The following is a 55,926-nucleotide window of genomic DNA, read 5'->3' on the forward strand; positions in this document are numbered from 1 at the left end:
CGGCGGCGTCGCACAGGTCGTCGCGCACAAATGCGCCCAGAACAACGACGTGCTCGGCGATATCCATATCGCGTCGCGCACCAAGGCGAAGTGCGAAAAGATCATCGCGTCGGTCCATGAGAAGAAGGCGATGAAACAGCCGGGCGTGCTCGAAGGCCATGCGCTCGACGCGCTCGACATCGAGGCGACCAAGGCGCTCATTACCTCCACGAAGTCGCAGATCGTCATCAATGTCGGCACCGCCTTCCTCAACATGTCGGTGCTGCGCGCCTGCATGGATACGGGCGTCGCCTATATCGACACCGCGATTCACGAAGAGCCGGGTAAGATCTGCGAGACGCCACCGTGGTACGGGAACTACGAGTGGAAGCGCGCGGCCGAATGCGAGGAGAAGGGTATCACCGCCATCCTCGGCGCCGGCTTCGATCCGGGCGTCGTCAACGCCTATGCCAAACTCGCCAAGGACGAATATCTCGACACAGTGACCGACGTCGACATCGTCGACATCAATGCCGGCAGCCATGGCAAGTACTTCGCCACGAACTTCGACCCGGAAATCAACTTCCGCGAATTCACCGGCGTCGTCTATTCCTGGCAGAACGGTGAGTGGCAGACGAACAAGATGTTCGAAATCGGCAAGGACTACGACCTGCCGGTCGTCGGCACGCGCCGCGCCTATCTCTGCGGCCACGACGAGGTGCATTCGCTCGCCAAGAACATGGACGGCGCCAACGTGCGTTTCTGGATGGGTTTCGGCGATCACTATATCAACGTCTTCACCGTGCTGAAGAACCTCGGCCTGCTTTCCGAACAGCCGGTGAAGACTGCCGAAGGCCTCGAAGTCGTGCCGCTCAAGGTCGTCAAGGCGGTGCTGCCGGATCCGTCGTCGCTTGCACCGAACTACGAAGGCAAGACCTGCATCGGCGACTATGTGAAGGGCATGAAGGACGGCAAGGAAAAGACCGTCTTCATCTACAACGTGGCCGACCACAAGGAAGCCTATGAGGAAGTCGGCTCGCAGGGCATTTCCTACACTGCCGGCGTGCCGCCGGTCGCAGCCGCAATGCTGGTCGCCACCGGCGAGTGGGACGTGAAGAAGATGGCGAACATCGAAGAACTGGCGCCAAAACCCTTCATCAACCTGCTCAACGGCATGGGCCTGCCCACCCGTATCCAGGACGAAGACGGCGACCGCGCCGTCAGCTTCTAAGCCTGAAGACACCGGCTGCGCCTCGTGCGCGGCCGGTGTTTCTTTGCCGGCGGCCCTTGGTCCGCGGCCAGGCCGTTCCGGCCCCTCCCCCGAAAAACACATCGAAATCAACCACGTCCGGCTCATGGCTTCGCTTTGAACCGTTGCGCCGTCCTGCGTCCGCGCATCTATCATGCCAGTGAAATATCACAGCCTTGACACATCCCAAAATTAGCTTTATAACTTAGCTATATTACAAACAATCACTAGGGAGGACAGGCGATGGACGAGCGGCAGTTTCGCAATGCGCTTGCCGAATACGCAACGGGCGTGACCATCGTTACGGCGCTGTCGAAATCGGGCGAGAAGATCGGCATGACGATGACCTCGTTCAACACGGTCTCGCTCGATCCGCCGCTGGTGCTGTTTTCCGTCGGCGTCAAGGCACTGAGCCTTGATGCGCTGCGCGAGGCGGATGCATATGTGGTGAACATCCTCGCCCGCACGCAGGAGAACCTCTCCAACCAGTTCGCCCGCGCTTCGAGCGACAAGTGGGCCGGCGTGCACCACACCGAGGGCCACAAGGGTGCGCCGCGGCTGACCAATGCCATCGCCCAGTTCGAATGCGAGCCCTATGCCTGCCACGAAGGCGGCGACCATCTGATCTTCCTCGGCCGCGTCGTCAATTTCCGCACATCCGATACGGCGGCCGAGCCGCTGCTGTTCTTCCGCGGCCGCTACCACAGCGTCGCCGGCCCGCGCATCGACGTCGATGCCTGGCCCCTGCCCCTGCATTACTGAAACCCTCTGGAGGATGCATACTATGAGCAAGTCCGAACCAAAATCCGGCAAGGAGCACCTTGCCAGCCTGCGCGATGGCCGCGAGATTTTCATCAATGGCGCCCGTGTCAACGACGTGACGACGCATGACGCCTTTTCCAATGTCGCGCGCTCGGTCGAAAAGATGTTCGACTTCGCAAAGGCCCCTGACAATGCCGAGCTGATGACCTATGCGACACCAGAAGGCGGGCGCGCCAACCGCATCTGGGAACTGCCCGGCAGCTACCACGAGCTGGTCAAGCGCCGCGCCGGCCTTGAAGCCTGGACCGGCCTGCACGGCGGCTTCCTCGGCCGCGCGCCGGACCACGTCGCCTCCTGCATCGCCGGCATGTATATGGGCCGCAACGTCTTCGAGGACTACAATCCGAAATTCGCGCGCAACCTCGCCGACTATTACAAATATGCGCGCGACAACGACCTCTACCTGACCTACGTCATCATCAACCCGCAGGCCGACCGCTCGAAGAATGCCGCCGAACAGGCCGATCCGTTCCTAACGGCCGGCGTGGTCGATCGCGACGCGGAAGGCATCACCGTGCGCGGTGCAAAGATGCTGGCGACCGGCGGTGTCGTCGCCAATGAAGTCTTCGTCACCTGCATCCAGCCGCTGAAGGCGGGTGAGGAGAACTACGCGCTGTCCTTCGCCATTCCGATGAATGCCAAGGGCCTGAAGATCCTGTCGCGCAAATCCTATGAGGCAGCCTCGCCCTCGGTCTTCGACAATCCGCTGGCGAGCCGCTTCGACGAGAACGACGCCGTGCTCTATTTCGACGACGTGAAGGTTCCGTGGGATCGCGTCTTCATCGACGGCGACGTCGCCATGTGCGCCAAGCAGTTCCATGCGACACCGGCGCATGTCTACCAGAACTACCAGGCAATGATCCGCCTGTCGGTCAAGCTGCGCTTCCTCGTCGGCATTGCCAAGCGCACCACCGACGTCAACGGCATCTCGCAGTTCCCGCAGGTGCGCGAAATGCTCGGCCAGCTCGCCGCCGAGGCCGGCATGGTGGACGCATTGGTCGCCGCGATGGAAGCCAAGGGCAAGCAGGTCGGCGCCTATTTCGTGCCGGATGCGGCAACGCTCTACAGCGCGCAGGTGCTGACCCAGCAACTCTACCCGAAGATCCTGAATACGCTGCGCGAACTTGCCGGCGGCGGCATGATCATGCTGCCCTCCTCGGTGGACGACTTCGGCAATCCGGAACTGGCGCGCCTCATCGACAAGACGCAACAGTCGCCGGCCGCCTCTTCGCGCGACCGCGTGAAATTCTACAAGCTCGCCTGGGATGCGGTCGGCTCGGAATTCGGCTCGCGCCATCACCAGTATGAAATGTTCTATGCCGGCGCGACCTTCGTGACGAAGAACCACGCCTTCCGCACCTACGACTGGTCCGCCGCCGACGGGTTGCTGCAGAACATGCTCGATTCCTATTCGCTCGAGGACAGCCTGAAGGCCGCCGAGGCTGCGTGAACCGCCCGAACAAGTGCGCTTTCGCGGATGCAATGGATCCTCGGGTCAAGCCCGAGGATGACGAAGGAGAGGCAGAGCAGGGATAGTCGAAGCCGGTGATCCCGGTCTCGCCAACCTCTCCTCCGTCATGGTCGGGCTTGACCCGACCATCCACAGCCGCGAGCGCCGCCACCCCAAATGGCCTGCACGCCCTCGGCGTGCCCGCCGTTCAAATGCACCACAGGAGGACCCGATGCCGGTCAACAAGAAACACGACGAATTCTACACGCTCGACATGACGACCGGCTGGGAAGTGCCCGCCGGCTATCCGCAGGGCATCAAGCAGAAGATCATTTCGGGTGCGCTCGACGAGGAAAACCGCGGCGGGACGCGCACGCGTCTTCTGAAGTTCGATCCGGGCGTCTTCACCACCAAGCCGTTCGAGCATGAATATTGGGAAGAGGTCTATCTCGTCTCCGGCGACCTGACGGTCGGCAACGACGAAAACGGCGATGGCGGCGAGACATTCCCGCCGAACACCTATGCCTGCCGCCCGCCGCATGCACCACATGGCCCCTTCAAGTCGGAGAAGGGCTGCATGCTGCTCGAAATCCACTATTTTGATCCGGTCTGATTCGGGCATAGGCAGGAGATAAACAATGCGCGCAACACTGAACGAACTTGCGGCCGATCTGGCGATGGGTAAGGTCACGTCGTCGCAACTGGTCGAAGCATCGCTCGCGCGCATTGCCGACGAGACAGGCGAAGGCGCCCGGGCCTTCGTCAAGGTCCATGCGGACAAGGCCCGGACCGCAGCGAAGGCCGCTGACGACCTGCGCAAGGCAGGCCTCGCCCCCTCGCGCTTCGCCGGCATTCCGATTGCCGTGAAGGACCTGTTCGACCTCTCCGGCGATCCCACCCCCGCCGGCTCGAAAGTGCTGGCGAATGCAGCGCCCGCCGAGACCGATGCGCCCGCCATCGCCCGCCTCAAGGCCGCAGGCTTCATCGTCGTCGGTCGCAACAACATGACCGAATTCGCTTTTTCCGGCGTGGGCATCAACCCGCATTACGGCACGCCGGCCAATCCCTATGACCGCGCCACCGGCCGCATCCCCGGCGGCTCGTCCTCGGGTGCGGCCGTGTCCGTCGCAGATGGCATGGCGGCGGCTGCGATCGGCTCGGACACCGGCGGCTCCTGCCGCATCCCGGCAGCGCTCTGCGGTATCGTCGGGTACAAGCCGACCGCCAGCACCGTTCCGCTCAAAGGCGCCTTGCCGCTCTCGTTCACGCTCGACTCCATCGGCCCGCTGGCCAACAGCGTCGATTGCTGCGCCAGCCTGCATGAAATCCTGAGCGGCACCTCGCTGGATGGCGAAGCCGCGCGCTCCGTCGCCGGCCTGCGCATCGCCGTGCCGCAATCCGTCGTCTTCGATGGCATCGAGCCGCATGTCGCCAAGACCTTCGAAGCGGCAATGAAGCGCCTCGCCGATGCCGGCGCCATCGTGACGGAAATTCCGCTCAGGGAATTCGAGATGGTCGGCCGCATCAACGGCAAGGGCGGCTTCCCGGCGCCGGAAGCGTTGTCCTGGCATCGCGACCTCATCGAAGAACACGGCGAAGACTACGACCAGCGCGTTCGCGCCCGCATCCTGCGCGCCAAGGAGCAGACCGCAGCGGACTATATCGACATGCTGCACCTGCGCCGCGCCTATATCGAGGAGACGAACCGGGCGATCTCGCCCTACGACGTCCTCGCCATGCCGACCGTGCCGATGGTCGCCCCAGCCATCGCTTCGCTTGAGGCCGACAACGACCTCTTCGTGAAGACCAACCTGACGCTGCTACGCAACCCCGCACTGATCAACATGCTGGACGGCTGCTCGATCTCATTGCCCGCGCACGCCGAGGGCGAGGCTCCAGTCGGCCTGATGCTGGCGGCGGCCGGTGGTCGCGACGCGGCGCTGTTTGCCAATGCGCGTGCGGTGGAGGCGGCGCTGCGGCGGTAAGTGGTAGAAAGCCCCCTCATCCGGCTGCCGCCACCTTCTCCCCGCGAGCGGGGCGAAGGGATGTGCCGCACCGTTTTCCTGCATTCTACTGCCCTCTGGGGCACGTCCCCTCTCCCCGCCTGCGGGGAGAGGGCTAGGGTGAGGGGCAAGCTGCTTGTCTAAGGGGCGCCTTCAAAACTGCCGGACGATATTTTCCCTGAAAGCCTCGATATGCTCGCGGATCGCCTTTTCCGCCTGGTCGGGGTCACGCTTGCGGATGCCCTCCACCACTGCCGCATGCTGTTCGCACACGCGCACATGGTGCTCGTTGGAGCGCAGCGAGATGAACCAGAGCCGCGTCGAGCGGTCATGCAGGTTGCCCATGATGTCGGGCAGCATGGAATTGCGCGAACTTGCGGCAAGAAGGGCGTGGAACGCGCGGTCGAGGTTCATCATGGCCTCGATTTCGCGGTCCTTGGCGGCCTGCCAGGTGGCGTCGAGGTTTTCCGAGAGGCGGGCGATATCGGCGGGCTCGGCCAGTTCCGCCACCCTTCGCACACAATAGGCCTCATTGACGAGGCGCACGTCGATGATGTCGAAGATTTCGTTCAGGCTGATGGGCTTCACCATGATGCCCTTGCGCGGCAGCACGTCGATCAGCCCGTCCGCCGCCAGCCGGTCGATGGCCTGGTGGACGGGCGTGCGGCCGATGTTGAGCTCGGTGCTCAGCACGCCCTCACTCAGCACCTCGCCCGGCTTGAGATCGCAGGTGATGATGCGGCGCTTGATAGCCTCGTAAGCCATATCGCGCAGGGAGACGACGGGGTCGCCGCGCCTGCGCCGGGTGGGAGATGCATCGTCGGTCTCGGCAGTCTCATCGGCCGTCATCGTCATGTCCGGTTTTCCTTCACTCGCAGCCCGTGAGGGCCGGCAGGCCGATTCATATCGACTTGCCGGACCGAGACAAGCGGAACGCCCCTGTCGGGGAATCACCCCGCGATGGGCAACGTTTTCACGTCATAGCCGAAAGCGATCTTGCGTTGCAAAACCGGATCCTCCAGTTCGCCCTCGAAGCGCGTGCCCGGACGCACGCCGCCGATGGCAGGCATGGTGCCGCCGAACATGGCGGTGCCATCGGGGAGCGTTCCATCCGCCGCCCAGCCGCCGATCAGGTTCGCCGGCGCCAGAAGGCCGGAGAGCGGGCCTTCCTGGTAGAGCACGCGCACGCCGTCGATGACCGCGTGGCTGCGCAGGATCAGGTCGTCCCAATGGTCCGCCACCTCCTCGAAGGGCCAGACGGTGGTGGCGACCGGCTTGTCGCAGACCTGCTTTGACACCGTAACGCCATAGGTTTCCACCTTGCGGTCGGTATGGTCGGAGCCGACGCCGACATGCAGCTTGCCATCCTTGGCGATCAGCAGGGCCTCCACCTCGCCGCTGCCGGCTCCGCCGGCGTCCTCGATGGCCTCGGCCGTGGAAAGCCGCGCGGCGGCGACGCGGTAATAGGTCGGGGTTGCGGCGGGACGGGCGACGCCGAGCGCCTCGAGCTCGCGGATATGATGCTCCATCGCTTCCTTGTTGCGGCCGGCCCAGCCGGCGATCACCAGATTTTCGACGTCGACCGTGACCGGCGTGCGGCCGTCGCGGCTTTCCAGCGTGAGATTGAGTGTCGTCATGTGCAGTTACTCCCTAGACAGCCGTCCCGGCTACTTGCTAACATCGCTTTGCTACAAAATTAAATGTCAGTGATATTTCACTGCAGTTTTATCTTGCATATGAAATGCGATTACGCAATCATCAAAAACAGGGCGCAGGACGAGGAAAACCAACGCCGAATTCAGCTCCGGAGCCTCGCTCCGGGCGGCGATGCCGCATGGCCGAAAAAACCGGAACCCGGCGCAGAGCCCGGGCCAAAAAGAGGGAATGAGATGATCAGCTACCGAAACATTCTTTGCTCGGCCGTTGCGGCCGCAGCCTTGCTCGCTGGCCCGGCGCTGGCCGAAGACAAGCCCGCCGCCCTTGGCGTCGGCGTGTTCAGCTTCACCTCCGGCGGCACCGCCGCCTATGGCAAGCCGGGGCGCGACGCCGCCGAACTGATGATCGAGCGCATCAACGCCAAGGGTGGCATCGGCGGCGTGCCGCTGTCCGCTACCTATGTCGACGAGGGCCAGGGCACCGAGGGTGTGATCGCCGAATACCGCAAGCTCGCGGGCGATGCCGCGACAGAGGTGATGATCGCCGCCCTGTCCTCCGGAAACTGCATGGCGCTTGCCCCGGTCAGCGATCAAATGAAGGTGCCGACCGTCGGCTGGAACTGCGACACGCACCAGCTCTACCTCAAGGATGCGCATCCCTATTTCTTCCGGCCGAACGGCAATACCGTGCCGGAGTTCGTCGCCTATGCCGCCTATCTCATCGCCGTGAAGCCGGATGTGAAGCGCATCGCCATCATCAACCCGGACTATGCCTTCGGCCACGACGCAGCAAAAATATTCACGACCGCCATCAAGGCGTTCAAGCCGGATGTGGAAGTCGTCGCCGAACTGTTTCCAAAACTCGGCGCCGGCACCTACCAGACGGAAATCTCGCGGCTTACCGCCGCCCGTCCCGACGTGATCTTCTCCAACCTCTGGGGTGGCGACCTCGAAAACTTCGTGCGCCAGGCGAGCCCGCGCGGTCTCTTCCGCTCCTCCCAAGCGGTTCTGGCGCTTGGCGAATCCTCCATGCAGAACGTGCAAATCCCCGAGGGCGTGATCGTCGGCGTGCTGGGCGATGGCTGGTGGATGTCGCCGGATGCGGCCGCCAACCCGGAGACCAGGGAATTTGCCGAGGCCTACAAGGCCAAATACGGCAAATGGCCGGTCTTCCCGGCGATGAAGATGGCCAACAGCTTCCTCTATGTGCAGGCCGCCTACGACAAGGCGATGGCCGGCAATGGCGGCAAATGGCCGAGCCGCGACGAGGTGGCCGCCGCCATGAAGGGCAGCGAGGTCAAGACGCTGACCGGCACGATGCAGACCCGCGCCGACAATGACGGCGTGGTTGACCAGATCATCGGCGTCACCGCCAAGGCGGACGGCCACGACGGCCCGGTCATCGGCGACATGGTGCGCTACAAGGGTGCCGACCTGATGCCGCCGGCCGGCGAAGACCCGATCGCCTGGATCGGCACGCTCTCCGCCGACCTGCCGACGAAACTGCCGCAGCCCGGCTCCTACAAGTAATTTTCGCGGGGTAGCTGCAGTAGGAAATGCCCTCGCCGCCACAGCGTCCCTTCTCCCCGTGGGGGAGAAGGGAATTCGGCAACGGCATCCTTCATCTGCGAATGCCCTGTGAACGGAGAAATCCATGTTCGAAACCATCGTCCCTCTGCTCATCGACGGGCTGGCGAATGCGGCGCTCATCTTCCTGGTCGCCGTCGGCCTCACCCTCGTTTTCAGCGTGCTGCGCGTGCTCAATGTCGCGCATGGCAGCTTCTATTCGATCGGCGCCTATGCAGCGGCCTCGCTCGGCCTCTGGGTCGTTGGCGCGGGCCTGCCCGGCTGGCTGACCTTCGCCAGCCTGCCGCTGAGCGCCGCACTGGTCGCCGTCATCGTCGGCCCGTTGATCGAGCGCACGCTGATCCGCTGGGCCTACGGCAAGTCGGAGGCCGTGCAGATCCTCGTCACCTTCGGCCTGTTCCTCATCCTCGAAGACCTGCAGCGCATCGTCTTCGGCGTCGATTCCTTCTACGAGGACACGCCGGTGCAACTGCTCGGCTCCATCGAGATCGGCGGCGTGGTCTACCTGACCTACCAGCTCGTGCTGATCCTGCTTGCGGCAGCACTGCTCGTCGGGCTCAAACTCTTCATCGGCCATACGCGCATCGGCAAGCTGATCGCCGCCGTCGTCGCCGACCGTGAAATCTCGCAGGCGATGGGCATCAACACCAACCGCGTCTTCATGATCGCCTTCAGCCTCGGCGTCTTCCTCGCGGCGCTCGGCGGCGCGCTCACCGTGCCGCAGGCCGGCGTCTCGCCGGGGCTCGGTGCCGATACGATGGTGCTCGCCTTCGCGGTCGCCGCCATCGGCGGGCTCGGCAAGATCGAGGGCGCGGCGGTCGCCGCCGTCATCGTCGCGCTCGCCCGGGTGCTCGCCATCTATTTCGCCCCCGAACTCGATGCGGTCGCACCCTATCTAGTGATGCTGCTCGTGCTTCTGGTCCGTCCTTACGGCCTGTTCGGCTCCGCAACGACGAGAAAGATCTGACCATGCCTCTTCTTCCCCTCGCCACCGGCGCCATCATCGCTCTCGTCGCGGCCACCTTCGCCTTTCCCTGGCTCGAATTCGTGCTGACGCTCGCCATCGCCAAGGGCCTTGCAGCCCTCGGCGTCGCGATCCTTTTGCGCGGCGGGCTGATCTCCATCGGCCATGCCATGTTCTTCGCCATCGGCGCCTATGCCACAGCCTTCGCCATGCGCGATTTCGGCATCACCGATGTCTTCGCCCTGATCCTGATTTCCGCGATCATCTCGCTCGTCGCCGGCCTGCTGATCGGCGCCTTCGTGGTGCGCTACCGCGCCATCTTCTTCGCCATGCTGAACCTCGCCATCTCCATGGTGCTGTTCTCGCTGCTTTCGAAATTCTACGGCGTCACCGGCGGCACCGACGGGCTGCGGGTCGGCACCCCGACGGTGCTCGGCATGGTGCTCGAAGCCAAGGGCTTCGCGACCTTCCTCTTTTATGCCGCGATCGCCGCGATGGTTCTCGCCGGCCTTGCCGTCAACGCTTATTTCAAGAGCCCGCTCGGCGAGGCGCTGTCGGCCGTGCACACCAACGAAATCCGCCTCGAATATCTCGGCATTCCGGTGCGCGGCGTCTTGCTCGTCGCCTATGGCCTTTCGGCCCTGCTCGCCGGCATCGGCGGCACCTTCGCCGCCATGACCATCGGCCACGTGCTGCCCGACATGGCCTACTGGACCGATTCCGGCCATCTCGTGCTCGTTGCCGTGCTCGGCGGCATCAGCGGCATTGGTGGGCCTTTCGTCGGTGCCGCCTTCCTCGAACTGGTACACACGCTTGCCGCCGGCGTCACCGATGCCTGGAACATGATCGTCGGCGCGGCCCTGCTCGGTGTCATCTTCTTCCTGCCCAAGGGCCTGATCGGCTTCATTCGTCCGACCAAGAAGGGAGACCTCGCATGACCGTGCTCCTCGAAGCGAAGAACCTGCACATCACGTTCGGCGCGGTCAAAGCCGCCAACGGCGTGGACCTCCATATCGACGAGGGCGAATTCCTCGCCATCATCGGCCCGAACGGTTCCGGCAAGACGACCTTCCTCAACCTGTGCACCGGCTATATCCGGCCGTCTGAGGGCGAGGTCTATCTCGACGGCAAGCCGATCACCCGCCTGCCGCCCCGCACCATCGCCCGCAAGGGCATCGCGCGGGCCTTCCAGATCCCGCAGCTCTTCCTCGACCAGACCGTGCTCACCAACCTGATGCTGGCGATCGCCTCACGCGAGGGTCTGTGGCAGGTGGGCAAGGCGCTCGGCCGCCCCGCCTACCGCGACGAGGCCATGGCACTGCTGGCGATGTTCAATCTCGCCGATTGCGCGCCCACGCTCGCCTCGACGCTGCCGGAAGGCCGGCGCAAGCTGGTGGATATCGCGATCGCCTTGGCGCTAAAACCCCGGCTGGTGCTGCTCGACGAGCCGACCAGCGGCGTCAGCGCGCTGGAACGCTTCGCGCTGATGGAAACGCTGATGGGCGCGCTCCGGCAAGCCAAGGTTTCCGCCCTCTTCGTCGAGCACGACATGGATGTCGTCGAGCGTTATGCGGACCGTGTCGTGGTCTGGGAAGCGGGTCGGGTGATGGCGGAAGGCAAGCCGGAAGCCGTGTTCAAGGATGCCCGCGTCATCGAAAACGTGATTGGAGTGGCCTGATGCTCACCGTCTCTTCCCTCAACGTCTCGCTGGCGGGCGCAAAGATCCTGCGCGACGTCACCTTCACGCTGAAACCCGGCGCGACGACCGTGCTGATCGGCCGCAACGGCGCCGGCAAGACGACGCTGCTGCGCGCCATCATGGGCCTCACGCCGGCCGAATCCGGCTCGGCCGCCCTGGATGGAAGACAACTTTTGCCGCTGCCCGCCTTTGCCCGCGCCCCTGCCGGCATCGGCTATGCGCCGGAGGACCGGCGGCTGATCCCGGAATTTTCCGTCGAGGACAATATCATCCTGCCCGGTCAAGCGCTGAAGCTGCCGCAGGCTGAAATCAAAAGCCGCCTCGAAAAGGTCTATGCCCTGCTGCCCGAACTGCACACGATGCGGGCGCGTCCCGGCAACGGCGTGTCCGGCGGCCAGGGCAAGATGGTGGCGCTCGGCCGGGCGCTGATGGTGGCGGAGAAGCTGCTGATGCTCGACGAGCCCTTCCAGGGCCTCGCGCCGGCGCTAGCGCTCGACTATGCCCGCACGCTCTCGCGGCTGCGCGAGACCATGCGCGATCTCACCCTGCTGATCACCGAATCCAGCCCGAACCTGCTGAAATCGGTGGCAGACGAGACGATGCTCATCGAGCGCGGCGCCGTGACGCTTCAATCGCCTGACGCGGAGGCCGCGTAGTTGTACCGGCCGGGCGGGTCCCTCGCCCGCTCGGCCTCCTTTGTTTGATCGCAGTTACCCTATATACCAGCTTCAGCTAGGTATTTTGCAAAGCTGAAGGACGCATTCATGCCAGTGACGATCAGCAGGCCCGAACTGCTTCAGGACGGCGACGACGCGCCTTTCCGCCAGATGATCCATGATGCGCTGGGCTTCGGCACGCGGCTGCTCGAGATCCGCAACCGGCTCGGCGAGGTGATCGGCCTTTCGGGACCGGCCTTCTCCATCCTTATCGCCATCGAGCACCTGTCCAAGGATGCCGATGTCGGTATCAGCCAGGTCAGCGACCATCTGCACCAGTCCGGCGCCTTCGTGACGCTGGAGGTGGCAAAGCTCGTGAAGGCCGGCCTCGTCGACAAATTCGCCAATCCGGAAGATGGCCGGCGTGTCATCGTCGAGGTGACGGACAAGGCCCGCGCCCTGCTCGCCGAACTCGCCGAGACCCAGCGCCCCGTCAACGACGCGATCTTCGCCGGGCTCGACCCCGACGAATTCCGCACCTTCGCGACGATCGCCGCAAAACTCGTCTCCGGCACGGAAGAGAGCCTGGCGCTGCTGCGCTATCTGGCCGAACAGCGCCGCAGCCGCGCCTGATCCCGGCCCTACGGTGGAGGCGGGAAAATGAATCGCTATCCCATGTTCAGCCCGCAGCTTCTCGTCAGCTTCGTGGCCGTCTGCGAGACCATGAGCTTTACGCGCGCTGCCGACCGGGTGTCGCTGTCGCAATCGACCGTCAGCCAGCAGGTGCGCCGGCTGGAGGAGCTTCTGGGCAAGGCGCTGTTCGAGCGCACGTCCCACGAAGTGCGGCTGACCGAGGAGGGCATCAAGCTCCTGAGCTATGCCCGCCGCATCATCGCGCTCAACGAAGAAGCGCATGACGCGCTGACGGGACCATGGCGCGACGGCGTGCTGCGGCTTGGCATGCCGGAGGATTTTACCGTGCCGACGGTCGACCTGCTCGCCGCCTTCAAGCGCGAGCACCCGCACCTGCGGCTCGACGTGACCAGCGGGCTCAGCCCCGACCTGCACCGGGCCTATCGTCAGGAGGAGCTGGATCTCGTGCTCGTCAAGCAGCGCCGCGTGCACCTGCCGCGCGCCGCGCGGCCGGAACCGCTGCTCTGGCTCGACAGCCAGGAACACCCCGCCATCGAACAATCGCCGGTGCCGCTTGCCGTCTTCCCGGTCAATGGTCTCTACCGTGAGGAACTGTGCGGGACGCTCGATAGTCTCGGGATCCGCTGGCGCGTCGGCTATAGTGGCGGCGGTCTTGCCGCCCTTGCCGCAGCCTCTGCGGCGGGGCTCGGGGTCAGCCTGCTGCCGGCAAGCTGTCGCCTGCCGGCGCATCGTGTCCTGGGCACGGCCGAGCGCCTGCCGCCGATCGACGATTTTGAACTCGCCTTGTTTTACCGCGATAGCGCCTCGGCCATCGCGCTCGGTCTTGCCGGGCGGCTCATCGATTTTTGCGGACTCAACCCCTAGCATCAGTGGAAAATCGAATAGCCAGCATTTTCAAATGTCGCTGCCAAGCGGTGCCGGCGTTGCCTAGAGTGGCGTCATCAGATCCATGCACCATGACGAGGAGACGACGTTGCAGCACGCCGTATCGCAGAGCCGCCGAACCTTTCTCAGCCGCACCGGCCAATTGACCACCGCAGCCGCCGTCGCCGGCCTTACCGGCATGAGCCACGAGGCGGCCGCGCAGACCACGGCTGATAAAGAGGATGCCACGGTGACGGACGTGAAAGACACACACTACCTGCTTGCCGATGTTCGGCTGGAGGACGGCTTCGAGAAGGACGGCGATGTCGTCGTCGCCACCCGCACGGCCCTCTACACGCTTGAAATCAGGGACGGCAAGATCGCAGCACTCCATGCCGCCGGCGCGACCCTGCCCGTAGACCTTCCGACCTACCAGGCGAACGGCCAGCTTGCGCTGCCCACCATGCGCGACATGCACATCCATCTCGACAAGACGTTTTATGGCGGGCCATGGCAGGCGCCATTGCCGCGCCAGGGCAAGACGATCATGGACATGATCGCGTTGGAAGAAAAGCTGCTGCCCAAGCTGCTGCCGACCTCGGTCGAGCGCGCCGAGGGCCTGATCGCGCTTCTGCAATCCAAGGGTAGCACGGTTGCCCGCAGCCATTGCAACATCGATCCGGTGAGCGGGCTGAAGAGCCTCGAACACCTGAAGATCGCGCTGGAAAAGCATGAGGACGACTTCGTCTGCGAGATCGTCGCCTTCCCGCAGCACGGCTTGCTGCATTCAAAGGTCGACGGGTTGATGCGCGAAGCCATGCAGATGGGCGTCGATTATGTCGGCGGGCTCGACCCGACCAATGTCGACAGCGCCATGGAAAAGTCGCTCGACGCCATGTTCCAGATCGCACTCGACTTGAACAAGGGCGTCGATATCCACCTGCATGAGACGAGCCCGGCGGGTGTCGCGGCGGTCAACTACATGATCGATACGGTGGAGAAGAACCCTGCCCTCAAAGGCAAGGTGACGATCAGCCACGCCTTCGCGCTGACGACGCTCTCGCCCGAACAGCTGGAAGAGACAGCCGGGCGGCTGGCCGCGAACGGCATGACGATCGCCTCGACCGTGCCGATCGGCGGCCTGATGATGCCATTGCCAAAACTCACCGAAAAGGGCGTCTTCGTCATGACCGGCACCGACAGCGTGATCGACCACTGGTCACCCTTCGGCAGCGGCGACATGCTGGAAAAGGCCTATCTCTACGCCCAGCTCTATCGCGGCTCGGACGAGTACCACCTGTCCCGCGCGCTCGCCATCTCGACCGGCGGCATCCTGCCGCTCGACAAGGACGGCAACCGCGCCTGGCCGAAGGCCGGCGACGAGGCCGGCTTCACGCTCGCCGGTGCAAGCTGCTCGGCCGAAGCCGTCGCCCGCGTCTCCCCGCGCAGCGCCACCTTCCACAGGGGGCGCCTCGTCTCCGGCGGCGTCGGCAAGGCTTGATCCGTTCTCAATCGAATTCCACGACGGCGGCCGTATCCTCACGGCCGCCGTTTTGCTTTTGTGCGGCGGCTAAAAATCAAGGGCCACAGCTCGTGCGCCCAAACGGCACAGCACAACCTGGACTGCTCTGTTCAACCCGGTGCGCTACATTTTTTGCGGAACAAAACACAACCATAGAGGGTTCTTTGTTGTGAAAAAGCTTCAATCCTGAACACTGACCTTTGTTGGATTCCATTTCAGCGAGGGCAAATTCTTCCTATGGTAGTCTATCTGCATCAATCTCTCATAAGTAGCATTTCCGCTTGAGGTTGCATTGCGGCACCAAACGTCAAAACCGAAAACCAGCGCGACAACCGATAGCGCCGCACTCACCAATATACTGTTTTTATTTCGAATAACTTTCAAAACTCCTTTTGCAAGGCAGCCTCATCCAACCGCATTTTACTTCTTAAAATTCAATTAAACTTTTAGATATTAACTAAATATTGATGATCTTTTAACGCCATAGGTAGCATAAAATACATTACCTCAACTGGAGGTGACGTATAATGACAGACACCGACAAGCGTTTTCACAGCAGACTCAGCTCAAGCAACACACCCTACGGTAGAGTTGACGCTACGCCTCCGGCGGCATGTGCCAAAACGACCGTGGAGGCACTTCCGCCGGTTCTCGGGCATGAATCTCCCGATGGGTGTGCGGGATCGGAGGGGGGATCGTCCTTGCTGGACGCGCTTCCGGCCGTGCCCCAGGCCCAGCTCGGAGGGCTGACGATCGCCGCACTGGACCTGACACGCGCCGCCGCCTTGATGATCGCCGCGGCCCGTCGGCACCGTCGCCACGGTCGCCCGCTCTACTTCACCTCGGCAAACGGAGAGGTCATTGCCCGCGTACATTCGGATCGTGCCATTGCCGGCCTGTTCCACGAGGCCGACCAGATCCTTGCCGATGGCCAGCCGCTGGTCTTCGCCTCCCGGTGGCTGTGCCGGCAAAAACTCCCCGAACGCGTCGCCACCACTGATCTCTTCCACGACGTCGCCCGGCTTGCCGAACGGGAGGGCGTGACGTTTTACCTGCTCGGCGCGACGGAGGCGCAGAACATGCGGGCCGCCGCGATCGTCCGGCAGCTTTATCCGGCGCTGCCCCTTGCCGGCCATTGTCACGGTTATCTCAGCGGCCCGGCGCTGCAGGCCAAGATCGATGAAGTCAACGCTCTGGCACCGGATATCCTGTGGCTCGGGCTGGGCGTGCCGCGCGAACAGATTTTCATGCGCGACTTTGGCGACCGGCTCGGCAATGTCGGCGTCGTCAAGACCGCCGGCGGGCTCTTCGACCATCTCAGCGCAAAGGTGCCGCGCGCACCGCTCTGGATGCAGCAGGCCGGCTTCGAGTGGTTCTGGCGCCTGCTGATGGAGCCGCGCCGGCTGTTCTGGCGCTACCTGACGACCAACCCGCGTGCCCTCTACGCCATCCTGAGGCATTCCAGATGAGCCCCGAACACACAGCCCAAGCCGACGACAGCAAACCGGGCATGGAGATCGCCGTCGTGGGCGGCGGGCTCTCCGGTACGCTCACCGCCTATCTGCTGGGACGTGCGGGCCATTCCGTCACGCTGATCGACCGTCACCGCAGCTTTCCCCGTACGTTTCGCAGTGAAAAACTCGGCCCCGGCGAGATCGAGACGCTCAGACGCTTCGGTCTTTCGGCTGCCGTTGCGGCAAGGGCCGCATGTTTCGACGAAACCCTCAACATGCGCAGGGGCAGCGTGGTGGACCGCACCCATGCCCGGCATTTCGGCATCCTCTATCACGACTTGGTGGAGGCGATCCGCGCCGAGATGCCGGCGGCCGTCCGCTTCGTCCAGGGCCAGGTCCGCGAAATCAAGGCGGGTGCGCGACGGCAGCGCATAACCATCGTCGGCCACGAGGAGGTGACGGCGCGGCTTCTGGTTCTCGCGACGGGAACCGGCGATACACTGCGGCGCGATCTCGGTATAACGCGGCGGATCATCCGGCCACGGCAGTCGGTCGCCTTCGGTTTCAACCTCCGCCCGACGGGCACCGATGGTTTCCGGCATGCGGCACTGACCTGGTATGGCGAACGGGTGTCCGACGGGATCGACTATCTCAGCCTGTTTCCGGTTGCCGGCGCGATGCGGGCCAACCTGTTCGCCTACCGCGACCGCGGCGATTCCTGGATCCGGGCGCTACGCGAACGACCGAAGGACACGCTGGCCGCCGCCTTTCCGGGACTGATCGGGACGATGGGTGACTTCGAGATCGAAGGGCCGGTCGACAGCTGGATCACCGATATCGCCGTCGCGGATAATTATCGGCAGGACGGCGTCGTGCTCGTCGGCGATGCGTTCCAGACGACCTGCCCGGCGACCGGGACGGGTGTCACCCGTCTTCTGACCGATGTCGAGCGGCTGTGCACCAGCTATATTCCCCGATGGACAAGCCACAATGTCATGACGGCCGCCGATCTGGCCGCCTTCTACGACGACGCCGAGAAGCGGCGGATGGACGCCTATGCGCTCGAAACAGCGGACTTCCGTCGCCGCCTGACCATCGGGACGGAAATGGAATGGCGGCTGCGCCGGTACTGTCATTTCGCGCTCCGCCGCGTGCTGAACGGCATCGACAGGCTGAGCCCGGCCCTCGTCGGCAAACTGCGCCAGATCAAGGATGCACAGTCCGGGCAGAATGTGCCATCGGCCGTCTGATCCCGCTCAGGAACCGAAAAAGACGAACTCCGTGAAGGCCAGATCGCCGGGTGATGGCGGGTTCGGGCCCTTGAAATATTTCGGCCCGATTTCGGCAAAGTAGCGCCCGACGAGCCCCGCCACCGGCCCGTTGGAATCGACGAGGCAGATCAACTGCCCCTTGCCCAGCAGATGACGGCCAAGCGCGCCGGCGTTCCGGCTGAGCTCGGCGTGGGAGCGGCAGTAGATGACCTGACTGCATGGCACCAGGCCTTTCAACACCCGGCGTGTCTTGAAAATGAAGGGAGAAGCCGCGCCGTCGCGGATGCAGATGAGCGCGCGGCAGCCAAGCACCGCATGGTCCAGCAGCATTTGCCGTTCATCCTCCGGCAACAGCGCGAGTTCCGTCGCGTCCGGCCGCACCTCGACGACCCGCACAGGCGCGCCGACGGGGCTCAGCATCGGCAGGAAGGCGAGCTGCCCATCGGCAAAACGCTTGAAACGCAAAGCCTCCGTTACCTTCAGCGTGACGGGGGCGGGCGTGATGCTGAGATAGGTCACCTCCTTGCGCCGCATCGCCGTCATGACCAGCTTGAGCGCATAGGCGCGAAAATCCTCGTCGACCGCCCAACTCGAGAGATTGCACCGCACCGCACTATCCTGGCCGACTGCCGGAAAATAGAGCGTCAGCATGACGCCGACGATGCGGCCGAGGCTGTCGAGGGCATAGCCGTATTGCGGAAAGTCGCCGACCGGCCGGCGTCGCGCCATGCGGGCCAGCGCCTCTTCCCAGTGTTGTCGCGAGCGTTCGGGAAACCCCCGGCCGAGGCAATCGATGACCGCGGGCCAATCGCTCTGCAAAATCGGCCTGCAAACCAGGCCTTCCGGGAGGGCACCCAAAGCGCTCATGACGGGCTCCGATTGCAATCAAAAGATTAACAATCATTATACACCCCTTAAAGTTGTGTTCGCAACTCTGCGCGCTCACCCCTCACATGTTTCTCTCTTATCTGTGTGCCAAGTGAAACACCGACCAGCAGCAGGCAGAAACCGAGTGCCAGCGGCGAGAAGAAGGCCTCCTCCTGCAGAACCGCATTTGCCGAAATCGTGACGATCGCGACAAAGGCGAACAGGAAGTCGGGATTGCCCGTTTCCATCAGTCGCCTGCCGGTTGTCTTGGCAAGGGCCGCCAGGAAGCCGAAGAACACGGCGCTGCCGATGCCCATCTGGTAGAGCATGACGCCGACGGCGCTTTCGACCGGAACCGCGGCCGCCCCCTCGCCCTGCGCCCTGTCCCAATCGAGGTTGAGGCTGGTGCTCGATAGGTTGCCGCCGATGCCGAGCCCCTGCCCCAGCGGATTGGCGAGAAAATCGCGAATGCCGGCGATCAGGCCGAGCACGTGATAGTCCCCGTGCCGGGCGCCGTAGAGGGTCGCCGCCGCCGTCCACGTTGCGGCAAGCAGCACGACACCTGCAAGCGTCAGGCCGGCGCGCGACGGGCGATAGAACAGGCGGCTCGCCAGCGCCATCGTCAGCAGGAAGGCGGCACCCTTGGAGCCGATGACGAGCAGGACGGGAAAGGCCGCCAAGGGCAGCAGCCAACGTCCACGGAACAACAGCCAGGAGGACAATAGGCTGAGCGCATAGGCATAGCTGATCGGGTGGAAGTTCGGCCCGCCATTGCGGAAGATGCGGGGCAAGGCGTCGCCGAAGAAAGCCGTGTTGAAGAAGGTCGCGGTCATCGTGTCTTCGAGGCCGCGCAGCACGAAGCCGGTTTCCCGCAACGCTTTCTCCCAGACACCCGCCTCGATCTGCTCCTTGAGGCCGCGCTGGATATAGAGATCGCCATGGAAGAGGCCCAGAAAATCCATCCGGAAAATCTGCTCCAGATAACCGTAACCGACCGCCACGGCGCAGAGCCACATCATGCAGGTGCGCAGGTCGATCCGGTAAAGGCTGGCGGCAAGGATGGCGATATGGAAGCAGGCGACCGGCGTGATCGTGTTGCGGAAATAGATGACGGCGTCCTTCGGTCCGCCGCGCACGGCGCCAAGCAGCAGGTAGATACCGATCACGCCGCAGAGCAGGAAGCTGAACAGCAGCCACGGCCGCAGGTCTTGCAGAGCGCGCACGCGGTTCTGGAAGGAGGCAGCCGCAAACAGGCCGAAGGCCGTCATCAGGATGACGAAATTGGCACCGCGCAGGGCGTCGAACGTGGTGTCGTCCGGTACGAAAGGCGTGAACCAGGCGACCACCAGATTCTGGAACAGAAAGGCGCAGGCGATGACGATCGGAATGCCGGCCGGCAGGGAGACCGTGAGGACGATCATCAGGAGGAAGGTCGCGGCAAAACCGAAAGGCGTCCACACGGCGAATGCGGCAACGGATGTGATGATGGCAAGGAAGGCGACGGCGAGATGAAACAGCGCGTCGGATCGCAGCATATCCGTCGATGGCCGTGCCAACACCGCGTCCGTCATCGGCACCGTCGCTTTTCGAGTGCCATGTCAGTCCCCCTCACCGAACAGCGCGTCGAGCATGGCCGCGTCGAAGCCGTCGGCCTCCAGGCGGCTTTCCATGAGGCCGAACCCCTGATCGAGGTCCCAATAGGCCCAGCCGATGCCGCTCGCTTCGGCCGCCTTGCGCACGGCGCGTATCCACGCCAGGCGACTTGGTGCATCGACACAGACATCCAGCACACCGAATTCGTTGAGCATCACCGGACAACCGGATCGCTCCGACCAGCGCGCAGCCCCCTCGAACACGGTGCGGACAGCGGTCTCGGTCCAGGGCGTCGCCAACTGGTCTTCGATCAAGGCTATCGCCTCGTCGTCGCCGGCCGCGCGAAGCGCGGCAAGGCGCGCACGGACAAGCGGCGTCTCCCGCGTCGCCGGAAACGGCAGGCCGGAGATGCGCGCGAGCGGCGATGCACCCCAGCTCTGGCATTGATGGGTGAAGGCCATGGGCGCGTAAAAGTGCACCGCCGCGATCTGCTTGTCGTCGGGTAGCGGCGGCGTGGCATCGAGCTGCCAGATGCCCTGATCGGGCGCCGGTCCCCAGACGATTGTATGGTCGGGACAGGCGCGGCGGACGGTTTGCGCAAGGCGATCCCGCAGGGCGAGCCAGTCCGTGTTTTCCATCGGCGGCTCGTTCAACAGTTCGGGGTAGACCCTGTCGGCCGGCAGATCGGCAATCACGCCGCGCAGGGTTTCCCAGCCACGCAGCACACGCTCGCCGGCAGCTTCGGCATCCTGAAGGAAAAGCGCATGAAGGTCGGCGGAGGGATGCATGTCCATCAGAACTGCGAAGCCGCGGTCGACGAGCCCTGACACGCCTTCCCGGATGTCCCGCAACGCCATCCCGTTGGCCGAAAGCACACGGCCGCAATCCACCGGCAGCCGGACGGTCCTGAAGCCCCGGCGAAACAGCGCGTCGAGCACAGGATCGGCCGGAACCTGCCCGTTTTCCCGGTCGAGCCATGCCGGAATGTTGATGCCACGGGACGGAACAGACCGGGATTGCGCCCGCATCGATCGCGATGGCAAAGCTGTCGCCAGCACCGCCGCGCCGGCAAAAGCAAGCGTCGCCCGCCGCGAGACTGCATCGTCCGACCTCACCGCGCGCTCCCGCGCCATCGAACGATGGTATCATTTGCCGCGCCCGCAACGCGCTCGGAAGCAAGCACGAGCACCGCGCTTCGCGCCACCCCATCGTTGCCGAGACGCTGGCGTAGCAAGCCATTCAACTCAGCCACGTCATCTGCGGCATCGAGCACAAACAGCATGCACTCGACATCCGGGAACAGTGCGGCATCCCAATCCGCATCGGTGAGCGGCGGCCCGAGCAGGAGCACGAAGTCATAGTCGCTGGCATCCGCAAGGCCAGCGCCGACCGTGAAAGGCGTGCGACGTCCCTTTTCGCCGTCGAATGCCCGAACGAGCGTCGGCAGGCCACTTGCGCCGTTGATGAACACGCCCGCGCCAAGCTCCGGCGCCGTATCGCTCACCTCGACCACCAACACCTTCTGGCCGGCCTGCTGGAGGCCGATCCCGATCATCGCGCCGGCCAGCTTGGCGTCGGGTCCGTTTCGAAGGGGGAAGACGAGGAGCACATAGGGTGGCGCATGCTCGGTCAGGAGTGCGAGGATGCGCCGGACGAGTTTCAATGTTTCCTGCGAGAAAGCCTCGCCGCCGCGCTGGAGAAACCGCCGCCGCATCGCACGGATGCGGGACGATGCGCCCGCGCTTGCCAATCCCGGCAATTCGTACCGGCCAAGGTTGATAGGGACGGCCTCGGATCGCGTCGGAATGAAGCGAGCGGGCAATTGCGTTACCGCCGCTTCGTCAGGCTCGGGGCCGGGATCGCGCTCTGCTTTTTCGACCGGCCCACGCAGGATTGCGACGCCGCAGCCGACCAGAAGCCCCAGCGCGGCGCTGACCGGCAGGAGCAGCAAGGGCGTCGGCCAGGTGGGCTGCACCGGCGGGGCGGCGAAACCGATCACCTTTGCCTCGGAGAGCTGGAGCCCGCGCATCTGCGACGTTTCTTCCGCCCGCTTCAGCACATCGTCGAGTACGGTGCGGGCCGCCTGCGCCGTCGCCTCGAGCCGCCGCAACTCCACCCGTGCGGCATCGGCAGCCCGAGATTTTTCGCGCAGGGTCTCGAGCTTGGCTTCCAGCGCCGCGACCGTCTGCGTGGAGAGGTCGTATTTCGCGTTCAGCTCCTCTTTGATCCGGCCGGCCTCCGCGCCTATCAGGCCGGCGGTCTTTTCCAGCTCGGAACGCAGCCGACGGATGGTCGGGTGGCGAGACTGGTAGACCGTTTCCGCGCTGGCAAGGGCGGCCGCGCGCTGGTTATAGTCCGTGCGCAACGTGTCGATCGCATCGGAGGAGACGATCTGCGACAGCCGGGCGAGACCGGCCGGCGAGGCACCTGCCGCTGCGGCCTGGTCGAATTTGTCCTTCGCCTGATCGGAACCCACGCGTGCCGCGATCACCTGCACGGTCAACTGGTCGATCTGTGATTGCAGGGTGCCGCCGGCCGCCGCATCGAGAAGCCCGTGCCGCACCTTGAAATCGCCCACGGCGCGCTCGGCCTCGGCGACGTTCCTCTGCAAGGTGCCGACCCGGTCGGCGAGCAGGGCGCTGACGTCGCTGTTGGCGCTTTCGCGATCTCCCGCCAGGCCCGCCTTGTAATAGTCGACGATGGCATTGGCGATCCGCGCGGCCTTGTCCGCCGCTTCGGATTTGACGCTGACTTCGATGACATAGGTCAGACCGGCCCGCTCGACGGAGATGCGTTTCTCGAACCGCTTGAAGGCCGCATCCTTGCCGGTTCCGCCCGAACCGAGGAAGGCCAGCAAACCGCCATCGGTGAATTCCGGATCACCGGCAAGGCCCTCGCTTTCGAACACTGCCATCAGCAGGTCGCGGGATTCGATCACGAAAACCTGGCTCGCGACGGCCGCACTGTCCGGGCCGATGCCGGGCAGGACGCTCTCGAAACGTGTGGAACGGGCGTCGCGCGGGTCGATCAGGATCGATGCGGTCGCCGTATAGGTCGGTTTCGTCACTGCGAGATAGAGGACCGCCAGCAGGACGGTGACGCCAACGCTCGCCAGCACCGTCAGCCGGCGCTGCCACAGGGTTCTCCAGACGGAGCCCACGTCGAACAGGGGCGGAAATGTGCCTTTTTCCATCTGCTGCGCTGCCATTTCCGCCGTCTCTGTCCCTGCGCGTTGTGCCTGGAACTATCGGCAATCAGCGTTAGCTCTTCGTTAAAATTCCACCATAAGCATTATTTTACTTTCCGAAAGTAACCATTGCGCGAGTTTTCCGTGGCGCAGTTGCCCCGTTCTGGCGTATTTGATGACGGTCAAATCGGGAGCCGGAAGGCCATGGCGCGCAGAAATGGGAGCAGTCGAGCGACGGGGTCGGGTGCGAGGCTGCCGATCGGCGTGCTGGCACGCAATGGCGTGGCGGCGGGCGTTATCAAGCTCGCCAGCGCCGGCCTATCCTTCCTGATGCTGGCAGCGGCAGCCATGGTGACCGACGAGCGGCAATTCGGCCTCTACAGCACGGCCTATGCCGGCGCCAGCCTGGTGTCCTTCTTCTCGCTGGTGGGCCAGCATTCGGTGGTGCTGCGCTTCTGGCCGCAATATGCCGGCAGCGACGACCAGCCAGCGGCCAATGCCCTGATGGCCCGCGCCATGCTGGTGGCCTTGGCCGGGCTCGTGCTCTCCAGCCTTCTCGTCGGAGCGATTGCCTTCCTTCCCCTCGCCCCGGACGTGCCGGAATGGCGTGCTCTATGCCTTACCGCCGCTGTGCTTGTCTTCGCACTCGGCTGGTCGGAATTCACCGCCTGTGCCTTGCGCGCCAAGAACGCGCTGTTCAGCGGCCTCCTGCCGCGCGACATCTTTTGGCGCACAGCGGGGATTGCGGCGTTCGCCGCAACGGGCCTTTTGACCACCGGCATGAGCGCCGTCGCGGCAACCTATCTCACCGCGTTGCTGCTCATCGCCTGCGTCTTGCCGCAGAGCATCGTCCTCGTGCGCGACACATTTGGCGCAGCGCGTGGTGCCCTCAACGCCGCGCAGAAGGCGGAATTCGTCAGCGTGACCTTCGGCCTCTGGGGCGTCACCGCCCTGCCGCCAGCGCTCAGCCAGGCCAGCACCTTGCTCGTCGCGGTCATCCTGGGGCCGGAAGCAGCCGGCGCCATCTTCGTCGCCGACCGCATCATGCGCCTTGCCATCCTCGCCCTCACCGGCATCAACCAGGCGGTCGCTCCGCAGATTTCCGGCAGCTTCTACCGCGGCGACCGGCCGCATGTGCAGCGCATCACCGGCCTGGCTGCCATGGGCGGCTTTAGCGTCGCCCTCCTTATGCTGGCGATCTTCGTCCTCTTCGGCAAACCGATCCTCGCCATCTTCGAACCGGCCTATGCGACGGACAGCATCCATGCGGTTCTGGTCATTCTCGGTATCGGCGCTCTCGTCGGCACGGCCTGCGGGCCGACCGAACTTCTCCTGCAACTGACCGGCCTGCAAAAGGCGCTTTTCCGAACCCTGATCGTCGTCAATTCAGCCGGGCTCGCCCTGACGGCGCTCCTTACCTATGGCTTTGGACCCATTGGTGCTGCGCTCGGCATTGCCGGCACCCTGATGGCGTGGTGCCTCACCGGCGCGACGATCGCCCGTCGCCGGCTCGGCATCGACCCCTCGATCCTCGGCTTCTTTACCGGGCCGGATGCGACCTTCGTCCGAACGCTCCTGAGAGGCCGCGCATGAAAATCGTTCAGGTGCAGACACAGGCCGAAGCCGGCGGGGCCCAGCGTATTTCCGACATGCTGGGGGACGGTCTTCGCGCCCGTGGTCATGACGTGCGCATCGTCTTCCTGTACCGCAAGACCGCGGTCTACGACCAGGATCCCTTCGCCGATTTCATTCTCGATGCGCCGCCGAAGGGACTGGCCGGGCAGGTCCGCGCCGTCATCGGCCTTGTGCGCTATCTGCGCAAGACGCGACCGGAGGCCGTGCTGTCGTTCCAGCACTACGGCAATCTGTTTGGTACGCTCGGCGCCCGTCTGGCCGGCGTGCGGACGATCATCGCCAACCAGAGCGGCGCGCCACAGAGGCGTGGTGTGCGGGGCCTTCTGACGCAGATCGACAAGGTCATGGGCATGGTCGGCCTCTACCATGCCAACGTCGTCAACTCGGGCTGGACCGCGGCGCAGTTCGGCGGCTTCCCGCGCACCTACCGGCAGCGCATACGGCGCATCGATCACGGCGTCGCCGCTCCCGCAGGCGATGACGACAAGGCTGCGGCGCGGACGGCGTTCGGCATGCCGCGCGACGGCTGGATTGCCGTGTCGTCCGGCCGCCTGGCGGCGTCGAAGAACCAGGTGGCACTGGTCGGCGCGCTGGCGAGAATTCCGGATATCCACCTTGCTATCGCAGGCACGGGGCCGGAACGGGAGGCGCTTCTGACCTCTGCCGCACGTCTGGGCGTTTCGGGCCGCCTGCATCTCGTCGGCGAAGTGCCGCCGGAGCGGATCTTCACGTTCCTGGCGGCCGGCGATGCCTATGTGTTTTCCTCACTGGCGGAAACGTTCGGCCTCGCCGCCGTCGAGGCGGCGATTGCCGGCCTGCCGCTTGTCGCAAGCGATCTCGACGTGCTGCGCGAGGTGCTCACCACGACGGATGGCGCACCGGCCGCGCTGTTCGTGCGACCGGACGTGGACGGGATTGCCGGGGGCCTCGCCGAAATCCTGGCGACGCCGGCGCTTGCCGCCGACCTTGCGGCGGCGGGACGCCAGCTCCGCGACCAATATTCTCCGGCGGCCATGTGCGCCGCCTACGAGGCTCTGCTGCTTTTCGGCCGCCTGGGAACGGCGGCAATGCCATCGATCACCTCGAGCGATCCCGAGCGATTGAGCGTGTGAATTTGCGGATAGGGCCAGTCGCCATCGGCAAGGATGGGGCGTGGGTCCGACAGGCGCACGGTGGTCGGATCGAGCCCGACCAGTTCGGACAGGCCAAGCCCGCCGCCATAACCCAGCGTACCGTCCTGCACCGGCAGCAGGAGGCGCCCCGCCCGACTTCGGATGAAGGCGCCGCCGGGACGCGCCCGGCGACGATCGATCAGGATTGGGTTTGCGGCATGCTCCCGCCAGGGACCGAGCAGCGTCGCCGCTTCGAAGACCACCATGGTATCGGATGTGCTGCCATAACCATCGCGGCGCGTCGCAAAGAGCCAGAGCGAACCGCCGTGATCGAGCAGCGTCGCGTCGGAGATTTCGCCTTCGAGCAGGGTTGCTGCCGGCTGCCATGTGTCCGGAAATTCCGCGGCGCGGTAGAGGGTAAGGCGGCCACTGGCACTTGCCTCGGGCAGCATCCAGAAGGTTCCGTCGCGCTCGAAAACCTGCGGATAGGAGAGATGGTGCGGCTCCTCCAGAACCACCCGCGGCGGGAGCGGCGTCCGGTCCTTCGTGAACGGCACGACGGAAATCACTGCCTTGCCGGCGTCATGCACATAGTCCTCCACGAAGAGAAAGGGACGGCCCTGCCAGTGGACGGCGAAGGGATCGGCATAGAAGCGGTCGCCGGCATCCGGCAACACCGTCCACCCCGTCCCGAGCCGTCCCGTTTCCGCGACACCCGGCCCATCGATGAAACGATAACCCACCCGCCAGTGGGCATGGCGGAACCGGGCGCGCCGGAGTGCTTCCCTGCCGAGACGGGGCAGAGCCCGGGAAAGATAGGCGGCGAGAAATCCTTCACCGCTGTTGTTGGATGCGCTCGACACGGTTCCCATGTCTTCGAGCCGGCCTTCCGCGAACGCGCGCACGACCGAGAGAATGAGGGTGACCGCCCGGGCAAGCACATCCTCGACGCCAAGCGATGTCGCCTCCCTTCTGTCGATCATCGGCGCGGCACGCCCCACGATGGTCCTGCCATCCAGCACGGCTTCAAGCACCGGCAGCTCGCCCAACGCAACCGTTCTTGCGATGGTGAAATCGGCGTTGGCTCGATCGAACCGAACCGTGAGGGTCGGAATATCTGAAGGGGGTGCATTGCCCACAAGATCCAGGCGGAGCGTAGGCGGCCGCGTTACGGAGCGCGCGGGAATACTCGTCACCGGAGACGCAAGCCCTTCGTCGACGCGCCGGAACAGCCGGCGCTCCAGGCCGAGAAGGGTGTTGAGGGAGGTAGGCCACGGCGTGGCAGACGCCTCGTGCAGCACGGCCACATCGCAATTGTCCTCCTCAAGCCGATGGATAATTTGAGCCTGCCAGGCGCGCGGATTGCGCTGGGGAACAACGACGACGATCGACAACATGGAATGCATCTTTAAGGTGCTACTTTCTTTTAAGCAACTATAAGATGAGGAATAGCGGATTCGCTTCTGAAAACCGAATCCTTCTGCCCGATGCCAGGCATGCGACCCCGCCCTGCACTTAGCGGCTCCCTAATCAGCGCTGAACCAAACGCTTATGTCGGCGATTTCCAGCTTCCTCTACATCTTTCGCCAGAGATGGCCGCAGCGCCAGAAAGCAAGAGGGAAGCCGGCATGGCAGTGGAAAAAGTGGATACGCTGGTGATCGGCGCCGGCCAGGCCGGCGTGGCTATGAGCGAACATCTCGGCAAGCGCGGCATTTCCCATCTGGTGCTCGAAAAGAGCCGTATCGCCGAAAGCTGGCGCACCGCGCGCTGGGACAGCCTCGTCGCCAACGGCCCCGCCTGGCACGACCGTTTTCCCGGCATGACCTTCGACCTCGAAGACGACGCCTTCGCGCCGAAGGAGCAGGTCGCCGACTATTTCGTGGCCTATGCGCAGAAGATCGAGGCGCCGATCCGCACCGGTATCGAGGTGAAAAGCGTGCGCAAGGAGGGGGACACGTTCCGCGTCGAAACCTCTGAAGGTTTGATCGAGGCGAAGAACGTGGTGTCCGCCACCGGCGCTTTCCAGCGCCCGATCATGCCGGCGCTCGTGCCTGATGAGGAAGGCCTCACGCAGATCCACTCCAATGCCTACCGCAATCCGGGCCAGCTCCCCGAGGGGGCCGTTCTGGTGGTCGGCGCCGGGTCCTCCGGCACGCAGATCGCCGACGAACTGCTGCGCGCGGGAAAACGCGTCTATCTCTCCATTGGCCCGCATGACCGGCCGCCGCGGCGTTATCGCGGCAAGGACTTCTGCTGGTGGCTCGGCGTGCTCGGCATCTGGGACCTCAAGGTGCCGGCACCGAACACCGAACATGTCACCATCGCCGTCAGCGGCGCCTATGGCGGCAACACCGTCGATTTCCGCCGTCTCGGCAACCGCGGCATGGTGCTGCTCGGCCGGGCGGAAACCTTCAAGGACGGCGTCCTGCAGATCGCGCCGGACCTTGCCGAGAACATCGCGCGGGGTGACGCCAACCACTTCTCCCTGCTCGACCGCGCCGACGACTATGCCGCGAAGAACAATCTCGACCTGCCGGAAGAACCGGAAGCCCGCCGCAAGGAAGCGGACCCGGCCTGCGTGAGCGATCCGATCCTCGCGCTGAACCTGAAGGAAGCCGGCATCACGGCCATCATCTGGGCGACGGGCTATGCGGTCGATTACGGCTGGTTGAAGCTCGATGCCCTCGACGAAAAAGGCCGGCCGGTGCATGAGCGCGGTGTTTCCAAGGTGCCGGGCCTGTTCTTCGTCGGCCTGCCCTGGCTGTCTCGCCGCGCCTCGTCCTTCATCTGGGGCTGCTGGCACGATGCGGATTACCTCGCCGGCTACATTGCCGAACACCGCACTGCGCAGGCGACGGACACCGCAGCCGCGGCATCCTGAGCAGCGTCACATGTTGCCCGCCGGGAGGAAACGAGCGTGCCATGATCCGAGACCTTAGCCCCCGCGACGGCCTGCTCATCCACAGCCCGGAGGGCCACGCTCTTCCCGCGCGCAAGAATCTGTTCCTTAATTGGCGCCTGAACAGGGGAACAGACATGGTGTTGCGCTTCACGCTCCGGCAACTGGAATATCTCGTCGCGGTCGGCGAATACGGCTCGGTGACGGAGGCCGCCGAACGGGTGAACGTGTCCGCCCCCTCGGTCTCGGCGGCGATCTCGCAGCTCGAGAAGGAATTCGGCATCACCCTCTTCGTGCGTCGCCATGCGCATGGATTGTCGCTGACCCAGGCCGGCCACACCTTCGTCGATCAAGCGCGGCAGATCCTCGGTGAGGCGGCGAAGCTCAACGCGCTATCGAATGAGCTGACTGGACAGGTGCGCGGCCCGCTGCACGTCGCCTGTCTCGTCACCTTCGCCCAGGCTGTCATCCCGGCGCTGCGCCGCGCCTTTTCCGATGACTATCCCGACGTTGATTTCTTCCAGTATGAGCGTGACCAGGCCCGCATTCTCGAAGGGCTGCGCATGGCGCGCTTCGATATCGCACTGTCCTACGACCTCGATATTCCCGCCGACATCGCCTTCCACGAACTGGCGGTCCTGCCGCCCTATGCGGTGCTGCACGAGGATCACCCGCTGGCGGGGCGCTCCGAGGTGACCATCCAGGACCTCGCGCCGCACCCGATGATCCTGCTCGACCTGCCGCACAGTTCGGCCTACTTCGTTTCGCTCTTCCGCGATGCCGGCCTGACGCCGCATATCGTCGAGCGCACGCGGGACATGTCCGTCATGCGCGCCATGGTCGCCAACCGCTTCGGCTATTCCATCGCCAATATCCGGCCGGTCTCCACCTATGCGCTCGACGGTGGCAAGCTCTCCTTCGTGCCGCTGACCGGCAATCTGCGCCCCATGCGCATGGGCATCCTCGCCATGGCGGGTGCCAGCCCGGCGTTGACCGTGCGGCGCTTCATCGATTTCTGCGGCGAAAAGATCGGCGACATGGTCATGGACCTGCCGGTTTCCGCCGACGCCCCCCAAGAACGGAAAGGCAGTTCATGACCACGACCACCGACTGGCGCACCCAAGCCGCGCGCCTGACATTCCGCAACGGCGTCTATATCGACGGCCAGTTCCGTGAGGCAGCGAAGGGCGGGCGGTTCGAGACCGTGAACCCAGCAAACGCGCAGGTGCTGACGGACGTTGCCCGCGGCACCGCGGAAGACATCGACGCCGCCGTCGCCTCGGCCCGCCGCGCCTTCAACGATGGCCGCTGGTCGGGCAAGTCGCCCGCCGAGCGCAAGGAGGTGTTGCTGCGCCTTGCCGCCCTCATCCGCGAGAATATCCCGGAACTGGCGCTTCTCGAAACGCTCGACGTCGGCAAGCCGATCAGCGACAGCTCGACCATCGACGCACCCGGCTCGGCCCATTTCTTCCAGTGGCATGCCGAGGCAATCGACAAGCTCTATGACGAGATCGCCCCCACCGGGCGCGGCGACCTCGCGCTCATCCGCCGCGTGCCGCTCGGCGTCATCGGCGCCGTTGTGCCGTGGAATTTTCCGCTCGACATGGCGACCTGGAAACTCGCGCCGGCGCTCGCCACCGGCAACTCCGTCGTGCTGAAGCCGGCGGAACAATCGCCACTCTCCGCCCTCATGCTGGCCGAACTCGCCTCCGAAGCGGGCCTGCCGGATGGCGTGCTCAACGTCGTGCCCGGCTTCGGCGAGGATGCCGGCCGTGCCCTCGGCCTGCATGCGGATGTCGATGCGCTGGTGTTCACCGGCTCGACCAAGGTCGGCAAATTTTTCATGACCTATGCCGGGCAGAGCAACATGAAGCAGGTCTGGCTGGAGACCGGCGGCAAGTCGCCGAGCCTCGTCTTTGCCGATGCCGATCTCGACAAGGCGGCCGAGATGGCGGCCTTCGGCATCCTGTTCAATTCGGGCGAGGTTTGCTCGGCCAATTCCCGCCTGCTGGTGCACCGTTCAGTGCAGGAGGAATTCACGCAGAAGGTCATTGCCGCCACATCCGCTTGGCCGCTCGGCGACCCGCTCGACCCTGCCACCCGCATGGGCCCGCTGGTCGAGAAGGCGCATGCCGACCGCGTGGCTGACTATATCGAAATCGGCCGCTCGGAAGCCCGGCTGGCGCATGGCGGCACGCGCGAGACGCGCGATGGGTCGGATTGCTACATCCAGCCGACCATCTTCAACGAGGTGGCGCCGGATGCCCGCATCGCGCGGGAGGAGATTTTTGGCCCCGTGCTCGCCATCACGCCGTTCGACAGCGACGAGGAGGCGCTGCGGATCGCCAATGACAGCGAGTACGGCCTCGCCGCCTCGGTCTGGACGAAGGATCTGTCGCGGGCGCTCTCCGTCTCCGACCGGCTGAATGCCGGTACCGTGTCGGTCAACACGGTCGATGCGCTGTCGGCCATGACGCCGTTCGGCGGCATGAAACAGTCCGGTTTCGGCCGCGACCTGTCGATTCACAGCTTCGACAAGTACTGCGCGCTCAAAACCGTGTGGGTGAAATACTAGGCACCTGCCCGCCCTGGCGGCGCTGTTTCGCCCGGATTTCAACCATCGACAGCGCCGGTCCGTTTTGCGCGAACGCGGATCGGCGTTCCAACCTTCACAACCAGATGAAAATAAACGAGAATTTCTCGACCGTCGGGTGGCGACCGCACTTTCGCGTTCAGATTGAAATCACACGCCGCCACACGGTGAGCTCTGATTAGCCTGAACCTAATCCATGTTTCCGGAACGCGTCATTTACCGGAAGCCCATTGCCCAATCCAATAGACCCAGAAACTCCGAGGACCGCCATGCGTGATGCCAAGTACGATATCCTGTTCGAACCCGTCGCGATCGGCCCGCACGTCGCGAAGAACCGGTTCTATCAGGTGCCGCATTGCAACGGCGGCGGCTACCGCGATCCCTCCGCGGCGGCCGCCATGCGCGGCATCAAGTCCGAAGGCGGCTGGGGCGTCATCTTCACCGAGCAGACCGAGATGCACCACACCTCGGAAATCACGCCCTTCATCGAGCTGCGCCTGTGGGAAGACAAGGACATTCCCGGCCTGCGCCGCATGTCCGACGCCATGAAGGTGCACGGCGCGCTTGCCGGCATCCAGCTTGCCTATTCCGGCATCAACGGGCCGAACTTTTACACCAAGGAGGTGCCGCTTGCGCCCTCCGCTCTGCCGATCCGCACCTTCACCAATGATCCGGTGCAGGCCCGCGCGCTCGACAGGGCTGCGATCAAGGATCTGCGCCGCTGGTTCGTCAACGCGGCGAAACGCTCGAAGATCGCCGGCTTCGACCTGATCTGTCTTTACGGCGCGCACGGGTTCGGGATCTTCCAGCACTTCCTGTCGCGCGCCACCAACCAGCGTACCGATGAATACGGTGGCAGCCTCGAAAACCGCTCACGCTTCGCCCGTGAAGTCGTCGCCGATATCCGCGACGCCGTTGGCGACACGACGGCGATCACCATGCGCGTGAGCCTCGACGAGACGATCGGCGAACTCGGCTTTTCCAATGCCGAGGTGCGCGAATTCGTCGAGATGAACGCCGATCTGCCGGACCTCTGGGATCTGGCGCACGGCGCCTGGGAAGACTGTTCCGGCCCCTCGCGCTTCAAGGAGGAAGGCGCGCAGGAGCTGCTGGTCAAGGGTATCCGCGAACTCTCCACCCGGCCTGTCGTCGGCGTCGGTCGCTTCACCTCGCCGGACGTGATGGCGCGCATGATCCGCCAGGGCGTGCTCGATTTCATCGGCTGCGCCCGCCCCTCGATTGCCGATCCCTTCCTGCCCAAGAAGATCGAGGAAGGCCGCATCGAGGACATTCGCGAATGCATCGGCTGCAACATGTGCATCACCGGCGACATGACCATGTCGATCAGCCGCTGCACGCAGAACCCGACCTTCATGGAGGAATGGCGCAAGGGCTGGCACCCGGAGCGCATGAACGCGAAGGGCGACAGCCAGACCGTGCTCGTGGTTGGCGCCGGCCCCGCCGGGCTGGAAGCCACCCGCGCGCTCTCCGTGCGCGGCTATGACGTGACGCTTGCCGAAGCGACCACCACGCTCGGCGGCCGCGTGGCGCGTGAACGCCTGCTGCCTGGCCTTTCGGCCTGGGGCCGCGTGGTCGATTACCGTCAATACCAGATTTCCCAGCGCACCAATGTCGAGACCTATTTCGACAGCCGCCTGACCGCCGACGACGTGCTCGCCTTCGGCTTCGAGCATGTGGCGATTGCAACGGGCTCACACTGGCGCCGCGATGGCGTAGCCCGCCAGCATGTCGTGCCCATGCCGATCGATCCGGCGATGACCGTCTTTACGCCGGATGACATCATGGCGAAGGCGCATGGCGAACTCCTCGCCGGCAAGACCGTCGTGGTCTATGACGACGACCACTACTACATGGGCGGCGTGATGGCCGAGGTGATGGCGAAAGCCGGCGCCAAGGTCATCCTCGTCACGCCCTCGGCCTATGTGTCCGACTGGACGCGCAACACGCTGGAACAGGGCGCGATCCATGTGCGCCTCGACGATCTCGGCGTCGATATCCGCCTCAATCGCGGCGTCACCGCCATCCGCGCCGGCGAGGTCGAGACCAACTGCAGCTATACCGGCCGACGCAGCGCGATCGGCTGCGATGCGGTCGTCATGGTCGCCTCACGCCTTTCCGAGGATGCGCTCTATAACAATCTCCTCGCCCGGCAGGCCGACTGGGCCGATGCCGGCATCAAGTCGGTCAAGATCATCGGCGATGCGGCGGCCCCCGCGCCGATCGCCTGGGCAACCTATGCCGGCCACCGCTACGCACGGGAACTCGACACGCCGGACATCGGCGATGCCCTGCCCTTCCGCCGTGAAGTCACTCAACTCGAGCCGGCGTGAGGACAGACCGATGAACAAGGCCATCGAAGTGAAATCGGTCTCGAAGAGCTTCGGGGCCTATCAGGCACTGAAATCCGTCAGCTTCGGCATCGGCAACAACGAGTTCTTCACGATGCTCGGCCCGTCGGGCTGCGGCAAGACCACGCTGCTGCGCATGCTCGCCGGCTTCGAAAGCCCGGACTCGGGCTCGATCCTGCTCAACGGTGAAGAGGTCGTCGCCATCCCGCCGCACAAGCGGCGCGTCAACACGGTGTTCCAGAGTTATGCCCTCTTCCCGCACATGACGCTGGAGCAGAACGTCGCCTACGGGCTGGAAAATCTCGGCTGGGAGCAGGCGCGCATCAAAAGCCGCGTCGGCGAAATGCTGGAGCGCGTGCATATGGGCGCGATGGCCAGGCGTAAGCCGGCCCAGCTTTCCGGTGGGCAGCGCCAGCGCATCGCGCTCGCCCGGGCGCTGGCGCCGGAACCGGAGGTGCTGCTGCTCGACGAGCCGCTTTCGGCACTCGACCTGAAACTTCGTCAGGCAATGCGCGACGAGCTGCGCACGCTCCAGCGCGACACCGGCATCACCTTCGTCTTCGTCACGCATGACCAGGAAGAAGCGCTCGACATGTCGGACCGCATCGCCGTGCTCGGCGGTGGCGAGGTGCAGCAGATCGGCACGCCGGCGGAGATTTACGAGGAGCCGGTCAACCGTTTCGTCGCCGATTTCGTCGGCGAGACGAACTTTCTCGATGTCGAGGTGCTGGAAACTGCAGGCGGACAGGCGACCATCCGCACGCCCTTCGGCGTGGCGCTCACCGTGCCCGCCACCGGCCATGCCGCCAAGGGACGTGCGACGCTCTCGGTACGCCCGGAAAAGATCAATCTCGGCGACCAGGCGCAAGGTGTGGTTTTCGAAGGGCGGATCACCAACAAGAACTACATGGGCGGCTACACCCACTACACGCTGGATGTTGCCGGCACGGAGCTGCGCGCCTCCCGCCGCAATGCATCCCGCGAGGGGGATACGATCCCCCTTGGAGCAACCGTACCGGTGGGCTTCGTCGCGGGCTCGGCGCGGGTGCTTGCGGCATGAGCGACACCGCCCTCCACGCCACCGCCGGAACGGACCGCGCTCCCCGCCCCCGTTTCTGGCACGACCTTTCGTTCTGGGGCCTGCTGCCGTCGCGGTTGCTGATGGGTTTTGCGCTGATCCTGCCCATCTTCATCATCGCCGCCGTCTCGCTTGCCACCCGCGGCGCCCATGGCGGCTTTGCCTGGGATTTCAACCTCGCCGGCTATCGCCAGATCCTGTTCAACGAGGGCTGGACGGGTGAGCTGGAATTCACCCCGCAATATCTGTTGATCATCACGCGCACCTTCGCGCTGGCCGGTGCGACCACGCTGATCTGCCTCGTCTTCGCCGTGCCGGTCGCCTATTTCATCTCGCGCCAGCCGCCGGGCCGCAAGGCGGTGCTGGTCTATCTGGTGACGCTGCCCTTCTGGGTCTCGATGATCCTGCGCGTCTATGCCTGGATGATCATTCTCGGCAAGGACGGCACGCTGCCGCGCCTCTTGGAAACCCTCGGTTTTCCCGCCGGCATGAGCTTCATGTTCAACGACGGCGCGACGCTGACGGCGATGGTCTACACCGCTATGCCGCTGATGGTGCTGCCGGTCTTCGCCTCCATCGAAAAGCTCGATGGCACGCTGATCGAGGCCTCGCACGATCTCTACGGCAATCGCTGGGTGACGCTGCGCCGGGTCATCCTGCCGCTGACCGCACCCGGCATCGTCGCCGGTGCCATCCTCGTCTTCGTGCCGGCGCTCGGCGCGGTGCTGGAACCGACGCTGATGGGCGGCGGCAAGCAGATGATGATGGGCTCGCTGATCCAGCTGCAATTCGGCGGCGGCCGCAACTGGCCCTTCGGCGCGGCCATCGCCATGGCCTTGATGGCGCTCGTCATGATCTTCCTGATTTTTACCGCCCTGCGTGCCGCCCGTCGGGAGGCCCTGCCATGAACATTCGCCACGACGTCAAACGCTATCCCGGCCTCGGCCCGCTCACCGCGCTCTTCTTCGTCTATCTTTACGCACCACTCGCGGTGATCGTGGTCTATTCCTTCAACGCCAACCGGGTTGCCGGTGTGTGGACGGGTTTTTCCCTGCAATGGTACGGCTCGGCGCTCCACAATGCGGCGCTGATGAGCGCGCTGGAGACCTCGCTGATCGTGGCGGCGATCGCCACCGTCGTCTCCACTTTGATCGCATTGTCCGCCGCGCTCGCCATCATCCGCGGCAAGAATGTCCGTTTCCGCAAACTCTCGGAGACCGTGGTCAACCTGCCGCTGCTGCTGCCGGAAATCGTGCTGGCCGTCGCAACCCTCATCCTGTTCTCGCTGCTCGATATTCAGAACGGCATGCTGCGGCTGACCATTGCCCATTCCGCCTTCTGCACGCCCTTCGCCTTCCTGCCGATCCGCGCCCGCCTGCAGGGCATGTCGCTCGACCTCGAGGAGGCGAGCGCCGACCTCTATGCTAACAGCTGGACGACGTTTCGCCGCGTCACGCTGCCGCTGATCTTTCCGGGCGTTTTTTCCGGCGCGATGCTCGCCTTCCTGATCTCGATGGACGACTTCATCACCTCGAACCTGCTTTCGACCGGCGGCTCGACGACGTTGCCGGTCTACATCTTCTCGCTGATCCGCGCCGGCACGTCGCCGGAACTGAACGCCATCGCGACGCTGCTGATCCTTGCCTCGCTCATCCTGGCCACCGTCGCGCTGTTGGTCGCAGCGCGCGGCGCCCGAGAAAATGCCTGAACCATAAACAAAGAGAGGAACTGACGATGAAAAAATACCTGGCAGCCACGGCCCTCGCCCTCTGCTTTTCCACAGCCGCGCAGGCGGAAGGGCAGCTGAACATCTACGCCTGGGCGGAATCCATCTCGCCTGCGCTGATCGAAAAATTCTCCAAGGAGAACGACGTCAAGGTGAATGTCGACAGCTTCACCTCGAACGAGGACCTGCTGACCAAGCTGCAGGCCGGCTCCTCCGGCTACGACATCGCCACACCCTCGCAGCACTTTCTGCGCGTGATGATCGACCAGGACCTCATCGAAAACTTCGGTGCCAGCAAACTGAAGGCCTATGAGAATATCGAGGAAAAATGGCGCAACCAGTGGTGGGACGAGACGCAGGATTATTCGATCCCGCTCGCCTATGGCACCGCCGGCTTCGTGGTGAACACCGAGCAGTACAAGGGTCCGACCGACAGCTTCAAATATTTCTTCGAGCCGGAGGGCGAACTGAAGGGCAAGATCGCCCTCCTGTCCTATCCCGACGAGGTGATCGGCGCCGCCCAGCTCTATCTCGGCGTGCCGTTCTGCTCGGAAGACCAGGCGGAGATGAAGAAGGTGCTGGACCTGCTGATGGCGCAGAAGCCGTCGGTCGCCGCCTATTCTTCCGACAATATCGCAAGCCGCCTCGCCTCCGGCGAAGTCTCGGCGCATTTCTGGTGGGATGGCGACTCGCTCCGCGCCCGCAAGGCCGGCTCGCCCGTCAGTCTCGCCATGACCAAGGAAGGCCTGGTCGGTTGGATGGACAGCTACGTGGTGCCGAAGGGCGCACCGAACCGCGACAATGCGGTGAAGTTCATCGAGTTCATGTCGACGCTGGAAAACGCCACCGAGCAGATGAACTTCTATTCCCATTCCTCGCCGATGAAGGTCGTCCAGGAGAAGGTCGTTAACACCAAGGACACGGCGCCGGAACTCTATCCCGAGGTGCCGATCACCTTCTCGCGCACCTGCTCGGCCGCAGCACAGGATCTGGTGACCCGCGTCTGGACGCAGCTCCTGCAGTAAACCCGCTTTCGCGCCGCGGATTGTTGCCGCGGCGCTTTCCCACCGCCATCAAGGAGACCAAAATGCCCGTGCACACCCGCATCCGCCCGTTCAACACGAAGGAGACCTACCCGGAGCAGAAGCTCAACAACGACCTCTGCCAGGCGGTGGTGGCGCGGGGGGCGACGGTTTTCGTGCGCGGGCAGATCTCCCAGGACCTCGATACGCGCGAAAGCCTGCATATCGGCGATGCGGCGGCGCAGGCCCGCAAGGCGATGGAAAACATCAAGATGCTGCTGGACGAGGCGGGCTCCGACCTCAGCCATATCTGCCGCGTCGTCGTCTACCTGATCGACATCCGCTACCGCGAGGCCGTCTACACGGAAATGGGCAAGTATCTCCAGGGCGTGTTCCCGGTCTCGACGGGTCTCGTCGTCTCGGCACTTGCCCGGCCGGAATGGCTGGTCGAGATCGAGGCGACCGCCGTCATTCCCGACGAAGCATGAGGACGATGCCATGACCTTCTCCGTCTCCGGGCGCTGCGAAAAGACCGGCATGTTCGGCATCGCCGTCTCCTCCTCCTCGCCGAGCGTCGCGGCGCGTTGCGCCCATGTGCGCGCCGGTGTCGGCGCGGTCTCGACGCAGAACATCACCGATCCCCGGCTCGGTCCGAAGGGGCTCGACCTGATGGCAAGTGGCCTTTCGGCCGAAGCGACACTGGAACGCCTGATCGCGGAAGCGCCGTTCATCGAATACCGACAACTTGCGCTGGTCGACGCCGAGGGCCGGACGGCCGCCTATTCCGGGGCCAGGACGCTCGGCACCCATGCCACGGCGCGCGGCAGCAATGTGGTGGCGGCCGGCAACATGCTGACCACGACGGACATTCCGCAGACAATGGTCGAGGCCTTCGAGGCAGCCGAGGGAAACCATCTCGGCGATCGGCTGATCGCCGCCATGCGGGCAGCGCTCGCGGCAGGCGGCGAAGAGGGGCCGGTGCACTCGATGGGTCTGGTGATGGTCGACAAGGTCTCGTGGAACGTCGCGGACCTGCGCATCGACTGGACGGACGGCGATCCGATCGAGGAATGTGCCGCTCTCTGGGCGCGCTGGCGCACGGAGATGGACGCGTATGTGACGCGTGCGCTCAACCCCACTGCGGCACCGAGCTACGGCGTGCCCGGCGATCTTTGAGAGGCGGCCTGTTGCCGCCCCCTCATCCGGCCCTTCGGGCCACCTTCTCCCCGCTGGGTAGAAGGCGAGCGGAGACGCCGATGATCATCCCCTTCTCCCCAACGGGGAGAAGGTGCCGGCAGGCGGATGAGGGGGCGCTTAGCACACCTTCATCTGCCATCCATCTTATGAAAGCACACGCATGATTCCTTCGACTCCTGAAATCCTCGCCCGCCTCATCGCCGAGCCGACGGTCTCACGGACGTCGAACCTTGCGCTGCTGGATTATGTCGAGGGTCTGCTCCGTCCCATCGGCGCGCGGATCGAGCGGTTTTCACATCCCGACGGCAGCCGCGCCAATCTGTGGGCGACGATCGGGCCGGAGGGACCGGGCGGGGTGGTGCTTTCGGGACATACGGATGTAGTGCCGGTCGAAGGGCAGGATTGGAGCACCGATCCCTTCTTGCTCGTCGCACGGGACGGCCGGCTTTATGGACGTGGCACGGCCGACATGAAGGGTTTCGTGGCGGCGGCGGTGCGGGCCATGCTCATCGCCGCCTCCCGGCCGCTCAAAACGCCGCTGCATCTCGCACTGTCCTATGACGAGGAGATCGGCTGCATCGGCGTGCGCGGCCTGATCGATGCGTTGGCCATGCGGGTTGAGCGGCCGGCGCTGTGCATCGTCGGCGAGCCGACGGGCATGCGAATAGCCACCGGCCACAAGGGGAAGCTGGCGCTGCGCGCCTGCTGCCATGGACAGGAGGGGCATTCGGCGCTCGCGCCAAATGCGCTGAATGCGCTGCATCTCGGCGCCAGCTTCATCACCGCGCTTCAGGCGCGGCAGGCGGAGCTGTCGATCAAGGGCGCGCGCGACGCCGACTACGACATACCCTATTCCACCATCCATGCCGGCATGATGCGCGGCGGCACCGCGCTCAACATCGTGCCGAACCGCTGCGAAATCGATTTCGAGATCCGCAACATTGCCGAAGACGACCCGCAGGACATCCTCGCCGGGATTGCGGCCGATGCCGAGGCGATCGCCGCGCCCCATCGCAACCGCTTTCCCATGGCCTGCATCGAGATCGAACAGGTCTCCGGCTATCCGGGCCTGAATACCGGGCCGGATGCGCCGGCGGTGCGCCTGCTGCGGCGCATTCTCGATCATGACGATCCGACGCTGAAGGTCGCCTTCGGCACCGAAGGCGGGCTGTTCAACGAGATCCTCGGCATCTCCACCGCCGTCTGCGGTCCCGGCTTCATGGAGCAGGGCCACAAGCCGGACGAATTCGTCAGCGCCGACCAACTTGGCCGATGCGACGCAATGCTGGCGCGGCTGGTCGATCTGCTGGAGGTTGGCCTCGCCTGATCGTCAGCCGGACAGGATCAACGGGTGCAACACCGGACGATACCCTGCCCCGAGCACCGCCAGCGTCGAGGGTGGCGTCAGCAGTCCGTCGGCGTCTTGAAGGGATTGTGACGGGGCGTAGCCTGCATTCGTCCAGCGGAAGGCACGGCCGGCGTGAAGCGTGAAAGCCGCGCCGGCGGCAACCACAACGGCACCGTTCGGAAGGGACGATAGTTTCCCCGGCAGCGGATGGATGCGCTTTCTGCCGCGATCCAGCCGCTCGCCGTGTAGCACTTTGTCGATGCCCGGTGCCGTGGGCTTTGCCCCGCCCTTCGCGGTCACCCAGCATGCGCGATACTGCTCCGCCGCCTCGCGCCGGCAGAAGAAGCAGGGCCGATGCCCGGCCGCAAAGGCCACCGCTTCATCGAGAAAAAACAGCTCCGTCCAGCTCCGCCCCGCCATGACATCCCGGCGGCGGCCCTTGTAGTCGCAGGTGCAGACCAGCCAGGCCTTACTCGACCAACGCTTCGTGAGGAGGGTTTTCGTCGCCGGATCGTGGAGGATGCCACGATTGCCGGTGAACAGGCCGCGCTGCGCGATGGCGACGATTTCTCCGAAGGGCGTGACGCGGTTTTGCAGCGGCATGGGCAATCTTTTTCCGTGACGACCGTTTGATCGGCATCTTCGCGCATATGGCGCCGGCGGGAAAGTGCGCCGTGTGGAAAGCCGGTTCCGTGCGCACAAGAATTTACTGTTGTAAAAATAAAAATACATCTGTATCAATTTCGACGCGGGCTTTGGGTTTTGGGAGCAAGCCCCGATACGGAGCCCTCGTTCCATCATTCAGGCGGGAGGACATTTCGCCTGCTCCAAGGGAGGTCATCATGAAGAAACTTGCCATGCTACTGGCGTGCGCCGCCGCATTCGCCCTGCCCCTCGCCGCGTCGGCGCAGGACGCCGCCGGAACCACCAAGAAGGACAGCTACCGCTTCGTCGTCGTGCCGAAGGTCGTGCATCCGTGGTTCGACAAGGTGAACGAAGGCGCACAGGCGGCAGCCGCCGCGATCAAGGCGCAGACCGGCTCGAGCGTCGAAGTCATCTATTCGGCACCGCAGTCCGCCGATGTCGTACAGCAGAACCAGATCATCGACAGCGCGCTTGCGACCCAGCCCGACGGCCTGGCACTCGACCTGCTCGACCCCTCGGGCAACCGCGCCTCGCTCGAAGAAGCGCAGAACCAGAACATCCCGCTGGTGATCTTCGATTCCATCCCGCCGGAAGGCATGGCGATCCCCTATATCGGCTCCGACTTCTGCGAGCAGGCGAAGATCGCCGCCCGCCGCCTCGTCGAGGTTCTCGGCGGTGAAGGCGAAGTCGCCATCATGCAGGGCGTTCCGACCGCACCGAACCATTCGATCCGCGCCGAATGCCACCGCCAGGTCTTTGCCGAGCACAAGGGCATCAAGGTCGTTGCCGAAGGCATCGACAATGACAGCATCGAGACGGCGCAGCAGCAGGCGGCGGCCATCATGCAGGCCAACCCGAACCTCAAGGGCTGGGTCGCTTCCGACGCCGCAGGCCCGATCGGCATCGGCCAGGCGATCGTCGAAGCCGGCAAGCAGGGCAAGGTCACGCTCGTCGGCCTCGACAACCTGCCGGAAATGCTCGACATGATCCGCGATGGCGTCGCAGACAGCTCGTCGGCCTCACAGCCGGAACTGCAGGGCTACTGGTCGGTCATGCTGCTCTGGGCGCAGGCAACGGGCGCCAAGGTGCCGGGTTACCTCGACACCGGCAACGCCTTCCTCACCAAGGAAAATGTCGGCGGCTGATCCGGAACGACCGGACCACCGCGAGGCGCGGGCCTTCCCGCGCCTCTTCTGTCTTCATCCTGCGCGCAGGTATCCCATGGCTTATCTCGAAACCCGCGGCCTCGGCCGGGACTTTCCCGGCGTGACCGCCCTCGACGGTGTCGATCTGTCGATCGAACTCGGCCGCACGCATATTTTCGCCGGCGAGAACGGTGCGGGCAAATCCACCCTCGTCAAGATCCTTACCGGCACCGACCGGCCATCGCGTGGCCAGGTGCTGATCGACGGCCGCGACCCGGCCGAGGATGCGAGCCTCTACAAGAACGTCGCCTATGTGCCGCAGGAGCTCAATCTCTTCCCGCAGATGAGCGTTGCGGAAAACCTCTTCATGCCGTTCGACCGCACGGGGCATGGCGGGCTTCTCGTCAATCGCAGCGCGCTCGTTGAGGAGGCCCGGACCTATCTCGAACGCTTCGGCATTGAGGCCGATCCCCGCGCGCTGGTCGCCAACATTTCCGTCTCCGACCAGCAGCTGCTGCAGATCGCCCGCGCCTGCACCAATGCCGACATGAAGGTCCTCATTCTCGATGAGCCGACCTCGTCGCTGACGCGCGTCGAGGTGGACCGCGTCTTCAAGGTCATCCGCGGCCTGCTCGACCGCGACCACGCCATCGTCTTCATCAGCCACAAGATGGACGAGGTCTTCGCCATCGGCGACGACTACACGGTGCTGCGCAACGGCGAGAAGGTCGAAAGCGGCCGGATCGCCGACATCGGCGAAGCGGACCTGATCCGCGCCATGTCCGGCCGGGACCTCGCCTTCGACGAGCATTTTCGCCCGCAAGGGCCTGTCACCGACACGATCATGCAGGTGCGCGGCCTTTCCGGCGCCCGTTTCCACGATGTCAGCTTCGACCTGCGCCGCGGCGAGATCCTCGGCTTTGCCGGGCTTGTGGGCGCCGGGCGGTCGGAGGTCATGCAGACGGTCTTCGGCTTCCTGAAGGCCAAGGCCGGCGCCGTGACGGTCGAGGGCAAGCCCTGGACGCTGAACGACACTTCCGCCTCGGTCGACGGCGGCATGCTCTACCTCTCGGAGGAGCGCAAACATCACGGCATCTTCCCGTTGCTGTCGCTGCGCGAAAACATCGGCATTTCCATCCTGTCGCTCACCAAGGGCTCGTTCGGCATCAGCGGGGGGCGCGAGCGGGAGGCGGTGCAGAAGATCATCGACGACTACGGCATCCGCACCTCCGGCATGGGCAAGCGCATCTCGCAGCTGTCCGGCGGTAACCAGCAGAAGGCCATTATCGGCCGGGCCATGGCGACGCGGCCGCGCGTGCTGATCTTCGACGAACCCACCAAGGGCATCGACATCCGCACCAAGACCGAGATCTACAAGATCATGAAGGGCCTCGCCGAAGAAGGCGTCGGCGTCATCCTCGTCTCCTCCGAACTCGATGAGCTCAAGAAATGCGCGAGCCGCATCGTGACCATGCACCATGGTCGCATCACCGGCGAGTTCGACACCACGAACACCAGCAATGAAACCCTCGTAGGCGCCATCTTCGGCACGGAGGCGAAAGCCCATGCAAACTAGTTCCACACAAACCAGCGCCGTCGCGCATCTGGCGCGCAGCCCGCTTGCCGGCGTCTTCGTCGCCCTGGCGGTCATCTTCACGCTGTCAGCGCTGATCTCCCCCTACTTCCTCACGCCCTACAACCTGTCGGTCATCGCACGCGGGCTCGCCTTCGTCGGCCTGATCACCATCGCGCAGTCCATGCTGATGGTGCTCGGCGAACTCGACCTGTCGCTCGGCGTGATCGGCGGCCTGTGCGGCGTCATCTCGGGCATCCTGATGGTGCGGCTCGGCGTCGAGCCCTATTCGGCCATGCTGCTGGCGATCCTGCTCGGCGCGTGTCTCGGCCTGCTCAACGGCCTGCTGGTGACCGTGCTCCGGCTGCATTCGCTGGTTCTCACCATCGGCACGGCCGGCATCTTCGGCGGCGCAAACCTCGTGCTGACGCGCGGCGTCGCGATCACCGGCATCCCGCGCGACGTGCACTATCTCGGCCGCGGCGACCTTCTTGGCATTCCGGTACCCTTCCTTATCATGCTCGTGGCTCTGGCCTTCGCCACCTTCGTCATGCTGAAGACGCCGTTCGGCCGCTACATGTACGCGATCGGCAACAACCAGGCCGGCGCGCGCATGCTCGGCATCAAGGTCGACAAGATCCGCCTTCTCGTGTTCGGCGTGGCCGGTGCGATTGCCGGACTGGCCGGCGTGCTGATGGTCGCGCGCCTCGGCACCGCCCAGCCGTCGATCGGCGAAACCTGGGTTCTGGCGCCGATCGCCGCCTCCGTCATCGGCGGCGTCGCCACGACGGGCGGCATCGGCAGCCCGATCGGCGCGATCTTCGGTGCGGGCATCATTGCCATCATCGAGAACATCATCGTGCTCTTCGGCGTCTCGCCCTATTGGCAGGGCATCGTCTCGGGTGCGATTGTCGTGCTCGCCATTTCCTTCGACGCCATTTCCCGCCGTTATCTGCGCCGTGACGCTTGATACAAGCCGCCGCATCGATCTGACGAAAGACAAGAGAATGAACCAGGAAGTCAAAACCAAGAAGCTGATCAACGCGCCGGAAAACATCATCGCCGAGATGATCGAAGGCATGGTCGGCGCGCATCCGGACATGCTGCGCGTGGAAGGATCGACCGGACGGGCCGTTGTCGCGGTCGATGGCCCGCGTGATGGCAAGGTGGGCATCGTCGTCGGTGGCGGCTCCGGCCACGAGCCGGCCTTTGCCGGCTATGTCGGGCGCGGCCTTGCCGACGCCGCCGCCGTCGGCAACGTCTTCGCCTCTCCCTCGCCGTCGCATATCGTCGAGGCGGCCCGCGCCGTGGATGGCGGCGTCGGCGTCGTCATGCTCTACGGCAACTATACCGGTGACGTCTTGAACTTCACCATGGCCGCGGAAGAGCTGGAGCAGGCCGGCATCGCCGTGCGTCACGTCGCGGTTGCCGACGACGTCGCCTCCGCGCCGATCGACCGTAAATCCGAACGCCGCGGCATTGCCGGCGACTTCTTCGTCTTCAAGGTCGCCGGTGCCGCCGCCGATCTCGGCGAGCCGCTGGCGCGCGTCGAAGCCCTGGCGCAGGCCGCCAACGAGGCGACCCGTTCGATGGGCGTGGCCCTCAGCCCCTGCTCGCTACCGCAGACCGGCAAGCCGAATTTCACCATCGGCGACGACGAGATGGAAATCGGCATGGGCATCCATGGCGAGCCCGGCATCCGCCGCCAGAAGCTTGCGCCGGTCGACGACGTGACCGACGAGCTGGTGGAGGCTGTGCTCAAGGAGCTTGGCCTGAAGGCGGGCGATCGCGTAGCCGTTCTCGTCAACGGTCTCGGCGCCACCTCGCAGATCGAACTCTACCTCATCTTCCGCCGCGTCAAGCAGCGGCTCGATGCGCTGGGTATCGACATCCATGCCTCGTGGGTCGGCGAATATGCCACCTCGCTGGAAATGGCCGGCGCCTCTGTCACGCTGATGAAGCTCGACGACACTTTGCAGGCCCTTCTCGACCACCCCTGCCGCACGCCGGCCCTCGTCGTCGGCGCCTTCGAGAAGACCGATGGCGTTGCCGCGCGCAGCCGCAAGGCCGTCAAAGTCGCCGAGAGCACGGCAGCCGCGCAGGAAAAGCCGCGCGAGCTTCTGACCGACGGCGATGTGACGCCGGCGATCTTCAAGACGATGATGCATGCCGTCGGCAACGAAATCATCGCGGAGAAGAACTGGCTTTCCGAACTCGACGGCGTGATCGGCGACGGCGACCATGGTGTGACGATGGAGATCGGCTGGAAGGCCGTTCAGAGCGCGCTGGAAGACGCCCAGGACGATGAGACGATCGAGGCCATCTGCAAGCGCATGGCGAAGGCCTTCCTCGATGCGGTCGGCGCCTCCTCCGGCCCGCTCTATGCCACCGCGTTCCTGCGCGCCGGCACGGCCGTCAGCCACCGCCTCAACCTCGATGGCGCTGGCATGGCCGAATGGCTGAGTGCCGCCTGCCAGGGCATTCGCGATCGCGGCCGGGCCGATCCCGGTGACAAGACGATGATCGATGCCTGGGTTCCGGCGGTCGAGGCCGGCACGAAGGTGGCGAAGGACGGCGGCTCGGCGCTCGACGTGCTGCTTGCCGCGCGCAATGGCGGCGAGGCCGGCATGAAGGCGACGGCGGCGCTGGAATCGCGTCGTGGCCGCTCGGCAAAGCTCGGCGAGCGCTCGGTCGGCCATATCGACCCGGGTGCCGCATCGACTTTCGTGACATTGCGCGCCATGACGGCGGCGCTTCAGAAGGCGCTTGCTTAACCTGAACCGTCAGCGCGGGCCTTGCAACAGGGCTCGCGCGACACCTTCATTGGTGACGAGCCGGTTGACATAGCCGGCGCGCAGGATCGCCCGGATGATCGGGATCTTGCGAATACCGCCGGATACCAGTACGGAAATCGGTTTCAGCTTCAGCTTGTCCGGTGGTAGCGCGATGATCGAGTCATTCAGGAAATGATCGATCGCCTGGCCGCGCGCATCGAGAAACCACCCCATGAATTCGCCGACGGCGCCGCTTTTCAGCACTGCATCGAGATTGTCCTTCACCACGCGGATCTGCGTCAGCGACGTATCCTGCGCGAGCGCGCCACAGGAGACGATGCCGATATCGGCGATCTCGGTGCGTGCCAGCACGTCCGTCAGCTCGTCGTTGAGCAGCAAGGCGTTACGGCTTTCGGGATTGGCGCAATAGATCGGCGCCGTCAGATAGTGACACTCAACGTCGAGTGCGCGGGCAAAGGCGGTTGCCACCTCGAACGTGTTGGTGGCCGAGCCGCTGGTGACGCCGCCGGTCAGGCCAACCACCCAGCTTTCGGATTTCGGCCGCGCGCGTAGACTGCGCACGGCAAAGCTCAGCGTGCGTCCCGAACCGATGCCGACGCCCATGTCGCGGCCTTCGATCAGGTCGCTGGCAAGCGAGCCGGCGGCCTCGCCGATCACCCGCTTCTGCTCGAGGTAATCGTCAAGATCCGGCACGACGACCGCATCGACCAGGCCGTAGCGGGCGGAAACCTTTTCGGCGAGCTCGATGCAGTCGGTCAGAGGCAGGCTGACATTGACCTGCACGCTGCCGGATTCGCGCACCTGGCCGATGATCTTGTTGACCTTCAGCCGCGTGATGTTCATGCGCTGGGCGATTTCCTGCTGGGTCTGGCCGCCGATGAAATAGAGCCATGCGACGCGGGCGCGCTCCAGGTCCTCGTCGAAATGTCCCCAATCTTCGCTCATGCGGCGCGGTATCCCCTTATGTTTGTTTTTCGATACGTCACTTGAGGTGGCATGGGCAACCACCCGTGGCCGAAAGCCTTGATCGATCAAGCGGATTCCACAGCCGGGTTCAGCTGCGTTCGATATCCCGGCGCAGCACAATGGACGTCGTGAGGTCCTCGACATTGTCCATTGTCGCCACTTCGTTGCGCATCTCGTTCAGCGCGTTGATCGAGCCGACCTCGACCTCCACCACCAGATCGAGCTGGCCGCTGACGGAAGACACCTTGCGCACGGCGGAAAAGCCCGCAAGCCGATCGAGCACGCCGATCGAAGGCGTACGCTTCAGGGTGACGAGCAGGAAGGCCTGGATCTGGCCGTCGTCGAGCTGGCCGATATCCGCCCGGTAGCCGCGGATGATGCCCGCCTTTTCCAGCCGGCTGACGCGTTCGGTCGTGGCACTGCGCGAGAGCCCGATGCGGCCGGCAAGCGACTTCATCGGAATGCGCGCCTCCTTGGTCAGGATGCTGAGAATGGTGCGGTCGATGGCGTCCGTATCCTGCATGGCCCCTCCCAAGATCGCGCCGACAAGATGACGGTTATTATAAACAGAGTGCCGGCACAACCGGCATAATGCCGGATGCAGTTGATCCGCGTCCATGCAACTCTTTGCGCCACGAAGAGGACTGCCATGAACGACATGCTGAAGACGACACCGGACATTTCCCTCGAGGCCGCTGCCGGCTTGCTTGCCGAGCACTATGGGCTGACGGGCACGCTTTCGCCGCTCGCAAGCGAGCGCGACCAGAATTTTAAAGCGGAAACGTCGGACGGGACCTTCATTCTCAAGATCGTCAACGCCGCCGAGCCGCAAGTCGAGAGCGACTTCCAGACCGCGCTGCTTGCCCATATCGATACCCATGCCGGCGACCTGCCGGTGCCGCACATCCGGCCGACGGCGACGGGTGCCAGCCTTGCCCGCACCACCAGCGCCAACGGCGTCAGCCACCGCGTCCGGCTGGTTAGCTGGGTCGATGGCCAGCCGCTGGCAGAAACGGACCGCAGCGATGCCACGCTCGAATCCCTCGGCCGCATGCTCGGCCGTTTCGATGCAGCGCTGAAGGGCTTCATGCATCCGGGCGCGCTGCGCGATCTCGACTGGGATATCCGCAAGGCCGGCCGTTCGGCGGAGCGGCTGCATCACGTCGCTGCAGCGGAAGACCGCGCGCTGCTCGAACGCTTTCTCGCGCGTTTTGCCAGCGTAGCGCCGCGTCTTGCGACCTTGCGCGCCGCCGTCATCCACAACGATGCGAACGACTGGAACGTGCTGGTCGATCCCGCAGATCAGAACCGCATCTCCGGCCTCATCGATTTCGGCGATGCGCTGCATGCGCCGCTGATCGCCGAAGTCGCCATCGCGAGCGCCTATGCCGGCCTCGACCATGCCGACCCGATCGGTGCGGCGGCCGCCATCGCTCGCGGTTTCCATGCCGAATATCCGCTGCTGGAAGAGGAAATCGACCTCCTCTACGATCTGATCGCCCTGCGTCTCGTCACCTCGGTGACGATCTCCGCCTCGCGCCGCAGCCATACGGACGACAACCCCTATCTCGCCATCAGCGAGCGTCCAGCCTGGACGTTGCTGCGCAAGCTCGACCGGATGAACCCGCGATTTGCCACCGCCATCCTGCGCAAGGCCTGCGGCTTCGAGGCGGCACCCGGCGCCCGCGCGGTCACCGACTGGATTGCCAGAAACCGCAAATCGCTTGCCCCCCTGCTGGCGCGGCCGGCCGCGACCTATCCGGCAGCACTCGTGCCCTATGGCGACCCCACCCATCCGATGACCGTCAAATCGGCTGCCGAGCAACCGGATGCGGCGCAGGCGATCTGGGAGACCTATTGCGCGGAAACCGGCGTCGAGCTCGGCATCGGCCCGTTCGGCGAGGCGCGCACCGTCTATGCCGGCGAGATGTTCGTCTCGCGTTTCATCGAGGGCGCACGCCGCACGCACCATCTCGGTTTCGACCTCTTCATGGCGGCTGGCACCAAGGTGTTCACGCCGCTGCCCGCAACCGTCGTAAGCGTCGAGGTCGAGCCGGATCCGCTCGGTTACGGTTGCCTGATCGCGCTCCGGCACGAACCGGAAGGCTGCCCGCCCTTCGTGACGCTCTGGGGCCACCTCGCCCATGAGGCGATGGGCCGCCTGCAGGCCGGCGACCGGCTGGATGCCGGCGCGCTCGTCGGCGAGATGGGCGCACCGGCGGAAAACGGCGGCTGGGCGCCGCACCTGCATCTCCAGCTTTCGACCGATACCAACCTCTCCGCCACCGAAATCCTCGGCGTCGGCGAGCCGCGGTATCTCGACGTCTGGGCGGAACTCTTCCCGGATGCGCGCACCTTCGCCGGCATTGCCGAGGAATTCTATCAGCGAGGCGGCCGCTCGCACGACGAGATCGTCAAGGTGCGGCGCGAGCTGCTCCTGCCGAACCTTTCCATCTCCTACGACAAGCCGATCAAGTTCGTGCGCGGCGACGGCGTCTGGCTGATCGACGACGGCGGCCGGGCCTATCTCGACTGCTTCAACAATGTCTGCCACATCGGCCACGCCCATCCGGCCGTGGTGGAGGCGATGGCCAAACAGGCCGCCACGCTCAACACCAATACCCGCTACCTGCACGACAACATCGTCGCCTATGCCGAGCGCCTGACGGCGACCTTGCCGAAGGAGCTGACGGTCGCCGGTTTCGTCAACAGCGGTTCGGAGGCCAACAGCTTGGCGCTGCGCCTGATGCGCGCGCATACCGGCCGCGAAAACGCCATCACGCTCGACTGGTCCTATCACGGCACGACACAGGAGTTGATCGACATCAGCCCCTACAAGTTCCGCCGCCAAGGCGGCAAGGGTCCGAAGCCGCATGTCCATATCGCGGCGGTGCCCGACAGCTACCGCGCGCCGGCGGACTGGCCGATCGAGGAGCATGGCAAGCGTTTCGCCGAGAGCGTCGCCGAACAGATCGCCCTCATGCAGGCGAAGGGCGAAGGACCGGGCTTCTTCATCGCGGAATCTATCCCGAGCGTCGCCGGTCAGGTCTTTCTGCCGGAAGGTTATCTCAAGGAGGTCTACCGGCTGGTGCGCGATGCGGGCGGTGTGTGCATCGCCGATGAAGTTCAGGTCGGTTTCGGCCGTGTCGGCAGCCATTGGTGGGCCTTCGAGACGCAGGGCGTGGTGCCGGATATCGTCACCATGGGCAAGCCGATCGGTGATGGCCATCCACTGGCCGCCGTGGTGACAACCCGCGAGGTCACCGACAGCTTCAACAACGGCATGGAATATTTCAACACTTTCGGCGGCAATCCGGTTTCCTGCGCCGTCGGCCTCGCCGTGCTCGACGTCATCGAAAGTCAGGACCTGCGCGGCAATGCGCTGGCGATCGGCAACCACCTGATGGATGCCTTCCGCGACATGCAGACGCGCCATGAGGTTATCGGCGACGTGCGCGGCCTCGGCCTGTTCCTCGGCATCGAACTGGTTAGCGATCGCCGGACCAAGGCGCCCGCGACCGACTTCGCCCGTGCCGTCTCCAACGGTGCGCGCCGCCGCGGTGTTTTGATGGGCACCGAGGGGCCGCATGACAACGTGCTGAAGATGCGCCCGCCGATGATCTTTTCGAAACGAGATGCCGATCATCTGATCGCCGTACTCGAAGACACCTTCGCCGACGTCGCAAGAACGCTCGGCTAGGCGAAAGACACCGACATTCAAACCGATCAGCCGGGAGGGCCACGCTTCCCCGGCCGGGACGACGCATGCCCAATATCAACAAGGAGGAGAACCCCATGAAGAACGCAATTCTGGCCATGGCCGCAGCCACGCTCGCTGCCGGCACGGCCGCCCAAGCCGGCACACTCGACGTCATCAAGGAGCGCGGCGAAGTCCGCTGCGGCGTCAGCCAGGGCGTGCTCGGCTTTTCCGTGCCCGACAAGAACGGTGTGTGGGGCGGCTTCGACGTCGATTTCTGCCGGGCGGTTGCCGCAGCCGTGATCGGCAACCCCGACAAGGTGGCCTATGTGCCGCTTTCCACGAAGGACCGCTTCACCGCGCTGCAATCGGGCGAAGTCGACCTGTTGTCCCGCCAGACCACCTGGACGCTGTCGCGCGACACCGATCTCGGCATGAGCTTCGTCGGCGTCAACTATTATGACGGCCAGGCCTTCATGGTCAGCAAAGAGGTCGGCGTCACCAGCGTCAAGGACATTTCCGGCGCCTCCGTCTGCACGGAAACGGGCACGACGACCGAGCAGAACATGGCCGACTACTTCAGCGCCAACAAGATCGAATACCAGGTCATCGCCTTCGAGAAGCCGGACCAGACGATCCAGGCCTTCAACACCGGCCGTTGCGACGTCTACTCCACCGACGCCTCGGCACTCTATGCCCAGCGCCTGACGCTGAACGACCCGGACCGCTTCGTCGTGCTGCCCGAGGTGATTTCCAAGGAGCCGCTCGGCCCGGCCGTGCGCCAGGGCGACGAGCAATGGTTCAAGGTCGTGCGCTGGACGCTCTTCGCGCTGATCGAGGCGGAGGAAATGGGCATCACCAAGGACAACGTTGCCTCGCTGCTCGAAAGCGGCACCACCGCGCAGAAACGCTTCCTCGGCATCGACAGCGAGGCCGGCAAGGCGATGAACCTCGATCCGAAATGGGCCTATAACGCGGTTTCCGCCGTCGGCAATTACGGCGAGATCTTCGAACGCCATCTCGGCAAGGACAGCCCGCTGAAGATCGACCGCGGCCTCAACCGGCTGTGGAGCGACGGCGGCCTGATGTACGCGCCGCCCGTACGCTGAGGCAGCCCCAATGACCAGAAAGGCCGCCGCGGATTTGTTCCGCGGCGGCCTTCTGTTTTTACGTCCTGAGTTCAGGCATCCCGGCGGTAGCGCGGATAGCTCGACGAGAAGATTTCCTCGACCGGCGGGTGGCCATGGGTGCGCTCCGGATAGCGCGCGACGAGGCCGTCGAACTGGCGCTGCGCCCTCTCCTGCTCGGCTTTCGCGTCGAAGCCCGGAATGACGCCATCGACCATGACGAAACGGCCGTCGATGATGGTCGTGCGCACATCGCGGCCCGAGCTGCTCAGCATCAATGTCTGGATCGGATCGATGACATGGCCGATGCGGTCGTGCCCCATGTCGATGACGATGATGTCCGCCTTCGCACCGGGCTCGAGGCGGCCGAGATCCGGCCGCTTCAGCGCATCCGCGCCGCCGAGCGTGCCGGCGTCGAAATAGTGTTCGGAACGAACGCTGTCGATCGAGCCGTCCATGACACGCGAGAGCAGCACGCCGACCTGCATGTTCTGGATGAAGTCGCACGGCCATGTATCCGTGCCGAGGCCGATGCGCACGCCCATCGCCCGGAACTTGCTGAAACTGTCCATGAAACCGGCATGGCGGGCCGAAACGATCGGGCAATGCACCAGCGTCGCCCCGGCATTGCGCAGGATGTCGAGGTCGCGCCCGGCACGCTCCACATTGCGCGTGCCGGCAACAAGCTCGCCATGCGGCAGCAGCATGCGGTCGGAAAGCGCACCGATGGAGTCGAGCCATTCGAGCGGCGTCATGCCATAGGCACTGGTGATGCGATCGAACTCCAGCTCCGACTGGCAGCAGTGCTGGCGGATCGGAATATCGAGATCGCGCCCGGCGGCCACCGTCCGGCGCATGAGTTCCGGCGTGCCGGTCTCGATGCGGTCGGGCGCCAGCATGGCGCGCACGATTGGCGAGCCGAGGCCCTCGATGCGTTCCGCGAAAGCCAGCGAGTCGGCGAAGTTGCGAAGGCCACGCTCTTCGTCGAAGTGGAAGGCGATGCGGCCGTTCTCGTCGACATAGCTGTTGCCGGCGCGATAGGCGGGGCCGAGATAGACGCGCAGGCCGAGTTCATGCGCAGCATCGGCGGCGGCGGAAAACTCGGCGTCCGTTTCGCCCCATTCGCGGTAGAACAGCGAGGCGATCGGCAGCGCGGTCGTCACGCCGTTGCGAATGAGCTGGGCGAAAGCATAGCGCTTCTGGAACGCCAGCTCCTCCTGCGAATACATTTCATAGGGACCGCGGTCCATGTAGGACTTCGGCCAGACCCGCCCCTTCTTCCACGAGGGCTGGTTGTCGAAAGCGAGCACGGTCGTATCGAGATCCGAAAGCGCATCGAGATCGACGAAACCGGGCGAGATGATCGCATTGCCATAGTCGATACGCTCGGCAACCTCGCCGGGATAATCGTGGCCGACGAAGACCACCCTGTCTCCCTCGAAAACGACCTCGCCGTCGTCGAAGATCACGTGACGGCCGTCACGATGGCCGATGACCCAGCGGGCGGTCAGGAGAACCGGACCGCCGAAGCGCCCGGACGGTGGAAATGTCGTCATGCGTTTGTTCCTCATTCAAGTCTGCCAGTCTTCGAACCCGTTCAGCCCAGCTTGGGCGTCAACATCTCGAAGCGATCCCGGATTGTCGAGCAGGTATCGCCGCCAAGGCGCGCGATGGCATCGATGACGTTCGGATCGACATGCAGGGCGGAATCCACCGCGCCTTCCTGATAATGCGCAAAGACGATCTCGCCCATGATGATCTGGCGGGACTTGCCCAGTTCCAGGGTAATATGCCGCCGGCATTCGAAGGCGGCGGGCGCCTCCTTGATCCAGGGCGCGGCAATCTTCGCGCCCGGCATGGCCGTGAGGCCGGCATGTTTCAGTTCATCGACACCGCGCGGATATTTCGTGCCGCAGACATGCATCGCCTCGGCGATGGCATGAGAGACGATATTGACGGTGAACACCTCCGTCATGCGGATGTTGTGGCCGGTATCCTTGAACGACATGTCGGCATTGTTCTCGACGCCAATGGCAAGGATCGGCGGGTCGGCGGACAGACAGTTGAAGAAGCTGAACGGGGCCGCGTTGAAGGTGCCATGCTCGTCCACGGTGGTAACGAGCGCGATCGGCCGCGGAATGATCGTGCCGATCATCAATTTGTAACGCTCGCGCGCCGACAGAGCCGTGAAGTCGAATTCAGTCCTGTCGCTCGTCTGTGTTTGGGTGGTGCGGCCGTCCATCGACATCAATCTCCCGCTTTCGCTCGCTCGACCCCGAAGAGCGCCGCATTGGCATGCAATGCCTTGCCTTTAAGGGATTCAATTTTTGTATACATATTTTCTCTATATATGCATGCATTCTTTAGCCGGTAAAGAGCGCGCCCGCTCGACGGGCAGGAATATTGCACCGACAGTATCAGGGCATGCTGCGGCACCAGAAGGCCGAGGGCAGGCAATGCCGAACCGGTGGACAGAATCGACCTTTGTGTGCAATTTTCCCGGTCCATTCATCATTTGGAGGTTCGCTCAATGGCAAGCAAAGTCGGAGATTCAGGCCGCGGCCGCTCGCAGGCCGTTCATCGCGCTTTGAAGCGGGCCATTCTCGACCAGGCCCTTTCGCCGGGCGCCAAGCTGCCGGAAGATTCGATCGGGGAACGCCTCGGCGTCAGCCGGACGCTCGTGCGCGAGGCTTTGGTGCGTCTCAGCGAAGAAGGATTGGTCGATCTGCGTCCGAACAAGGGCGCGACGGTTGCCCGGCCGACGCTGGAAGAAGGCCGCAACCTCTTCCTGACGCGCATGGCGCTGGAGCGCCTCGTCGTGGAAACGCTCTCCGGCAAGCTGACGCGCGAACAGATCGACGTGTTGTCCGCCCATATCGCCGCCGAAGAGGCGTCCAAGCAGGAGCATGCAACCTCCATCCGCCTGGCGGGCGAATTCCATACATTGCTCGCCCAGATGACGAACAATGCCAGCCTCATTCGCTATGTGAACGAACTTGTCGCGCGCAGCTCCCTGATCCTCGCCCTTTACGGCCGCCCCCATTCGTCCGAATGCGCCGTGTCGGAGCATCAGGAGATCCTCGACGACCTAGTCGCGGGCAAGACCGATCAGGCGGTAAAGCTGATGGCCCATCACCTCGATTCGATCACGACCCGCGCCCTGCTCCCCAAGGAGGAGGATCGCAACATCAAGGACGTGCTCTCCGCCTATGCCGCCGCGGAGGGGCTTGCCTAACCCTCATTGAACACGCGGCGCCTGAATACGCCCAAAAGCGAGACACTGAAGTGGATCCTTTTGCGCGCGCTGTTTCAGTCTCTCGCCGCCAAATATCACGACGCTGAGCTCGCGGCCCGTCACAACCGGCCCAACAATGAAGAGACGCGAAGTTTCTAGGAGAAGGCGGAGGATCTTGCCCCCCCAAACGTCAAAAAGCCCCGGGACATTTCTGTCTACGGGGCTTTTGGGTGTTTTTGGTTGCGGGGGCAGGATTTGAACCTGCGGCCTTCAGGTTATGAGCCTGA

At 64.4% G+C, this 55,926-nt stretch carries 47 protein-coding genes (1 of these 47 running past the window's edge); 35 read left to right on the plus strand and 12 right to left on the minus strand.

Translation table 11 applies throughout. The features are described from left to right. The 5 genes from GR138_RS27210 to GR138_RS27230 all read left to right on the plus strand — a co-directional run. Positions 1 to 1,210: the 3' portion of a saccharopine dehydrogenase family protein gene (locus GR138_RS27210; RefSeq protein ID WP_160862406.1), read on the plus strand. It extends 29 nt beyond the left edge of the window; the window shows 1,210 of its 1,239 coding nt (coding positions 30-1,239); its start codon lies off the left edge, out of view; it ends in the stop codon at positions 1,208 to 1,210. 261 nt (positions 1,211 to 1,471) lie between these two features. Next, positions 1,472 to 1,990: a flavin reductase family protein gene (locus GR138_RS27215; protein ID WP_069059833.1), complete on the plus strand. Its 519-nt coding sequence runs from the start codon at positions 1,472 to 1,474 to the stop codon at positions 1,988 to 1,990. 22 nt (positions 1,991 to 2,012) lie between these two features. Next, positions 2,013 to 3,500, plus strand: a complete 1,488-nt coding sequence (locus GR138_RS27220; protein WP_160862407.1) for a 4-hydroxyphenylacetate 3-hydroxylase family protein — start codon at positions 2,013 to 2,015, stop codon at positions 3,498 to 3,500. A 127-nt stretch (positions 3,501 to 3,627) separates the two neighbouring features. Next, complete coding sequence (locus GR138_RS27225) at positions 3,628 to 4,113, plus strand: DUF4437 domain-containing protein (RefSeq protein ID WP_276508815.1); 486 nt, start codon at positions 3,628 to 3,630, stop codon at positions 4,111 to 4,113. 25 nt (positions 4,114 to 4,138) lie between these two features. Beyond that, positions 4,139 to 5,485 carry an amidase gene (locus tag GR138_RS27230; protein ID WP_160862409.1) on the plus strand — a complete coding sequence of 449 codons (1,347 nt, stop codon included), beginning with the start codon at positions 4,139 to 4,141 and terminating at the stop codon, positions 5,483 to 5,485. 171 nt (positions 5,486 to 5,656) lie between these two features. Here the strand turns inward: GR138_RS27230 and GR138_RS27235 are convergent, their stop codons facing one another. Both GR138_RS27235 and GR138_RS27240 read right to left on the minus strand, forming a co-directional pair. Further along, positions 5,657 to 6,358, minus strand: a complete 702-nt coding sequence (locus GR138_RS27235) for a GntR family transcriptional regulator (RefSeq protein ID WP_160862410.1) — start codon at positions 6,356 to 6,358, stop codon at positions 5,657 to 5,659. Between the two features lie 95 nt (positions 6,359 to 6,453). Next, on the minus strand, positions 6,454 to 7,140 hold the full coding sequence (locus GR138_RS27240) for a DUF2848 domain-containing protein (RefSeq protein ID WP_160862411.1): 687 nt from the start codon (positions 7,138 to 7,140) through the stop codon (positions 6,454 to 6,456). Positions 7,141 to 7,392: 252 nt separating this feature from the next. Here GR138_RS27240 and GR138_RS27245 point away from each other — a divergent pair, with 252 nt between their 5' ends. The 10 genes from GR138_RS27245 (at position 7,393) to GR138_RS27290 (ending at position 17,808) form a co-directional block, all read left to right on the plus strand. After that, positions 7,393 to 8,688 (plus strand): ABC transporter substrate-binding protein, encoded by a 1,296-nt coding sequence (locus GR138_RS27245; RefSeq protein WP_160862412.1) that lies wholly within the window; start codon positions 7,393 to 7,395, stop codon positions 8,686 to 8,688. Between the two features lie 124 nt (positions 8,689 to 8,812). Then, on the plus strand, positions 8,813 to 9,712 hold the full coding sequence (locus GR138_RS27250) for a branched-chain amino acid ABC transporter permease (protein WP_160862413.1): 900 nt from the start codon (positions 8,813 to 8,815) through the stop codon (positions 9,710 to 9,712). 2 nt (positions 9,713 to 9,714) lie between these two features. Then, a complete protein-coding gene (locus GR138_RS27255; protein WP_160862414.1) occupies positions 9,715 to 10,647 on the plus strand; it encodes a branched-chain amino acid ABC transporter permease in 933 nt (310 codons plus the stop codon). Continuing rightward, the gene (locus GR138_RS27260) at positions 10,644 to 11,387 is read left to right on the plus strand and encodes an ABC transporter ATP-binding protein (RefSeq protein WP_160862415.1); all 744 of its coding nucleotides are present in this window, start codon (positions 10,644 to 10,646) and stop codon (positions 11,385 to 11,387) included. The genes GR138_RS27255 and GR138_RS27260 overlap by 4 nt, the downstream gene beginning before the upstream one ends. Then, positions 11,387 to 12,064, plus strand: a complete 678-nt coding sequence (locus tag GR138_RS27265; protein WP_160862416.1) for an ABC transporter ATP-binding protein — start codon at positions 11,387 to 11,389, stop codon at positions 12,062 to 12,064. The genes GR138_RS27260 and GR138_RS27265 overlap by 1 nt, the downstream gene beginning before the upstream one ends. Before the next feature lie 108 nt (positions 12,065 to 12,172). Further along, on the plus strand, positions 12,173 to 12,697 hold the full coding sequence (locus tag GR138_RS27270; protein WP_160862417.1) for a MarR family winged helix-turn-helix transcriptional regulator: 525 nt from the start codon (positions 12,173 to 12,175) through the stop codon (positions 12,695 to 12,697). Between the two features lie 27 nt (positions 12,698 to 12,724). Then, positions 12,725 to 13,582 (plus strand): LysR family transcriptional regulator, encoded by an 858-nt coding sequence (locus GR138_RS27275; RefSeq protein ID WP_160862418.1) that lies wholly within the window; start codon positions 12,725 to 12,727, stop codon positions 13,580 to 13,582. A 109-nt stretch (positions 13,583 to 13,691) separates the two neighbouring features. Beyond that, entirely contained in the window at positions 13,692 to 15,083 is a 1,392-nt protein-coding gene (locus GR138_RS27280; RefSeq protein ID WP_202402878.1) for an amidohydrolase family protein, read from the plus strand. 722 nt (positions 15,084 to 15,805) lie between these two features. Then, entirely contained in the window at positions 15,806 to 16,573 is a 768-nt protein-coding gene (locus GR138_RS27285) for a WecB/TagA/CpsF family glycosyltransferase (protein WP_246200752.1), read from the plus strand. Continuing rightward, entirely contained in the window at positions 16,570 to 17,808 is a 1,239-nt protein-coding gene (locus GR138_RS27290) for an FAD-dependent oxidoreductase (protein WP_160862421.1), read from the plus strand. The genes GR138_RS27285 and GR138_RS27290 overlap by 4 nt, the downstream gene beginning before the upstream one ends. A gap of 6 nt (positions 17,809 to 17,814) precedes the next feature. Here the strand turns inward: GR138_RS27290 and GR138_RS27295 are convergent, their stop codons facing one another. Genes GR138_RS27295 through GR138_RS27310 form a run of 4 tightly spaced genes read right to left on the minus strand, consistent with a single transcriptional unit; the run spans position 17,815 to position 23,497 of the window. Then, entirely contained in the window at positions 17,815 to 18,696 is an 882-nt protein-coding gene (locus tag GR138_RS27295) for a hypothetical protein (protein ID WP_246200754.1), read from the minus strand. Positions 18,697 to 18,743: 47 nt separating this feature from the next. Further along, the gene (locus GR138_RS27300; RefSeq protein WP_160862450.1) at positions 18,744 to 20,267 is read right to left on the minus strand and encodes a hypothetical protein; all 1,524 of its coding nucleotides are present in this window, start codon (positions 20,265 to 20,267) and stop codon (positions 18,744 to 18,746) included. 27 nt (positions 20,268 to 20,294) lie between these two features. Further along, on the minus strand, positions 20,295 to 21,404 hold the full coding sequence (locus tag GR138_RS27305) for a glycoside hydrolase family 5 protein (RefSeq protein WP_338091184.1): 1,110 nt from the start codon (positions 21,402 to 21,404) through the stop codon (positions 20,295 to 20,297). Beyond that, complete coding sequence (locus tag GR138_RS27310; RefSeq protein ID WP_160862423.1) at positions 21,401 to 23,497, minus strand: GumC family protein; 2,097 nt, start codon at positions 23,495 to 23,497, stop codon at positions 21,401 to 21,403. The genes GR138_RS27305 and GR138_RS27310 overlap by 4 nt, the downstream gene beginning before the upstream one ends. 183 nt (positions 23,498 to 23,680) lie before the next feature. On the opposite strand from GR138_RS27310, the gene GR138_RS27315 reads away from it, so the two are divergent. Further along, positions 23,681 to 25,069: a lipopolysaccharide biosynthesis protein gene (locus GR138_RS27315; RefSeq protein ID WP_160862424.1), complete on the plus strand. Its 1,389-nt coding sequence runs from the start codon at positions 23,681 to 23,683 to the stop codon at positions 25,067 to 25,069. Then, complete coding sequence (locus GR138_RS27320) at positions 25,066 to 26,223, plus strand: glycosyltransferase family 4 protein (RefSeq protein ID WP_160862425.1); 1,158 nt, start codon at positions 25,066 to 25,068, stop codon at positions 26,221 to 26,223. The genes GR138_RS27315 and GR138_RS27320 overlap by 4 nt, the downstream gene beginning before the upstream one ends. Here the strand turns inward: GR138_RS27320 and GR138_RS27325 are convergent. After that, positions 26,136 to 27,620, minus strand: coding sequence for a glucosamine inositolphosphorylceramide transferase family protein (locus tag GR138_RS27325; protein WP_160862426.1), 1,485 nt, complete (start codon positions 27,618 to 27,620; stop codon positions 26,136 to 26,138). The genes GR138_RS27320 and GR138_RS27325 overlap by 88 nt on opposite strands. Positions 27,621 to 27,851: 231 nt before the next feature. On the opposite strand from GR138_RS27325, the gene GR138_RS27330 reads away from it, so the two are divergent. From GR138_RS27330 to argE, 11 genes are all read left to right on the plus strand, one after another. Then, on the plus strand, positions 27,852 to 29,105 hold the full coding sequence (locus GR138_RS27330; protein ID WP_160862427.1) for a flavin-containing monooxygenase: 1,254 nt from the start codon (positions 27,852 to 27,854) through the stop codon (positions 29,103 to 29,105). 41 nt (positions 29,106 to 29,146) lie between these two features. Beyond that, the gene (locus GR138_RS27335; protein WP_246200756.1) at positions 29,147 to 30,220 is read left to right on the plus strand and encodes a LysR family transcriptional regulator; all 1,074 of its coding nucleotides are present in this window, start codon (positions 29,147 to 29,149) and stop codon (positions 30,218 to 30,220) included. Next, complete coding sequence (locus tag GR138_RS27340) at positions 30,217 to 31,698, plus strand: aldehyde dehydrogenase (RefSeq protein WP_160862428.1); 1,482 nt, start codon at positions 30,217 to 30,219, stop codon at positions 31,696 to 31,698. The genes GR138_RS27335 and GR138_RS27340 overlap by 4 nt, the downstream gene beginning before the upstream one ends. Before the next feature lie 287 nt (positions 31,699 to 31,985). Next, positions 31,986 to 34,067: an oxidoreductase gene (locus GR138_RS27345; RefSeq protein ID WP_160862429.1), complete on the plus strand. Its 2,082-nt coding sequence runs from the start codon at positions 31,986 to 31,988 to the stop codon at positions 34,065 to 34,067. A 10-nt stretch (positions 34,068 to 34,077) separates the two neighbouring features. Continuing rightward, positions 34,078 to 35,145 (plus strand): ABC transporter ATP-binding protein, encoded by a 1,068-nt coding sequence (locus GR138_RS27350; protein ID WP_202402879.1) that lies wholly within the window; start codon positions 34,078 to 34,080, stop codon positions 35,143 to 35,145. Continuing rightward, on the plus strand, positions 35,142 to 36,071 hold the full coding sequence (locus tag GR138_RS27355; RefSeq protein ID WP_160862431.1) for an ABC transporter permease: 930 nt from the start codon (positions 35,142 to 35,144) through the stop codon (positions 36,069 to 36,071). Before GR138_RS27350 ends, GR138_RS27355 begins: the two co-directional genes overlap by 4 nt. Next, a complete protein-coding gene (locus GR138_RS27360) occupies positions 36,068 to 36,871 on the plus strand; it encodes an ABC transporter permease (protein ID WP_160862432.1) in 804 nt (267 codons plus the stop codon). Before GR138_RS27355 ends, GR138_RS27360 begins: the two co-directional genes overlap by 4 nt. Before the next feature lie 26 nt (positions 36,872 to 36,897). Then, positions 36,898 to 37,914 (plus strand): extracellular solute-binding protein, encoded by a 1,017-nt coding sequence (locus GR138_RS27365; protein WP_160862433.1) that lies wholly within the window; start codon positions 36,898 to 36,900, stop codon positions 37,912 to 37,914. A 62-nt stretch (positions 37,915 to 37,976) separates the two neighbouring features. Beyond that, positions 37,977 to 38,399, plus strand: a complete 423-nt coding sequence (locus GR138_RS27370) for a RidA family protein (RefSeq protein WP_160862434.1) — start codon at positions 37,977 to 37,979, stop codon at positions 38,397 to 38,399. 10 nt (positions 38,400 to 38,409) lie between these two features. Continuing rightward, complete coding sequence (locus tag GR138_RS27375) at positions 38,410 to 39,087, plus strand: DUF1028 domain-containing protein (protein ID WP_160862435.1); 678 nt, start codon at positions 38,410 to 38,412, stop codon at positions 39,085 to 39,087. 181 nt (positions 39,088 to 39,268) lie between these two features. Further along, positions 39,269 to 40,435, plus strand: coding sequence for an acetylornithine deacetylase (gene argE / locus GR138_RS27380; RefSeq protein WP_160862436.1), 1,167 nt, complete (start codon positions 39,269 to 39,271; stop codon positions 40,433 to 40,435). A gap of 3 nt (positions 40,436 to 40,438) precedes the next feature. Here argE and GR138_RS27385 read toward each other — a convergent pair whose 3' ends face one another. Further along, positions 40,439 to 41,059 (minus strand): hypothetical protein, encoded by a 621-nt coding sequence (locus GR138_RS27385; RefSeq protein WP_160862437.1) that lies wholly within the window; start codon positions 41,057 to 41,059, stop codon positions 40,439 to 40,441. 239 nt (positions 41,060 to 41,298) lie between these two features. On the opposite strand from GR138_RS27385, the gene GR138_RS27390 reads away from it, so the two are divergent. From GR138_RS27390 to dhaL, 4 genes are all read left to right on the plus strand, one after another. Further along, the gene (locus tag GR138_RS27390; RefSeq protein ID WP_160862438.1) at positions 41,299 to 42,246 is read left to right on the plus strand and encodes a substrate-binding domain-containing protein; all 948 of its coding nucleotides are present in this window, start codon (positions 41,299 to 41,301) and stop codon (positions 42,244 to 42,246) included. 76 nt (positions 42,247 to 42,322) lie between these two features. Beyond that, entirely contained in the window at positions 42,323 to 43,822 is a 1,500-nt protein-coding gene (locus tag GR138_RS27395; protein ID WP_160862439.1) for a sugar ABC transporter ATP-binding protein, read from the plus strand. Further along, positions 43,812 to 44,789 (plus strand): ABC transporter permease, encoded by a 978-nt coding sequence (locus GR138_RS27400; protein ID WP_160862440.1) that lies wholly within the window; start codon positions 43,812 to 43,814, stop codon positions 44,787 to 44,789. Before GR138_RS27395 ends, GR138_RS27400 begins: the two co-directional genes overlap by 11 nt. A 37-nt stretch (positions 44,790 to 44,826) precedes the next feature. Next, positions 44,827 to 46,593 (plus strand): dihydroxyacetone kinase subunit DhaL, encoded by a 1,767-nt coding sequence (dhaL, locus tag GR138_RS27405; protein ID WP_160862441.1) that lies wholly within the window; start codon positions 44,827 to 44,829, stop codon positions 46,591 to 46,593. A 9-nt stretch (positions 46,594 to 46,602) separates the two neighbouring features. Here the strand turns inward: dhaL and GR138_RS27410 are convergent, their stop codons facing one another. Next, positions 46,603 to 47,559: a sugar-binding transcriptional regulator gene (locus GR138_RS27410; RefSeq protein ID WP_160862442.1), complete on the minus strand. Its 957-nt coding sequence runs from the start codon at positions 47,557 to 47,559 to the stop codon at positions 46,603 to 46,605. 109 nt (positions 47,560 to 47,668) lie between these two features. Next, entirely contained in the window at positions 47,669 to 48,103 is a 435-nt protein-coding gene (locus GR138_RS27415) for an Lrp/AsnC family transcriptional regulator (protein ID WP_069059869.1), read from the minus strand. A gap of 126 nt (positions 48,104 to 48,229) precedes the next feature. Here GR138_RS27415 and GR138_RS27420 point away from each other — a divergent pair, with 126 nt between their 5' ends. Beyond that, complete coding sequence (locus GR138_RS27420) at positions 48,230 to 51,280, plus strand: aminotransferase class III-fold pyridoxal phosphate-dependent enzyme (RefSeq protein WP_160862443.1); 3,051 nt, start codon at positions 48,230 to 48,232, stop codon at positions 51,278 to 51,280. A 95-nt stretch (positions 51,281 to 51,375) separates the two neighbouring features. Beyond that, positions 51,376 to 52,386: an amino acid ABC transporter substrate-binding protein gene (locus GR138_RS27425; protein WP_160862444.1), complete on the plus strand. Its 1,011-nt coding sequence runs from the start codon at positions 51,376 to 51,378 to the stop codon at positions 52,384 to 52,386. A gap of 71 nt (positions 52,387 to 52,457) precedes the next feature. On the opposite strand, the gene GR138_RS27430 is transcribed toward GR138_RS27425, so the two are convergent. Further along, positions 52,458 to 53,960 (minus strand): amidohydrolase family protein, encoded by a 1,503-nt coding sequence (locus tag GR138_RS27430; protein WP_160862445.1) that lies wholly within the window; start codon positions 53,958 to 53,960, stop codon positions 52,458 to 52,460. A 41-nt stretch (positions 53,961 to 54,001) separates the two neighbouring features. Further along, the gene (locus tag GR138_RS27435) at positions 54,002 to 54,646 is read right to left on the minus strand and encodes a flavin reductase family protein (RefSeq protein WP_160862452.1); all 645 of its coding nucleotides are present in this window, start codon (positions 54,644 to 54,646) and stop codon (positions 54,002 to 54,004) included. Between the two features lie 288 nt (positions 54,647 to 54,934). Between GR138_RS27435 and GR138_RS27440 the strand changes: the two genes are divergently transcribed. Continuing rightward, on the plus strand, positions 54,935 to 55,639 hold the full coding sequence (locus tag GR138_RS27440) for a GntR family transcriptional regulator (protein WP_160862446.1): 705 nt from the start codon (positions 54,935 to 54,937) through the stop codon (positions 55,637 to 55,639). Positions 55,640 to 55,926: the final 287 nt, after the last annotated feature.

This window comes from Shinella kummerowiae (assembly GCF_009827055.1).
GTDB classification, from domain to species: domain Bacteria; phylum Pseudomonadota; class Alphaproteobacteria; order Rhizobiales; family Rhizobiaceae; genus Shinella; species Shinella kummerowiae.

Bases quoted from the DNA above. Each gene is read 5' to 3' on its own strand.
- GR138_RS27215 (WP_069059833.1), top strand. From the start codon at position 1,472: ATGGACGAGCGGCAGTTTCGCAATGCGCTTGCCGAATACGCAACGGGC.
- GR138_RS27220 (WP_160862407.1), top strand. From the start codon at position 2,013: ATGAGCAAGTCCGAACCAAAATCCGGCAAGGAGCACCTTGCCAGCCTG.
- GR138_RS27225 (WP_276508815.1), top strand. From the start codon at position 3,628: ATGGTCGGGCTTGACCCGACCATCCACAGCCGCGAGCGCCGCCACCCC.
- GR138_RS27230 (WP_160862409.1), top strand. From the start codon at position 4,139: ATGCGCGCAACACTGAACGAACTTGCGGCCGATCTGGCGATGGGTAAG.
- GR138_RS27235 (WP_160862410.1), bottom strand. From the start codon at position 6,358: ATGACGATGACGGCCGATGAGACTGCCGAGACCGACGATGCATCTCCC.
- GR138_RS27240 (WP_160862411.1), bottom strand. From the start codon at position 7,140: ATGACGACACTCAATCTCACGCTGGAAAGCCGCGACGGCCGCACGCCG.
- GR138_RS27245 (WP_160862412.1), top strand. From the start codon at position 7,393: ATGATCAGCTACCGAAACATTCTTTGCTCGGCCGTTGCGGCCGCAGCC.
- GR138_RS27250 (WP_160862413.1), top strand. From the start codon at position 8,813: ATGTTCGAAACCATCGTCCCTCTGCTCATCGACGGGCTGGCGAATGCG.
- GR138_RS27255 (WP_160862414.1), top strand. From the start codon at position 9,715: ATGCCTCTTCTTCCCCTCGCCACCGGCGCCATCATCGCTCTCGTCGCG.
- GR138_RS27260 (WP_160862415.1), top strand. From the start codon at position 10,644: ATGACCGTGCTCCTCGAAGCGAAGAACCTGCACATCACGTTCGGCGCG.
- GR138_RS27265 (WP_160862416.1), top strand. From the start codon at position 11,387: ATGCTCACCGTCTCTTCCCTCAACGTCTCGCTGGCGGGCGCAAAGATC.
- GR138_RS27270 (WP_160862417.1), top strand. From the start codon at position 12,173: ATGCCAGTGACGATCAGCAGGCCCGAACTGCTTCAGGACGGCGACGAC.
- GR138_RS27275 (WP_160862418.1), top strand. From the start codon at position 12,725: ATGAATCGCTATCCCATGTTCAGCCCGCAGCTTCTCGTCAGCTTCGTG.
- GR138_RS27290 (WP_160862421.1), top strand. From the start codon at position 16,570: ATGAGCCCCGAACACACAGCCCAAGCCGACGACAGCAAACCGGGCATG.
- GR138_RS27295 (WP_246200754.1), bottom strand. From the start codon at position 18,696: ATGAGCGCTTTGGGTGCCCTCCCGGAAGGCCTGGTTTGCAGGCCGATT.
- GR138_RS27300 (WP_160862450.1), bottom strand. From the start codon at position 20,267: ATGACGGACGCGGTGTTGGCACGGCCATCGACGGATATGCTGCGATCC.
- GR138_RS27310 (WP_160862423.1), bottom strand. From the start codon at position 23,497: ATGGCAGCGCAGCAGATGGAAAAAGGCACATTTCCGCCCCTGTTCGAC.
- GR138_RS27315 (WP_160862424.1), top strand. From the start codon at position 23,681: ATGGCGCGCAGAAATGGGAGCAGTCGAGCGACGGGGTCGGGTGCGAGG.
- GR138_RS27320 (WP_160862425.1), top strand. From the start codon at position 25,066: ATGAAAATCGTTCAGGTGCAGACACAGGCCGAAGCCGGCGGGGCCCAG.
- GR138_RS27325 (WP_160862426.1), bottom strand. From the start codon at position 27,620: ATGTTGTCGATCGTCGTCGTTGTTCCCCAGCGCAATCCGCGCGCCTGG.
- GR138_RS27330 (WP_160862427.1), top strand. From the start codon at position 27,852: ATGGCAGTGGAAAAAGTGGATACGCTGGTGATCGGCGCCGGCCAGGCC.
- GR138_RS27335 (WP_246200756.1), top strand. From the start codon at position 29,147: ATGATCCGAGACCTTAGCCCCCGCGACGGCCTGCTCATCCACAGCCCG.
- GR138_RS27340 (WP_160862428.1), top strand. From the start codon at position 30,217: ATGACCACGACCACCGACTGGCGCACCCAAGCCGCGCGCCTGACATTC.
- GR138_RS27345 (WP_160862429.1), top strand. From the start codon at position 31,986: ATGCGTGATGCCAAGTACGATATCCTGTTCGAACCCGTCGCGATCGGC.
- GR138_RS27350 (WP_202402879.1), top strand. From the start codon at position 34,078: ATGAACAAGGCCATCGAAGTGAAATCGGTCTCGAAGAGCTTCGGGGCC.
- GR138_RS27355 (WP_160862431.1), top strand. From the start codon at position 35,142: ATGAGCGACACCGCCCTCCACGCCACCGCCGGAACGGACCGCGCTCCC.
- GR138_RS27360 (WP_160862432.1), top strand. From the start codon at position 36,068: ATGAACATTCGCCACGACGTCAAACGCTATCCCGGCCTCGGCCCGCTC.
- GR138_RS27365 (WP_160862433.1), top strand. From the start codon at position 36,898: ATGAAAAAATACCTGGCAGCCACGGCCCTCGCCCTCTGCTTTTCCACA.
- GR138_RS27370 (WP_160862434.1), top strand. From the start codon at position 37,977: ATGCCCGTGCACACCCGCATCCGCCCGTTCAACACGAAGGAGACCTAC.
- GR138_RS27375 (WP_160862435.1), top strand. From the start codon at position 38,410: ATGACCTTCTCCGTCTCCGGGCGCTGCGAAAAGACCGGCATGTTCGGC.
- argE (WP_160862436.1), top strand. From the start codon at position 39,269: ATGATTCCTTCGACTCCTGAAATCCTCGCCCGCCTCATCGCCGAGCCG.
- GR138_RS27385 (WP_160862437.1), bottom strand. From the start codon at position 41,059: ATGCCGCTGCAAAACCGCGTCACGCCCTTCGGAGAAATCGTCGCCATC.
- GR138_RS27390 (WP_160862438.1), top strand. From the start codon at position 41,299: ATGAAGAAACTTGCCATGCTACTGGCGTGCGCCGCCGCATTCGCCCTG.
- GR138_RS27395 (WP_160862439.1), top strand. From the start codon at position 42,323: ATGGCTTATCTCGAAACCCGCGGCCTCGGCCGGGACTTTCCCGGCGTG.
- GR138_RS27400 (WP_160862440.1), top strand. From the start codon at position 43,812: ATGCAAACTAGTTCCACACAAACCAGCGCCGTCGCGCATCTGGCGCGC.
- dhaL (WP_160862441.1), top strand. From the start codon at position 44,827: ATGAACCAGGAAGTCAAAACCAAGAAGCTGATCAACGCGCCGGAAAAC.
- GR138_RS27410 (WP_160862442.1), bottom strand. From the start codon at position 47,559: ATGAGCGAAGATTGGGGACATTTCGACGAGGACCTGGAGCGCGCCCGC.
- GR138_RS27415 (WP_069059869.1), bottom strand. From the start codon at position 48,103: ATGCAGGATACGGACGCCATCGACCGCACCATTCTCAGCATCCTGACC.
- GR138_RS27420 (WP_160862443.1), top strand. From the start codon at position 48,230: ATGAACGACATGCTGAAGACGACACCGGACATTTCCCTCGAGGCCGCT.
- GR138_RS27425 (WP_160862444.1), top strand. From the start codon at position 51,376: ATGAAGAACGCAATTCTGGCCATGGCCGCAGCCACGCTCGCTGCCGGC.
- GR138_RS27430 (WP_160862445.1), bottom strand. From the start codon at position 53,960: ATGACGACATTTCCACCGTCCGGGCGCTTCGGCGGTCCGGTTCTCCTG.
- GR138_RS27435 (WP_160862452.1), bottom strand. From the start codon at position 54,646: ATGGACGGCCGCACCACCCAAACACAGACGAGCGACAGGACTGAATTC.
- GR138_RS27440 (WP_160862446.1), top strand. From the start codon at position 54,935: ATGGCAAGCAAAGTCGGAGATTCAGGCCGCGGCCGCTCGCAGGCCGTT.